The organism is Bacillus sp. (in: firmicutes) (assembly GCA_012842745.1).
Lineage (GTDB): Bacteria > Bacillota > Bacilli > Bacillales > Bacillaceae_J > Schinkia.
Genome location: DUSF01000049.1, coordinates 52,967 through 110,637, shown reverse-complemented (window position 1 = coordinate 110,637; position 57,671 = coordinate 52,967). Strand labels below are relative to the sequence as shown.

52 protein-coding genes, 1 pseudogene and 1 riboswitch (2 of these 54 running past the window's edge) are annotated in these 57,671 nt (G+C 36.7%); of the genes and pseudogenes, 48 read left to right on the top strand and 5 right to left on the bottom strand.

The features are described 5' to 3' along the window. From GX497_13285 to pseC, 23 genes and pseudogenes are all read left to right on the top strand, one after another. Positions 1–1,412, top strand: partial view of an ATP-binding domain-containing protein gene (locus GX497_13285; GenBank protein HHY74167.1) — the 3' portion only. It extends 700 nt beyond the left edge of the window; the window shows 1,412 of its 2,112 coding nt (coding positions 701–2,112); its start codon lies beyond the left edge, outside the window; its stop codon occupies positions 1,410–1,412. After that, positions 1,405–2,073: a DUF2290 domain-containing protein gene (locus tag GX497_13280; GenBank protein ID HHY74166.1), complete on the top strand. Its 669-nt coding sequence runs from the start codon at positions 1,405–1,407 to the stop codon at positions 2,071–2,073. The genes GX497_13285 and GX497_13280 overlap by 8 nt, the downstream gene beginning before the upstream one ends. A 237-nt stretch (positions 2,074–2,310) precedes the next feature. Beyond that, positions 2,311–3,402: a glycosyltransferase gene (locus tag GX497_13275; GenBank protein ID HHY74165.1), complete on the top strand. Its 1,092-nt coding sequence runs from the start codon at positions 2,311–2,313 to the stop codon at positions 3,400–3,402. A 68-nt stretch (positions 3,403–3,470) separates the two neighbouring features. After that, on the top strand, positions 3,471–4,487 hold the full coding sequence (locus GX497_13270) for a glycosyltransferase (protein HHY74164.1): 1,017 nt from the start codon (positions 3,471–3,473) through the stop codon (positions 4,485–4,487). 44 nt (positions 4,488–4,531) lie between these two features. Further along, the gene (locus GX497_13265) at positions 4,532–5,659 is read left to right on the top strand and encodes a glycosyltransferase family 8 protein (GenBank protein HHY74163.1); all 1,128 of its coding nucleotides are present in this window, start codon (positions 4,532–4,534) and stop codon (positions 5,657–5,659) included. Further along, the gene (locus GX497_13260) at positions 5,647–6,822 is read left to right on the top strand and encodes a glycosyltransferase (GenBank protein HHY74162.1); all 1,176 of its coding nucleotides are present in this window, start codon (positions 5,647–5,649) and stop codon (positions 6,820–6,822) included. Before GX497_13265 ends, GX497_13260 begins: the two co-directional genes overlap by 13 nt. A 60-nt stretch (positions 6,823–6,882) precedes the next feature. Then, complete coding sequence (gene glf / locus GX497_13255; GenBank protein HHY74161.1) at positions 6,883–8,040, top strand: UDP-galactopyranose mutase; 1,158 nt, start codon at positions 6,883–6,885, stop codon at positions 8,038–8,040. A 12-nt stretch (positions 8,041–8,052) separates the two neighbouring features. Beyond that, the gene (gene gmd / locus GX497_13250) at positions 8,053–9,141 is read left to right on the top strand and encodes a GDP-mannose 4,6-dehydratase (GenBank protein HHY74160.1); all 1,089 of its coding nucleotides are present in this window, start codon (positions 8,053–8,055) and stop codon (positions 9,139–9,141) included. Positions 9,142–9,158: 17 nt separating this feature from the next. Further along, positions 9,159–10,109, top strand: coding sequence for a GDP-L-fucose synthase (locus GX497_13245; protein ID HHY74159.1), 951 nt, complete (start codon positions 9,159–9,161; stop codon positions 10,107–10,109). Between the two features lies 1 nt (position 10,110). Beyond that, on the top strand, positions 10,111–11,472 hold the full coding sequence (locus GX497_13240; protein ID HHY74158.1) for a mannose-1-phosphate guanylyltransferase: 1,362 nt from the start codon (positions 10,111–10,113) through the stop codon (positions 11,470–11,472). A 30-nt stretch (positions 11,473–11,502) separates the two neighbouring features. After that, positions 11,503–11,829 (top strand): hypothetical protein, encoded by a 327-nt coding sequence (locus GX497_13235; protein ID HHY74157.1) that lies wholly within the window; start codon positions 11,503–11,505, stop codon positions 11,827–11,829. Continuing rightward, positions 11,807–12,010, top strand: a pseudogene (locus GX497_13230) (hypothetical protein). The gene GX497_13235 and the pseudogene GX497_13230 overlap by 23 nt, the downstream one beginning before the upstream one ends. A 36-nt stretch (positions 12,011–12,046) precedes the next feature. Continuing rightward, on the top strand, positions 12,047–12,283 hold the full coding sequence (locus tag GX497_13225) for an acyl carrier protein (GenBank protein ID HHY74156.1): 237 nt from the start codon (positions 12,047–12,049) through the stop codon (positions 12,281–12,283). 2 nt (positions 12,284–12,285) lie between these two features. Beyond that, the gene (locus GX497_13220) at positions 12,286–13,032 is read left to right on the top strand and encodes an SDR family oxidoreductase (protein HHY74155.1); all 747 of its coding nucleotides are present in this window, start codon (positions 12,286–12,288) and stop codon (positions 13,030–13,032) included. 462 nt (positions 13,033–13,494) lie between these two features. Next, on the top strand, positions 13,495–14,880 hold the full coding sequence (locus GX497_13215; GenBank protein ID HHY74154.1) for an AMP-binding protein: 1,386 nt from the start codon (positions 13,495–13,497) through the stop codon (positions 14,878–14,880). A 3-nt stretch (positions 14,881–14,883) separates the two neighbouring features. Next, a complete protein-coding gene (locus tag GX497_13210; GenBank protein HHY74153.1) occupies positions 14,884–15,963 on the top strand; it encodes an acyl-protein synthetase in 1,080 nt (359 codons plus the stop codon). After that, a complete protein-coding gene (locus GX497_13205) occupies positions 15,960–17,177 on the top strand; it encodes an acyl-CoA reductase (GenBank protein HHY74152.1) in 1,218 nt (405 codons plus the stop codon). Before GX497_13210 ends, GX497_13205 begins: the two co-directional genes overlap by 4 nt. A 17-nt stretch (positions 17,178–17,194) precedes the next feature. After that, entirely contained in the window at positions 17,195–17,731 is a 537-nt protein-coding gene (gene pseH / locus GX497_13200) for a UDP-4-amino-4,6-dideoxy-N-acetyl-beta-L-altrosamine N-acetyltransferase (GenBank protein HHY74151.1), read from the top strand. Then, positions 17,728–18,453, top strand: coding sequence for an NTP transferase domain-containing protein (locus GX497_13195; GenBank protein HHY74150.1), 726 nt, complete (start codon positions 17,728–17,730; stop codon positions 18,451–18,453). The genes pseH and GX497_13195 overlap by 4 nt, the downstream gene beginning before the upstream one ends. A 475-nt stretch (positions 18,454–18,928) precedes the next feature. Continuing rightward, positions 18,929–20,002 carry a UDP-2,4-diacetamido-2,4,6-trideoxy-beta-L-altropyranose hydrolase gene (gene pseG / locus GX497_13190; GenBank protein ID HHY74149.1) on the top strand — a complete coding sequence of 358 codons (1,074 nt, stop codon included), beginning with the start codon at positions 18,929–18,931 and terminating at the stop codon, positions 20,000–20,002. A 57-nt stretch (positions 20,003–20,059) separates the two neighbouring features. Continuing rightward, positions 20,060–21,109 (top strand): pseudaminic acid synthase, encoded by a 1,050-nt coding sequence (gene pseI, locus GX497_13185; GenBank protein HHY74148.1) that lies wholly within the window; start codon positions 20,060–20,062, stop codon positions 21,107–21,109. A 238-nt stretch (positions 21,110–21,347) separates the two neighbouring features. Next, positions 21,348–22,289, top strand: a complete 942-nt coding sequence (locus tag GX497_13180) for an SDR family NAD(P)-dependent oxidoreductase (GenBank protein HHY74147.1) — start codon at positions 21,348–21,350, stop codon at positions 22,287–22,289. A gap of 89 nt (positions 22,290–22,378) precedes the next feature. After that, positions 22,379–23,560 (top strand): UDP-4-amino-4,6-dideoxy-N-acetyl-beta-L-altrosamine transaminase, encoded by a 1,182-nt coding sequence (gene pseC, locus GX497_13175; GenBank protein ID HHY74146.1) that lies wholly within the window; start codon positions 22,379–22,381, stop codon positions 23,558–23,560. A gap of 63 nt (positions 23,561–23,623) precedes the next feature. On the opposite strand, the gene GX497_13170 is transcribed toward pseC, so the two are convergent. Beyond that, the gene (locus tag GX497_13170) at positions 23,624–24,190 is read right to left on the bottom strand and encodes a Uma2 family endonuclease (protein HHY74145.1); all 567 of its coding nucleotides are present in this window, start codon (positions 24,188–24,190) and stop codon (positions 23,624–23,626) included. 239 nt (positions 24,191–24,429) lie between these two features. On the opposite strand from GX497_13170, the gene flaG reads away from it, so the two are divergent. The 14 genes from flaG (at position 24,430) to GX497_13100 (ending at position 39,292) form a co-directional block, all read left to right on the top strand. Then, entirely contained in the window at positions 24,430–24,813 is a 384-nt protein-coding gene (gene flaG, locus GX497_13165; GenBank protein HHY74144.1) for a flagellar protein FlaG, read from the top strand. A gap of 16 nt (positions 24,814–24,829) precedes the next feature. Further along, a complete protein-coding gene (locus GX497_13160; protein ID HHY74143.1) occupies positions 24,830–26,719 on the top strand; it encodes a flagellar hook-associated protein 2 in 1,890 nt (629 codons plus the stop codon). 70 nt (positions 26,720–26,789) lie between these two features. Further along, a complete protein-coding gene (gene fliS, locus GX497_13155) occupies positions 26,790–27,191 on the top strand; it encodes a flagellar export chaperone FliS (protein ID HHY74142.1) in 402 nt (133 codons plus the stop codon). Continuing rightward, positions 27,191–27,541, top strand: coding sequence for a hypothetical protein (locus GX497_13150; GenBank protein ID HHY74141.1), 351 nt, complete (start codon positions 27,191–27,193; stop codon positions 27,539–27,541). The genes fliS and GX497_13150 overlap by 1 nt, the downstream gene beginning before the upstream one ends. A 124-nt stretch (positions 27,542–27,665) precedes the next feature. Then, positions 27,666–28,217, top strand: a complete 552-nt coding sequence (gene raiA, locus GX497_13145) for a ribosome-associated translation inhibitor RaiA (protein HHY74140.1) — start codon at positions 27,666–27,668, stop codon at positions 28,215–28,217. 239 nt (positions 28,218–28,456) lie between these two features. Continuing rightward, positions 28,457–28,849, top strand: a complete 393-nt coding sequence (locus GX497_13140; protein ID HHY74139.1) for a hypothetical protein — start codon at positions 28,457–28,459, stop codon at positions 28,847–28,849. A 172-nt stretch (positions 28,850–29,021) separates the two neighbouring features. Continuing rightward, positions 29,022–31,538 (top strand): preprotein translocase subunit SecA, encoded by a 2,517-nt coding sequence (gene secA, locus GX497_13135; protein ID HHY74138.1) that lies wholly within the window; start codon positions 29,022–29,024, stop codon positions 31,536–31,538. 44 nt (positions 31,539–31,582) lie between these two features. Beyond that, positions 31,583–32,693, top strand: a protein-coding gene (gene prfB, locus GX497_13130) for a peptide chain release factor 2 (GenBank protein ID HHY74137.1) whose coding sequence is annotated in 2 segments (ribosomal slippage) — positions 31,583–31,654 and positions 31,656–32,693 — 1,110 coding nt in all. Because the reading frame shifts where the segments join, the coding sequence is not laid out codon by codon here. 271 nt (positions 32,694–32,964) lie between these two features. Then, positions 32,965–33,306 (top strand): cytochrome c, encoded by a 342-nt coding sequence (locus tag GX497_13125; GenBank protein ID HHY74136.1) that lies wholly within the window; start codon positions 32,965–32,967, stop codon positions 33,304–33,306. Positions 33,307–33,498: 192 nt separating this feature from the next. Continuing rightward, the gene (gene ftsE / locus GX497_13120) at positions 33,499–34,185 is read left to right on the top strand and encodes a cell division ATP-binding protein FtsE (GenBank protein HHY74135.1); all 687 of its coding nucleotides are present in this window, start codon (positions 33,499–33,501) and stop codon (positions 34,183–34,185) included. Further along, positions 34,175–35,068 (top strand): ABC transporter permease, encoded by an 894-nt coding sequence (locus GX497_13115; GenBank protein HHY74134.1) that lies wholly within the window; start codon positions 34,175–34,177, stop codon positions 35,066–35,068. Before ftsE ends, GX497_13115 begins: the two co-directional genes overlap by 11 nt. A 52-nt stretch (positions 35,069–35,120) precedes the next feature. Beyond that, complete coding sequence (locus GX497_13110) at positions 35,121–36,341, top strand: peptidoglycan DD-metalloendopeptidase family protein (GenBank protein HHY74133.1); 1,221 nt, start codon at positions 35,121–35,123, stop codon at positions 36,339–36,341. Positions 36,342–36,579: 238 nt separating this feature from the next. Further along, positions 36,580–38,013 carry a PDZ domain-containing protein gene (locus GX497_13105; GenBank protein ID HHY74132.1) on the top strand — a complete coding sequence of 478 codons (1,434 nt, stop codon included), beginning with the start codon at positions 36,580–36,582 and terminating at the stop codon, positions 38,011–38,013. An 85-nt stretch (positions 38,014–38,098) separates the two neighbouring features. Next, on the top strand, positions 38,099–39,292 hold the full coding sequence (locus GX497_13100; GenBank protein HHY74131.1) for a PDZ domain-containing protein: 1,194 nt from the start codon (positions 38,099–38,101) through the stop codon (positions 39,290–39,292). Between the two features lie 434 nt (positions 39,293–39,726). Here the strand turns inward: GX497_13100 and GX497_13095 are convergent, their stop codons facing one another. Beyond that, the gene (locus GX497_13095) at positions 39,727–40,611 is read right to left on the bottom strand and encodes a cation transporter (protein HHY74130.1); all 885 of its coding nucleotides are present in this window, start codon (positions 40,609–40,611) and stop codon (positions 39,727–39,729) included. Between the two features lie 509 nt (positions 40,612–41,120). Between GX497_13095 and GX497_13090 the strand changes: the two genes are divergently transcribed. Then, complete coding sequence (locus tag GX497_13090; GenBank protein ID HHY74129.1) at positions 41,121–41,261, top strand: hypothetical protein; 141 nt, start codon at positions 41,121–41,123, stop codon at positions 41,259–41,261. 140 nt (positions 41,262–41,401) lie between these two features. Here the strand turns inward: GX497_13090 and GX497_13085 are convergent, their stop codons facing one another. The 3 genes from GX497_13085 to GX497_13075 all read right to left on the bottom strand — a co-directional run bounded on the left by GX497_13085 (position 41,402) and on the right by GX497_13075 (position 44,034). After that, the gene (locus tag GX497_13085; GenBank protein ID HHY74128.1) at positions 41,402–41,602 is read right to left on the bottom strand and encodes a hypothetical protein; all 201 of its coding nucleotides are present in this window, start codon (positions 41,600–41,602) and stop codon (positions 41,402–41,404) included. A 245-nt stretch (positions 41,603–41,847) separates the two neighbouring features. After that, positions 41,848–43,359, bottom strand: a complete 1,512-nt coding sequence (locus GX497_13080) for a hypothetical protein (GenBank protein HHY74127.1) — start codon at positions 43,357–43,359, stop codon at positions 41,848–41,850. Between the two features lie 27 nt (positions 43,360–43,386). Beyond that, positions 43,387–44,034, bottom strand: a complete 648-nt coding sequence (locus GX497_13075) for a response regulator transcription factor (protein HHY74126.1) — start codon at positions 44,032–44,034, stop codon at positions 43,387–43,389. A gap of 281 nt (positions 44,035–44,315) precedes the next feature. Between GX497_13075 and GX497_13070 the strand changes: the two genes are divergently transcribed. From GX497_13070 to GX497_13025, 10 genes are all read left to right on the top strand, one after another. Beyond that, positions 44,316–44,633 (top strand): STAS domain-containing protein, encoded by a 318-nt coding sequence (locus tag GX497_13070; protein HHY74125.1) that lies wholly within the window; start codon positions 44,316–44,318, stop codon positions 44,631–44,633. Between the two features lie 176 nt (positions 44,634–44,809). Continuing rightward, positions 44,810–45,277, top strand: coding sequence for a chemotaxis protein CheW (locus GX497_13065; GenBank protein ID HHY74124.1), 468 nt, complete (start codon positions 44,810–44,812; stop codon positions 45,275–45,277). Continuing rightward, the gene (locus GX497_13060) at positions 45,270–47,906 is read left to right on the top strand and encodes a chemotaxis protein CheA (protein HHY74123.1); all 2,637 of its coding nucleotides are present in this window, start codon (positions 45,270–45,272) and stop codon (positions 47,904–47,906) included. Before GX497_13065 ends, GX497_13060 begins: the two co-directional genes overlap by 8 nt. Positions 47,907–47,928: 22 nt before the next feature. After that, positions 47,929–49,482, top strand: a complete 1,554-nt coding sequence (locus GX497_13055; protein ID HHY74122.1) for a HAMP domain-containing protein — start codon at positions 47,929–47,931, stop codon at positions 49,480–49,482. Positions 49,483–49,497: 15 nt separating this feature from the next. Next, positions 49,498–49,582, top strand: a riboswitch (cyclic di-GMP riboswitch). 68 nt (positions 49,583–49,650) lie between these two features. Further along, the gene (locus GX497_13050) at positions 49,651–50,355 is read left to right on the top strand and encodes an EAL domain-containing protein (GenBank protein ID HHY74121.1); all 705 of its coding nucleotides are present in this window, start codon (positions 49,651–49,653) and stop codon (positions 50,353–50,355) included. Between the two features lie 124 nt (positions 50,356–50,479). Further along, complete coding sequence (locus GX497_13045) at positions 50,480–50,719, top strand: DUF2198 family protein (protein ID HHY74120.1); 240 nt, start codon at positions 50,480–50,482, stop codon at positions 50,717–50,719. 292 nt (positions 50,720–51,011) lie between these two features. Next, positions 51,012–52,991 carry an excinuclease ABC subunit UvrB gene (gene uvrB / locus GX497_13040; protein ID HHY74119.1) on the top strand — a complete coding sequence of 660 codons (1,980 nt, stop codon included), beginning with the start codon at positions 51,012–51,014 and terminating at the stop codon, positions 52,989–52,991. A 17-nt stretch (positions 52,992–53,008) separates the two neighbouring features. Continuing rightward, positions 53,009–55,879 carry an excinuclease ABC subunit UvrA gene (gene uvrA / locus GX497_13035; protein ID HHY74118.1) on the top strand — a complete coding sequence of 957 codons (2,871 nt, stop codon included), beginning with the start codon at positions 53,009–53,011 and terminating at the stop codon, positions 55,877–55,879. 209 nt (positions 55,880–56,088) lie between these two features. Further along, a complete protein-coding gene (locus GX497_13030) occupies positions 56,089–57,210 on the top strand; it encodes a DUF4097 domain-containing protein (protein ID HHY74117.1) in 1,122 nt (373 codons plus the stop codon). 214 nt (positions 57,211–57,424) lie between these two features. Beyond that, positions 57,425–57,671 carry the 5' portion of an HPr kinase/phosphorylase gene (locus GX497_13025; GenBank protein HHY74116.1) on the top strand. 689 nt of this gene lie beyond the right edge of the window, so only the first 247 of its 936 coding nucleotides appear in the window; the start codon lies at positions 57,425–57,427; its stop codon lies beyond the right edge, outside the window.

Genomic DNA, 57,671 nt, shown 5'->3' with positions numbered 1-57,671 from the left:
TTGCTGTTACCTTCAATACAAGATCATTAAAAAATCAATTTATTGATTTAATTACAAGGTTTACATACGAAAATATTAAAGAAGAACCAAATTGGGAAAAAGTAAGGGTTATACATGCATGGGGGAATCCAACGACAACAGGTATTTATTTTGAACTTTGTAAAGACCATGGTATTGAGTATTATGATTTTTCTCATGCCAAAAGTTTAAAAACTGATAGTGAAGATGAGTTTGAGGCTGTATGCAAGGACGCATTAAAAAAGATTCGAAACATTATTCCTAAATACGATGTTATCTTGGTAGATGAGGCACAAGATTTTTCAACAGAGTTTTTAAGAATTTGCTATGGGTTAGTACATGAACCCAAGCGTTTAATTTATGCCTACGATGAACTTCAAAATTTAAATAATAAACAGATGAAGTCCCCTGAAGAAATATTTGGTGTTGATCATCAAGGTAGACCAAAGGTGCATTTAAGAAATGAACCTAAGAAGCCAAAGCAAGATATAGTTTTAAATGTATGTTATAGAAACTCAAGACCAGTGCTAACCACTGCTCATGCATTAGGATTTGGTATTTATCGAAATAAAGGTCTCATTCAAATGTTTAATCAATCATGGTTGTGGGAAGATGTGGGATACAAGGTTGTCGACGGAGAACTAGTCGACGGACATTATGTTAAGCTAAAAAGAACTGCGGAGAGCAGCCCTTTATTTTTAGAAAATCATTCAGACCTTGATGATTTAATTCATTTTAAACTACTTCAAGATGAAAAAGAACAAATAGAGTGGTTGGCGAATCAAATAAGTAAAAACTTAGAGGAAGATGAACTGCAGCATCGTGATATTATCGTAATCCATACTGATCCATATTACACAAAAACCGCAGTTGCTCCTATTCGAAAAAGATTATTTGAGATGGGTATAAACAGTCATTTAGCTGGTGTTACAAGCTCTAAAGATGATTTTTTTGCAATGCATTCTATTACTTTTACAAGTATATACCGTGCAAAAGGAAATGAAGCAGCTATGGTTTATGTTATCGATGCCCAAAACTGTTTTAGTGGCTATGAACTAGAAAGAAAAAGGAATATTCTTTTTACAGCCATTACTAGAAGTAAAGCATGGGTTAGAGTAGTGGGCTATGGTAATGGAATGGAAGGGTTAATGAATGAGTTTGAAGAAGTAAAAAATCGTGATTTTGAGTTAGAGTTTATTTATCCTACTGAATTACAGCGACAACAAATGCATCAAATAAACAAGGATATGACTCAAGAAGAAAAAAATAGGAGGAAAAGCCAAGTAGGGACATTCACTGAAATATTAAAAGCATTAGAAAATGGGGATTTCTTTTTAGAAGATCTTCCACCAGAAGCTCTAAGAATTTTGAAGGAGCGATTAAACAATGAGTAGCTCCAAACAAATTGTTAAAGAGATAATGGAAATTACTACAGATCTAATCGGATTAGGTTTATCCATGGATCAAAACTTTCCAAGTGAGAAAACAGAAAGAGGTCTAACGATAATAGGATGGGGAAACCAAATAAATTTATCCATTGTTTTAAAAAATGTTGGCTATAATCAAATTTATGATGAGTTATTAAAAAATAACAACTATAATATTAAATTAATTGATGGAGCTATTATACAAATGATGTATACATTTGAGCATGATATATTGCTTTCACATCGATTAGCTTTTTTTCCATCACCAGAATTAGAGAGTTATCAAAATGATCCAGAAATATATGAAAGGCAAGAAATTTATGCCGATATAATTGCTAAAAATATCATTCCGTTTCCTATGCGATTTGATTTTGATGCGGACGAAAAAATATTTGAGCCAATTAAACACCCCAGAAGTCACTTGACATTAGGGCAATATAAAAATTGCAGAATACCTGTCAGCGCACCATTAACACCTGAAATATTTATTGATTTTATTTTAAGAAATTTCTATAGTACAGCCTATTACTATTATCAATTAGACGATAGACAACTAGTACAACCATTTGACAGGACAATCTCCGATGAAGAAGAAAGAGTTTTGCATGTGAATTTTTTTAAAATCTGAAAGTTCGTTACCACTGACAATCAGGGATTGGATTGCTAATGTGGATAATCTTCAATTTATGCATATCAAATAACGATTACAATCGTTAGATTTAAAAATGCTGTGTGCGATAGTAAAACTAAGAAATGGGCATGAACTAAAATTATAGAGGGTTTTTAATTGAACTGAACTATTCAGTTCTTTTTATTTTTTCCGATAAAAGAAGAGAGTAATAGGAAAGGTAAAGGGAAAAGGCGAATGCAAAAAATATCAATTATTACAGCATGTTATAATAGTGAGAAATATATTGAGCAAACAATTCAAAGTGCCATTGACCAAACCTATAAAAATATAGAGTATATTATTGTTGATGGCGGTTCGACAGATAGTACATTACCTATTTTAGAAAAGTATAGGGACAATATACAAAAAATTATTTCAGAACCAGATCAGGGCGTTTATGATGCATTTAATAAAGGTATACAAGCTTCAACTGGCGATATTATTTACTTCTTAAATTCTGATGACTATTTAGTAGATAATAAAGTTATTGAAGATGTTATGACGTTGTTTGAAGCTAATCAAGGATTCGATATGATTTATGGTAATATTGTAATGAAAAATGAAGAGACTGGATTTGAAACAAACTTTGGGAAGAAATATGAATTGGTTGATTTAATGAGTGGGAAAATGCCGCCACACCCAGGTAGTTTCTTAAGGAGTAAAACTATAAAAAAATATGATGGCTTTAATTTGGAATATAAAATTGCAAGTGATTTTGATCTAATAACAAGAATTTTCAAAAATGAAGTTGAAAAGATTTCTTATTTTGATAGAATGGTTGCTTGCTTTCGATTAGGTGGCTTGTCAAGTAGTATAAAAAATAAGGATAAAACAGCTAAAGAAACAAGAGATATTGTTAAAAAGTATTTTGGAACGGAACTCCCTACGAAATCCATAATGGAACAAAATATGAGTTATTACAAGGCCTGGCTTGAATCTTTATTATTTTCAAATATGCCTATAAGTAATGTTCTTGTTGAACTTGGGATTCGAAAGGTTGCTTTGTTCGGAACGATGGAAATGGCACTGTATGTTAAGGAGGATTTTAAAAGAAGTGGAATTCAAACCTTGGTATTCTTGGATAACAATCCTACAAGACAAGGTGTTTCAATGAATGGCATAACAATTCATTCTCCTAATTGGTTAAAGGAAAATTCTACACAAGTTGATGCAATTATACTTTCATTTGAAGGTAATTACGAAAAAGAAATTAAAGATCAAATAGACCAATTGGTTTCCTGTCCTATTCCTGTGTATTCGTGGAAAGAGTTAATCGAAATGAAATAAGGTGTAGTCTGTATGGAATTTTGAACAGATTATTTGAAGCGTTAAATTTTACATAAAGGATGTTAACTATGCCAACATTATCAGCGTTAATGTCTGTCTATAACGGTGAAGAATTTATTGAAGAAACGATTACGAGTATTTTAGAACAGTCATTTGAGGATTTCGAATTTATCATCATAGATGATGGTTCAAGAGATAGAACTATTGATATTATTAATTCCTTTCATGACTCCAGAATTAAACTATTTCAATTACCAAGAAATATGGGTGTAGGTGCAGCTTTAAACTTTGGTTTAAACAAAATAAATAGCCCTTTTATTGCAAAAGTTGATGCAGATGATATATATACCAGAAATCGTTTTAGTGAACAATTGTATTTTCTTGAAAACAATCAAGATATTGCAGTAGTTGATTGTTTGTTAAATTATTTTGCTACAAGCGATGATGTTGAAAATAGTGAGAGATTCCATTACTTAAAAAATATTCATCAACTTCAAATAAACAAAGCTATTAATCCAGACGAAATTAATGAAAAATTGTATTGGTTTTGCTGTGTCACACATTCATTAATGATGGCTAGGACTAACGTAATTAAAAAGATAGGTTATAATCCAAACTTTAGAATTGGTGAAGATTATCAATTGTTTTACCTTTTAAATAAAAGAGGATATAAATTCTCAAAAATTAAAGAAGTACTGGGGCAAATACGTGTTTCAGAAAAATCAACAACGGCTATTGAAGAAGATATTATTAACGTGTTTTTAACAATTAAACAAGAAGAGTTTAATGCATTTTTGTCTCAATCAGAATTAGGCTTTAATTACATGATTTGGGGAACAGGTGGGTTAGGTATAAATATATTGAACCATTTCCCAAAAAAACTTAATAATATTGTAGGATTTATTGATAGTAATAAACAAAAATGGGGAACGACAGTTGGAAGTTTCCCAATTTATTCACCAGAAATCATTAAGAAAGAGAAGTATAAAATAATCGTAGCATCAACGATTGGAAAATTTGAAATAACAGAAATATTGAAGCGAGAAAAGTATCAGCATTTAGAAGATTACTTTGTTATTGCATAATAATAAAGCATTTAAGCTTTATTGTTATAGAATTTGGAGGTTTCATGGAGTATATTCACATAGTAGCAGCTACTGATAAAAAGTTCGTACAATATTTAGGAGTTATGCTTACATCTTTGTTTGAAAATTTCCACGCAACTGATAAGAAATTATTTATTCATATTTTAATAAGTGCTGAAGTTTCTGTTAATGAGATAGAATTACTTGAAACGATGTGCAATCAATATGATGTAAAAGTTGAATTTTTGAAAATAGATGATGGTCGGTATGATGATTTTTTTGTTAGCCATCATATTAGCCTAGCAACATATTTTCGTATTTCTATTAGTGAATTGTTAAATGAAGATATTCATAGAGCTATTTATTTAGACTCTGATTTAATTGTGAAAGGAAACATTGCAGAGCTTTGGAATACCGACCTAAAAGGAAAAATCATTGGTGCTATTGATGATCCATTGGGAAATTTAAGGATGGATGAATTGCAAATTCCTTTTATATATTCTTATTTTAATGCAGGTGTTTTGGTAATTGATTTAGAAAACTGGAGAAAGCAACAAATAACAAAAAAAGTTTTAGCTTATATAAAAGAAAATCCGACTAAACTTGTTTATTGGGATCAAGATGCATTGAATGCAATCTTATATGATAAAAGAATGTCGATACACCCTAAATGGAATGTACAAACAGTGATGTACCAAGACAATTATGAATCATTATTTGACAAAGATGAATATAGGGATGCTATTACAAATCCAGCCATTATTCATTATACATCCGCTTCTAAACCATGGCATATAACTAATAATCATCCATTAAAAGATGAATATAAACATTATTTACAACAGTCATTATGGAGAAATGATGAGTTAGTTTCTCTATCGCCAACACGAATGATAATGGAAAAGTCAAATATTTTCATATTTGGTACTGGTACATTAGCAGAGCGCTTTATTGAAAGAACAGGAATTAGTGTTAATGGCTTTTTAGATAATGATTGTAAAAAGTGGGGACAGTTATTTTGCGATAAGCAAGTATACTCTCCGGAAATCCTACATTCGATTAAGCAAGATAATATTGGGATTATTATTGTTAGTAGTTTTTATCAAGAAATTTCAAAGCAGCTAATACAATATGGATTGAAAGAAAACGAGGATTTTGTATGGCAACTATAAATGAAAAAAAAATACAAATTTCAGCCGTAATTCCTTTATATAATGCAGAAAAATATATTGCAGCAACGATTGATAGTTTGCTAAATCAATCATATGAATTAGATGAAATAATTGTTGTTGATGATTGTGGGCATGATAGATCGGCGGAAATTGTCAAGATATATTGTGAAAAATTTGAATCTGTAAGGCTAATTCATCTAGAAAAGAATCAAGGTGGTTCAGCAGCACGAAATAGAGGAATAAAGGAAGCAAAAAATGAATGGATTTTGTTAATGGATGCGGATGATATAGCTGCCCCTTCTTTGTTAGAAGAAGAAGTGAATCTTTTGAAAAAGTTTCAAAAAAAAGATTCAGAAGTCATACTTGTTCACCCAGCTTATCAACAGATTGATGAAAATGGAAATGTTTATGAGGATAGTATTTTTCGTGGCAAGCAAATGGAGTTGGAGGAGCAGTTTGGTACTCTACTAGTTCGTAATCATATTATTACTCCTTCAGGACTACTTGTGAAAAAGCAAGCAGTAATTGAAGTAGGTGGTTTCCAATCATTCCGAATTATTGAAGACTATGATTTTATTTTGCGAATGTCTCAAAAAGGCTCTTTTGCATATGTAGATGAACCTTTGTTATATTTTAGAAGACATGCTACAAGTATTACGAAAGACATTAGTAAAGCCAAAGATGCAGAGCGTGCGGTTATTGAACAATATGGATTGAAGAGAATTAAGGAAGCTGTGTATAAACGTCATCTTCCATATGAGCAAAATCAACTTGATTTTGTTTCGATGCTCTATCGATTTGATATGTGGGAAGAAGGATTCCAAGAGCTTACTGCCATTGACAATATTGAAAATAATAATACCGCTATATTTTTACAAGCACTATATTTTCTGAACTGCAAAGAATTTGATAAGGCGGAAATGTTCTTTAAGCAAATTCTTGATAAGAATGCTAATCATGGTGCAGCATTAAATAATAGAGCGGTTTTGTATGCTCTAAAAGGCAATAACGAAAAGGCGAGACAATTATTTGAGAAAGCCTTATATTTATATCCTGGATACATGGATGTAAATAATAATTTAGCTGTTCTTAATAACGGTAACAAGGAGTTTAAATGGACATGGCGAGAATTGCGTCCAAATTTACTAAGATATAGCGAATAAAAAAGAGCTAGATTGATTTTTCAGGCTCTTTTTACTTTATTATTGAAAGGAGTGTTTCTTCTGGTACTTGATTATATTATTATAGGTGCTGGCTATGCGGGTTCAGTTGTTGCTGAAAGAATTGCAAGTCAACTTGATAAAAAAGTATTAATCATTGAAAAAAGAAATCATATAGCAGGCAATGCTTATGACTTTTATAATAATCATGGAATATTAGTACATAAATATGGCCCGCATATTTTTCATACTCGTTCGAAAAAAGTATGGGACTACTTATCTCAATTTACAGAATGGCATTTATATTTTCATAAAGTTTTAGCCTGTATTGATGGAAAAAAGGTACCGTTACCATTTAATTTAAATACATTACACCAATTACTACCATCTAATTTGGCTGATAATATTGAGAAAAAGCTGCTTGAGAACTTTGGATATAACGTGAAAGTACCAATTTTAAAATTAAGGGAAACTGATGATCAGCAGTTAAAATTTCTAGCGGAGTATGTTTATGAAAAAGTATTTCTAAATTATACAGTGAAACAGTGGGGAGTATCACCTGAACAGCTGGATCCAACAGTTACAGGTAGAGTCCCTATATATATATCAAGAGATGACCGTTATTTTCAAGATCCATATCAAGGGTTGCCCAAATACGGTTATACCAAAATGTTTGAAAGAATATTAGATCATCCAAATATTAAATTAATGTTAAACACCGATTATCATGAATGTTTAGAAATTGACCATGTACATAATGGTATTAAGGTATTTGGTCAAAAATTTAATGGTACCGTTATCCATACTGGCAAGATTGATGAGTTTTTTGGATACAAATATGGTGAGTTGCCATATCGTTCGCTTCAATTTGAATTTGAAACATATCCAAAAGATTATGTTCAAGATGTTGGTCAAGAGAACTACCCAAATGAGTATGACTTTACTAGAATTACGGAATTCAAATATTTATCAGGTCAAACTCATTTTATGACTACAATAGCGAAAGAATATCCGCAAGAATATGATCGACATTCTAAAGGAAAGGACGTACCTTACTATCCAATTATTAAAAAAGAAAATATCGAGAAATATAACCGATATAAACAAGAGGCAGGTTCATTATCGAATGTTTTATTCGTAGGGCGTCTTGCAGATTATAAGTATTATGATATGGACGGTGTGGTTGCAAGAGCATTAAATTTGTTTGAAGAAAAATTTTAGGAGTTAATAATTATGAAAAAACGCGCATTAATAACAGGCATTACAGGCCAAGACGGTGCCTATTTAGCAGAGTTTTTATTAAAAAAAGGCTATGAAGTCCACGGTATTAAACGCAGGGCTTCTTCTTTTAATACGGATCGAATTGATCATTTATATCAAGACCCGCATGAACAAGATGTGAATTTTTATCTTCATTATGGGGATTTAACGGATTCTACGAATCTAATTCGCATTATGAAAGAGGTTCAGCCAGATGAAATTTATAATTTAGCTGCCCAGAGCCATGTCCAAGTTTCCTTTGAAACGCCTGAATATACCGCGAATTCCGATGCTTTAGGGACACTACGCTTATTGGAAGCTATTCGAATTTTAGGCTTAACCGAAAAGGTGAAGTTTTACCAGGCTTCTACGAGTGAGCTTTATGGAAAAGTTCAAGAAATTCCACAAACGGAAAAAACGCCGTTTTATCCTAGAAGCCCATATGCAGCGGCTAAGCTTTACGGTTATTGGATTACTGTGAACTATCGGGAAGCATATAATATGTTCACTTGTAATGGAATTTTATTTAATCATGAATCACCTGTTCGTGGTGAAACGTTTGTAACAAGAAAAATCACGAGAGCTGTTGCTAGAATTAAGCTTGGCTTACAGGATAAGCTCTATCTTGGGAATCTAGATTCTAAGCGTGATTGGGGATTTGCGGGTGATTACGTGGAAGCGATGTGGTTAATCCTTCAGCAGGAAGAGCCAGAGGATTTCGTTATTGCTACAGGTGAAACCCATACTGTTCGTGAATTTGTAGAACGGGCATTTAATGAAGTTGGCATTGAGATTGAATGGCAAGGAAAAGGAATAGACGAAAAAGGAATTGATAAAAGTACAGGCAATATCTTGCTTGAAATTGACCCACGTTATTTTCGACCAACTGAAGTTGATTTGTTATTAGGAGATCCTTCTAAAGCAAAACAAAAATTGGGGTGGGAGCCAAAGGTAACGTTCCAAAAACTTGTAAAAATGATGGTAGAAAAGGATTTGGAAGCTGCTAAAAAAGACGTTGCTGTTAAAGAACTAGGGTATGAAATTAGGAATTATTATGAATAAAAAATTGGGTGTTTATGATGAATAAAGATGCGAAAATATATGTGGCTGGTCATAACGGTCTTGTTGGTTCAGCAATCAAAAGGCAGTTAGAAAGGCAAGGATATGAACGAATTATCGTTAGGTCTAGTAGTGAAGTAGATTTGCGAAATCAGGCAAGTGTAGACCAGTTTTTTCAAATCGAAAAACCTGATTATGTTTTTTTGGCAGCAGCAAAGGTTGGCGGAATTTTAGCAAATCATACAAAACCAGCACAGTTTATTTATGATAATTTAATGATTCAAGCAAATGTTATTCATGCCGCCTATGTGCATAATGTGAAGAAGCTTTTATTTTTAGGAAGCTCTTGTATTTACCCAAAATTAGCACCCCAACCAATGAAGGAAGAGCATTTATTAACTGGTGAGCTGGAGCCAACGAACGAACCGTATGCAATTGCAAAAATTGCAGGAATAAAAATGTGTGCTTCTTATAATAGACAATATGGGACTGATTTTTTAGCGGTCATGCCAACTAACTTATACGGAATAAATGATAATTTTGACTTAACTAGTTCACATGTCTTGCCAGCATTAATTCGTAAGTTTCATGAGGCAAAACTGAACGGTCTTGATAATGTAGAAGTATGGGGAACAGGTCAGCCAAAACGTGAATTTTTATATGTAGATGATTTGGCAGATGCGTGCATCTACTTAATGCAAAACTATCACGCTAGAGATGTTGGTGAATTTATTAATATTGGAATGGGTGTAGATATTTCCATTGCTCAGTTAGCGGTTGTTATTAAAAATATTGTTGGTTATCAAGGACAAATTACTTTTAATGAAGATAAACCAGATGGTACACCACGGAAGTTATTAGATGTATCAAAGATGAACAGTCTTGGCTGGAAGTCAAAAGTAGTGCTTGAAGAGGGTATTCGCACAACATATGAATGGTATCGAAACCATTTAAGTGAAGTAGGGGATTAAGATGAAAGTAATTTTACTATCCGGTGGCTCTGGACAGAGATTATGGCCATTATCAAATGATGTTAGAGCGAAACAATTTTTGAAGGTTTTAAAAAATGAATATGGTGAAATGGAATCCATGGTGCAACGGGTGTGGAGCCAGTTGGCTGAAGTAGGGTTAACAAGTGATGCAGTTATTGCAACAGGTAAAAGCCAACTTGATTTGCTCCGCAACCAGCTAGGTGATGACGTTCCATTAGTTTTAGAACCGGAACGAAGAGATACTTTTCCAGCTATTGCATTAGCATCTACCTTTCTTCAGTCTAAACAAAATTGCGATGAAGAAGAAATAGTTGCAGTGCTTGCTGTTGATCCGTATGTAGAAAATATATTTTTCAAGAAAATAATAGAGATGGGGGAAGTTTTAGAACAATCAGATGCAGAATTGGCATTGATTGGTGTAAAGCCAACTTACCCGTCTGCAAAATATGGATATATTATACCGAAACAAGAGTATGCGGAATATCTTGAAGTGAGTCATTTTGTTGAAAAGCCTTCTGAGGACAAGGCTGTAGACTTAATCAATAATGGGGCACTATGGAATTGCGGAGTTTTTGCATTTCGTTTGAAGTATATGCTAGATATTTTAAGGAAATTGGGATTACCCATTAATCATGATGAATTATATGTTCGTTATAATGAATTGCCAAAGATTAGTTTTGATTATCAGGTTGTTGAGAAATCATCAAATATTGTGGCATTACCGTACGATGGGAACTGGAAAGACCTTGGCACATGGAACACCTTGACAGAGGAGATGGGTGATTCTGTTATTGGAAACGGAAAAATAAGTGAAGATAGTATTAATACACACATAATAAATGAATTAGACATTAGTGTAATGGTATTGGGGCTATCTAATACTGTTGTTGCCGTAAGTTCAGATGGTATTCTTGTTTCAGACAAAACTGCAAGTGCGAGATTAAAAGAAATGTTAAATGGTCATAAGCAAAGACCTATGTATGAAGAAAGACGCTGGGGATGGTATCGCGTTCTTGATTATACGAAATTAGAAAATGGTCAGGAAGTTTTAACAAAACGGATTGGCATCTCATCTGGGAAAAATTTAAGCTATCAAATCCACGAAAAACGTAGAGAAGTTTGGACAATTATTTCGGGAAAAGGTGAATTTGTTTTAGACGGAGTTCTGAAAGAAGTTAAATCTGGGGCTGTGCTTGAAATACCTATTGGGGCAAAACACGCTATAAAGGCTGTCGAAGATCTTGAATTTATTGAGGTGCAGATGGGTAGCGAGCTTGTTGAAGAGGATATAGTTCGGATTGCGATGACTTGGGAAGAGATTATGAATAAACTTTCTAGATAAACTTTTTGGGAGGATAATAATGGAAAGGGATTGTGGCTTACATTTGGCAAATATGCTTTCGAATTTGTAAGAAGAGCCTTGAATGAGGAAAGTAAAAACCTCCAATCATGGAACATTTATAAGCTTGGTGAAGAATTTATAAAGAGGTGTCAAGGATTTAACCCTGAAAAAGTAAATATTTTACCTCTTTTGCATGCTTCCATTTGTAGAGGGAGATTTCTTGAAGCCCATAACTATTTTTGTAAAGCTATAAATAATGTAATGAATACTAATGAAGAAAACTATTTTATTGCGACAGGTAAACAAATATCTGATTTATTGATAAATAACATGACTGAAATGGCGAGTGTTTCCTGAAACAAGAGTAAATGCTGATGAATTACTTGCTGCCTTGGGTTTAAATAGTTATAATCGCTGGGCCATTGTCCGCAAAACACATGGTGTGATGGCTGATGACGAAATTTGGCTGCGTTTTAAAGGTGAAACAACCAAGCATCGCGATGTAACATTACGGAAATCAATTTATTATAAAGATTAGGAATGATATGCATTAATAAGTAAAGGAGCCAAGACAATGAACGAACAAAAACTACGCGGAATTTTTGCTGAATCATTAGGAATTGACGAGGAGAGGGTTACTGACAATCTTCAATATAACAGCATTGAAGAATGGGACTCAATTGCCCATATGGCGTTGATAGCGGCGATTGATGATGGTTTTGATATTATGATGGATACGGAAGATGTGATTGATTTAAGTTCGTTTGCGAAGGCGAAGGAGATTTTAGTGAAGTATGGAGTGGAGTTTTAAAAATGGGGCTTCTTGATGGTAAGGTAGCTTTCATCACTGGTGCCTCCAAAGGGATTGGACGAGCAACAGCACTTGTTTTTGCAAAGGAAGGAGCTCAGCTTGCAATCAATGGGCGTGATGAACAAGGTTTGGTAGAGCTTGCGGATAGTATTGAAAAAGATTTTGGTCGGGTAGTGCTTGTTCTTACCTATGATATAGCTAACCAAGCCGAAATGAAGCAAGCGTTTCAAAGCATATATAAGCAGTTTGGACAGCTCGATGTATTTGTCAATAATGCGGGCATGCTTTATGATAGTTTGCTCGGAATGATTCAGTCGGCAAAACTAGATGAGTTGATAAATGTAAATTTGAATGCAGCTATCTATCATATGCAATACGCAGCAAGACTGATGACACGGAAAAAACAGGGCTCGATAATTAATGTCAGTTCCATTTTTGGTCGCTTTGGCGAAGCGGGACAGGTTGCTTACTCTGCTTCGAAGGCGGCGCTGCTTGGCGCTACCATGTCAGCAGCAAAAGAGCTGGCACCTTTGAATATTCGTGTGAATGCGGTTGCGCCTGGTTTTATTGAAACAGGTATGACAAAGGGAATCCCAGTGGAAAAATATGAGGAACGTCTAGCGCAAATAAAAATGAAGCGTATCGGCAGTCCTGATGAGGTTGCAAATACGATCTTATTTTTAGCGTCTGATTTGTCATCGTATGTGACAGGGCAAGTAATTGGTGTTGATGGTGGGATGGTTGTTTAGCGCAAGGAAAGTGAGAAGAGAGCAGTACCAGTATTTATTGGACGGGTACTATTTTTTTGGTACAATAAAATTGCAACTACATAGCAGGGTGGGCGGTTGAGCCTCCAAGTTAGGAGGGTGAAGCCTATGCTTGATATAAACACAGCAATGTTTATGATAGCGTTAGTTACTTTAATCGTACTATTAAATGAACGAAAAAAGTAATCCACCCTGCCTGGCCAAGGTATTGTGTGGATTACTTTCCAAAATATTTTCGCCAATCGCTCATTCTGCGATTAGTAGTTGCAGAGCCGTCAATGTTGGTAGCATTGGCGGCTTTCTTTTCATTCTTTACTTTATATATTCATATTATACTAAATTTCCAATAGAAAATCACTAGTATGTGCAAAATTTACTGATATTGTTTAAGTTATGATGTATTTTCCGATAAAATGAATAGGAAAGAGTAAGGTGCGTGAAGGAATGTATTTTTGGAATTTAGAAAATGATTGTGAACAACTTGCAATTATCGATAAAAATGTTGGAAAATTGACATATGCAGAGCTGTTTGAAAAAGTTCAAACGATAAAAAAGCAGTTCCCATTCAGAAGCCAAAAGCAACTCGGCTTAATTTTATGTCAAAACCAATCCTATTCGCTGATTGCTTATCTAGCGGCTTTGCAAAAACGGGATGCTGTTATGCTGCTTGATGAAAAATTAGATGAGTCACTTTTATTAAATATTATTGATACTTATAAACCAGACTGGATTTTCTCAGTAGGACGAAAGCTTGAGCTGACGGATTGTTATACAATTTCGCTATATTCTTTTTATCAAATTTGGTGCAGGGCCGATGGTGAAGAATGGCCTTCTGTCCATCCGGATTTAGCCTTATTGCTTAGCACATCAGGCACCACAGGCAGTGCCAAATTTGTGCGACTTTCGTATGAAAATTTGCAAGCGAATGCTCAAGCGATTATAGATTATTTACCGATTACGACTGCTGAGCGGGCGATAACAACGCTCCCGATGCATTATTCTTATGGATTATCGGTTATCAACAGCCACTTTTTGGCTAGAGGAACTTTAATCCTAACGAATGAAAGTATGATGTCAAAGGAATTTTGGTCGATGTTTCATGAATATAGAGCAACCTCGTTTGCTGGTGTCCCTCACACATTTCAGATGCTTCAGCGCTTGCGCTTTGAGAAAATGGATTTACCTTCTTTGCGATATTTTACGCAGGCTGGTGGCAGGCTTGCCCCTTCTCTTGTGGACTATTTTGCAAAATGTGCAGAGGAGAAAGGTGTGCAATTTTTCGTGATGTATGGGCAAACGGAGGCAACGGCACGGATTAGTTATGTACCAGCCCAACAAATTCATGAGAAATTAGAATCCATTGGCGTACCAATACCGAACGGAAAACTATGGGTTGATGATAATTCGTCTGAATTACTATATGAAGGACCGAATGTGATGATGGGGTATGCGGAAACCCGTCAAGACCTTACTAAGGGTAATGATCTGAACGGTTTGCTTCATACCGGTGATTTAGGTAAGGTAGATGAAGATGGTTATTTTTATATCATCGGTAGAATGAAGCGATTTATTAAACTTTTTGGCTTGCGTTTAAATCTTGATGATATCGAAAAAAGAATTGAAAAGCAGCTTGGCATCGTTTCAGCATGTGTTGGCAATGATGAACGGCTACAAGTTTTTATAGAAAAAGAAGCTTCACTTGACGAAGTGAAGCAGGAGCTTTTGAAAGTTTACAAGCTTCATCCAAGTGCTATTAAAGTAAGTGTGATTGCTAAGCTACCACGCTTTGAAAATGGCAAAATAAACTATAATGAGCTAAAGGATTTGTGATTTATGAGCGAGCTTTCATTTCAACAACCTTTTCAATTAAGGAAGGAAGAAAAACAAGCCTTTTTGTTACGTAAATTAACTGAATTGACCCTTTTTCATAATGGGCATTGTGAGTCATATCAAAATATTTTACGGACATTTCCTTTTGCCGAAATTCCTGCAAGTCTTGTGGAAATACCGTATTTGCCTGTGCAATTATTTAAAATGCTGGAGCTGTATTCCGTTCCAAGGGAAGAGATTTTTAAAACACTTACATCAAGCGGAACGACATCACAGCAAGTTTCGAAAATTTTTGTTGATAGGGAAACAGCGATGCTACAATCAAAGGCGTTGGCAGCAATTGTTACCTCATTCATAGGCAAAAAAAGACTGCCGATGATGATAATTGATTCAAAAAATATTTTAAAAGACCGCAAGGCTTTTAGTGCACGAGGAGCGGGGATTATCGGTTTTTCGAATTTTGGCAGGGATCATTTTTATGTGCTTGATGAGCAAATGAACATAGATTTCCAAGGCTTGGAAAGTTTTCTTGCCAAGCATCAAGGTGAAAAAATTTTAACGTTTGGGTTTACGTTCATGGTGTGGCGTTATTTTTATCAAGCATGTAAAGCAAAAGGGGTGAAGCTTAATTTCAACGACGGAATTTTAATTCATGGCGGTGGCTGGAAGAAGCTTCAGGATGAAGCGGTCAGTACGAAGGATTTTAACAAAGCGATGCTGGAGCAATTTCAGATTCAACATGTCCATAATTATTACGGAATGGTTGAGCAAGTCGGATCAATTTTTATGGAATGTGAATATGGGCATTTTCATGCTCCTGATTATGCAGATGTTTTGATTCGTGACCCTCATTCCTTAAAGCTATTGCCCTTTCAAGAAAAAGGACTCGTGCAAGTATTAAGTATTTTACCGAAAAGCTATCCGGGCCATAGCCTCCTAACGGAAGATCTCGGGACGATTTTAGGTGAGGATGATTGTCTCTGTAACCGTATGGGGAAATATTTCGCCATTGAAGGCAGGCTACCAAAGGCTGAATTAAGAGGTTGTAGTGATACACATGCTTTTGAGGCGGTGAAGAAGTGAAGTGTTTAATTCCGAATGTTGAGAATTGGCAGGGTCATTTTGAAGAACTAGTGAAGCTACCTTTTTTAGGATTGTTCAATGAAACTGCGAGTGATTTTTTAGCTGATCTTTCAAAGCAAATTTTGACGAATAAAAAAATGCGCCAATATCCTGAGTTAATAGCGACGGGATTTTGGTTGCGGCAGGGGCATATTCACGAGCTACAGCAAGATTTTAATAACCGCTTTGGGGGCAGGCTAATTCTTCCTCGTGGGGTTGTCTTTCATATTGCGCCATCAAATGTTGATTCAATTTTTCTTTATTCTTGGGTGCTTTCGCTCCTTGCTGGTAATTCGAATATTATTCGCTTGTCAACGAGGCAGGATGAGCAGTTAGGAATCCTTCTGGGGCTTATCGAAAAGACGCTTGCTAAGGAAGAGTATCTAGAGTTAAGAAGACGAAATATGATTGTGTCGTATCCGCATGATGAACAAGTAACTAAATTGTTTTCGAACAAATGTCATGTCCGCGTCATTTGGGGTGGTGATGCGACAATTCAAGCGATTCGGGCGATACCGCTAAAACCAATCGCAACAGAACTTGTTTTTGCCGATCGGTTTTCTTCTGTTGTATTGTCGGCACAACACGTCTTACGTGCAAGTGATGAAGATTTTGAACAGCTTCTTCATCATTTTTATAATGATGCATTTTGGTTCCAGCAAATGGCCTGCTCATCCCCGCGCATGATTGCTTGGATTGGTGAAACGGAACAAATTACGAAAGCCGAAGCGCGCTTTTGGCAAGGTCTTCAGAAAAAACTTGAACAAGAAAAGCATTCTATTTCTGCGGCGCTACATATGACAAGATTATCAACAGCTTTTTACTACGGAGCACAAGCGGAATCGACTGCTGTTTCAATTGCAGATAACACTTCTTCATTGCGAGTGGAAATGAGTACTCTGAATAAAAATATTCGTGAAGTACATTGTGGCGGTGGAATTTTCTTGGAGATGGTTTTTTCAAGTTTAGCTGAGTTAGCACCTGTTTTTAATGAGAAAGACCAAACATTATCTTATTATGGTTTTACGAAAAAGGAGTTGGTAGAATTCGTTATGACACTCCAAGGGCGGGGAATTGATCGAATTGTTCCTGTTGGTCAAGCATTAGATTTTCACGAAATATGGGATGGCTATCATCTTTTAACATATTTTACGAGAGAAATTGATTTGCGGTAGCAGAAAAGAGGGCTTTTATGCATTTTGTTACGTTGAAAGAAGATCATCTTGAACTTGTTTTACAGTGGCGGACAAGCGAGCATGTAACACGCTATATGTTTACAGATATCGAGTACAACTTGGAAAATCAATACCAATGGTTTAAGCGAATTTCAAATGATTCAACTTGCATGTACTGGGTAATTTATTCTAAGGAACAGCCAATGGGGCTTGTTTCTCTTAATGATATTGATGAAATTAACCATCGGGCTACTTGGGCATATTATATCGGTGATTTGAATTATGCGATGGTAGGCGCGATGATTGGGCCTTATTTATATAACTATGCCTTTGAAAAATTTAATTTACACAAGTTGATTGGCGAAGTAATGGCCGAGAATCTTAATGTCCGAAAAATACATCAAATGCATGGCAGCCGTGAGGTAGGCTTTTATAAAAATCATGTATTCAAAAATGGTCAGTTTCATGATGTTTATATTTATGAAATGCTTGCCGAAGATTGGGAGAAGCAAAAAGGGAAGTTTAGAAAGTATGTAGGGGTGTTTGAGGAATGAAAACAATCATTATTATTCAAGCACGCATGGGATCCACACGGCTACCTGGAAAAATATTAAAGCCTCTTGGTGACAGCGTCGTGCTTGATTATGTTGTTTCAAGGTGCAAGCAAGTTAAAAATGTTGATAAAGTCATTGTTGCTACGTCAACGCTACCGCAAGATGATGCAGTTGAACAATGGTGTTTGAAAAATAATGTTGATTGCTTCCGTGGTTCAGAGGAAGACGTGTTGGCACGGTATTATGAGTGTGCAGTGCAGATTCAGCCTGACTACGTCATACGAGTAACGGCCGATTGCCCATTTGTTGATTACGAGCTAGCGAACGACGTTATTGCTGAAATGGAAAAGAATCCAGCAGATATCATGCTGCTTAACGGAAATCTGCCACGGGGACTAGCGGTTGAAATGGTTTCGTTTTCATCCTTAGAATACATCTACAATAGTGGTCATGAATCGCGCCATCGGGAGCATGTTACGTATTATGCTTATGAGTATCTGCAGCTATTTCAGGTAACTACAGTAACAGTGCCAGTTGAGAAGCAACATCCTGAACTGCGGATTACATTAGACACGGAAGAAGATTATCAACTTTGTCAAGCTGTTGCTAATCATTTTCAAGGGGATAAGCTTGTTTCGTCCCAAACGGTTGTGAATTTTTTAGTAGAACGTCCGAAAGTTGCCAAGCTAAATGCCCATATTGAGCAAAAGCCGGTTGTTTAATTGAGGCCACAATATGTATGGTCAATGAGTTAGTATTATTGCTAAACCTTGAACTATAAGTGTATAATGTATGTAGAAAAGGTTTAAGTTAAAAAATGACTGAGTGCGGGAACACTCAGTCGATGCAACTACATGCCGCATCGAAAGCGGCTGGCCAGTTTAGATTACTATTTGAAATAGCACACCTTACTTGGCGGCAGGGTGGCTATTTCTTTTTTATTATATAGACGACAATTGTTAGAATAAGTGTAAAAGCTGCCATCAGCACTAGGCTAAATTGCGCTATTAAACTAAATGCTTCATATGTCGTCATGTGCCTCACCCCCTTCCAGGGAGTTCAGCCGCCGCCTTGCTTATGTAGTTGCTACTATATTTTATCATGTTTTCGCACTTTAACCAGACTGATGCAAACTGTTGTTCTGCTTCTTTATGAGAATATCTATTTTATATGTTAATTTTGAAATTGGGTGAATTTATGCATATTTTAATCCGTTCCGATGCCTCAACTAAGATTGGTTCTGGTCATATTATGCGCTGTTTGACATTGGCCGATATGTTGCGGACAGAGGGAGCAACGGTTTATTTTATTTGTCGTGAACTTGAGGGGCATCTATGTGATTTTGTTAAAGCAAAAGGGTACGAATGCTTACGAAGTACAAATAGTAAACAGACGTTTGAACAAAAAAAAGATGCCGAGGAAACTTTGCGTTTAATAGAGTGGAATGGATTAAAGGTTGACCTTATTATCGTCGATCATTACCAAATCAATGAACAATGGGAGCAAATCGTTCGCGAATCTATACCGAAGATCATGGTCATTGATGATTTAGCCAATCGAAAGCATGATTGCGATGTTCTTCTTGATCAAAACTATTTTAAGGATTTCGAAAACAGGTACGATGATTTAGTTCCGGCTAGATGTAAAAAGCTACTTGGACTCCAATATCTATTGCTCCGTCCTGAATTTTATGAAGAAAATACTGTCGTCGTTAAAAAGAATAAATCGATTCAAGATGTTTTAGTTTTTTATGGTGGATCTGACCCAACAAATGAAACAATGAAGGTTTTGGATGCGTTGGAATATATCGATTTGTCTGAACTTACTATCCATGTTGTTGTCGGCTGCTCTAACGCTAATAGAAAAATTATTGAAAAAAGATGTCAGGATAGGGGAATTCATTTTTATGTGCAAATTGACTATCTTGCCCAATTGATGAAAAAAGCGGATTTAGCGTTAGGTGCGGGTGGAGTAACGATGTGGGAACGAATGACCCTTGGATTACCTTCAATTGTAACGGTTGTTGCCGAAAATCAAATGGCATCAACAGAAGCAGCAGCTGAATTCGGGGCGGTTTGGAATTTAGGTTGGCATGAAAATGTAAAAGTATCGGATCTTGTCGATATAATAAATAGTACTATTGAAAATCCTGAAGACCTTAAGGAAATGTCCAAAAAGGCTAGGACCCTTTTGCAAGCTGATATAAAATTCAAAATACATCCAGTTGTTGAAGCAATCTGGGACACGGAGATAAGTTCGTTGTCCCAATAAGTTCATGGGGAATCGGAGAATGGGACAACGAAACTGTCCCTCTGTTCGAAAAACGAGGTGATAAAGTTGAAAATTGGTGATCGACAAATTGGAAGAGGTTATAAACCTTTTATAATAGCTGAAATGTCTGGCAACCATAACCAATCATTGGAAAAGGCATTACAAATTGTGGAGGCTGCTGCCAAGGCTGGTGTTGATGCACTGAAACTACAAACATATACAGCTGATACGATGACATTAGATATAAATGAAGGTGAGTTTTTTATTGATAACGAAGACAGCTTATGGAAAGGCCAATCGCTTTATAATCTATACAAGGAGGCCTATACTCCGTGGGAGTGGCATGAACCGATTTTTAAACGGTGCCGTGAATTAGGTTTAGTTGCCTTCAGTTCTCCTTTTGATGAAACAGCGGTTGATTTTTTAGAAAAATTAAATGTACCTTGTTACAAGATTGCTTCTTTTGAAAATACGGATATTCCCCTTATTGAGAAAGTAGCTTCAACAGGAAAACCCCTCATTATCTCAACTGGAATGGCAACTGTAGCCGAGTTGGATGAATCTGTGCAGGCAGCTAGAAAAGCAGGCTGTAAAGATATTATTCTTTTAAAATGTACGAGTACATATCCAGCATCAGCGGAAAATTCGAATCTACTAACAATTCCACATCTGCGTGAGCTGTTCCAATGTGAAGTTGGCTTGTCAGATCACACGATGGGAATTGGAATCGGCGTTGCCAGTGTCGCTTTAGGGGCAACGGTGATTGAAAAGCATTTTACCACTTCAAGAGCAGAAGGTGGGACAGACTCAGCTTTTTCAATGGAGCCTGATGAAATGAAGGCATTGGTTACGGAAACGGAAAAAGCATGGAAAAGCCTAGGGGAAATTAGCTATGGTCCAACAAAAGCTGAACAAGCATCACTAAAGGACCGGCGCTCATTATATGTTACTGAAGATATTCGTGCAGGTGAAGTTTTAACGAAAGAAAATATAAAAGCCATTCGACCAGGCTTTGGTCTAGCGCCGAAACATTTAAAAAATGTGCTTGGTAAAACAGCGAAAGTAAACATTAAAAAAGGTACCCCATTATCATGGGAATTACTATAAGGAACACGGGGACAGGTTAATATTACTGAAAAAGTAGCTTTCATAATGCAAATATATTTCAAATATATGGCAATCGGACAATATATGGCCTTGGGCGGACAATAAGTTGCCTAATCTCGACAATAAATGACTCTTATTAGACAATAAAAGTGATTCTAGGACAATAAGTTTGAAATGGCTCGATTTTTTCAGTGGTTTCGAACCTGTCTCCATGTCCCAGCGAGAAGGAGAGGATGGAATGAAAATTTTACTTACAGGTGGAGCGGGCTTTATTGGGCGGGCAGTCGCTAAAAGATTGCTTGCTGATGGCCATAAAGTTTGGATTTTAGATGATTTATCCAATGGCAGGGAAGAAAATATTGAAGAATTTAAAGATAAGTTAGAGTCTTTCATTATTGGTGATATTAAAAATGAACAGCTTTTAGAGCAGCTTTTTACAGAAAACTCGTTTGATATTTGCTATCATCTTGGTGCTTCTATAAATGTCCAAGATTCAATTGATGATCCACGGACAACCTTTAATAATGACACAGTTGGTACTTTTTACATTATGGAACAATGTCGCAAGCATCAAACAAAAGTGGTGTTCATGAGTACATGTATGGTTTATGACCGCTGCATGGATGAACACGGAATTACAGAAACTCATCCAATTAAACCAGCATCACCCTATGCTGGAGCAAAAATTGCCGCTGAAAATATGGTGTTATCATATTATCATGCTTATGGGTTGCCAACGGTTGTAATTCGTCCTTTTAATACATATGGACCGTTCCAAAAAACGGGTGGAGAAGGTGGCGTTGTTGCCATTTTTATTAAGAAAAAGCTTGCCGGTGAAACTTTGAATATTTATGGGGAAGGTACGCAAACAAGGGATTTGCTCTATGTGGATGATTGTGCTGATTTTGTTGTTCAAGCTGGATATTCTAATCAAGTAAATGGTGAAATTGTCAATGCTGGATTGGGAAGGGATATTTCTGTGAACGACCTAGCAATGTTAATTGTAAATGATTCGTCAAGAATTGAACATATTGAGCATATTCACCCGCAAAGTGAAATCCAAAAATTATTATGTAATTATAATAAGGCTAAAGAATTGTTAGACTGGGAACCGAAGGTTAGTTTAGAAGAAGGAATTAGAAGAACAGAGGAATGGATTAAAACGAGCCACCTAATGTAAGAGGTGGTTTTTTCCTCTCCAACTACTAAAAAGGCATCGAGACCGCCAATTTTTATCGTAAAGTTTTGTTTAATAAGGGGGAAATGGCGATGACACTTGCAATCTATGGCGGAAAGCCAGTCCGCGATACGTATCTTTCTTATGGACAGCAATGGATTGATGAAGAGGACATTCAAGTAGTCTTGGAAACATTAAAAAGTCCGTTTATTACCCAAGGACCTAAAATCGTAGAATTTGAACAAGCGGTGGCAGATTATGTTGGTGCAAAATATGCTGTTGCTTTTGCTAATGGCACGGCTGCCCTGCATGGAGCTTGTTTTGCAGCAGGAATTAGCCAAGGGGATGAGGTAATTACAACACCGATTACGTTTGCGGCAAGCAGCAACTGTGTTCTTTATTGCGGGGGAAAGCCGGTTTTTGTTGATATTGATGAAGAAACCTATACTATATCTCCTGAAAAAATTAAGGACGCGATTACACCAAATACAAAGGCGATTATTCCTGTGGACTTTACTGGGCAGCCTGTTGATTTAGATACGATATGTGAAATTGCAAAGGAACATAATCTAGTAATCATTGAAGATGCCGCCCATTCTTTAGGTGCTACCTATAAAGGTTATAAAGTAGGAACAAAGGCAGACATGACGATGTTCAGCTTCCACCCTGTTAAGCATATTACAACAGGTGAGGGTGGAATAATTGCTACAAATTCAGAAGACTATGCAGAAAAACTTCGATTATTCCGTTCCCATGGCATTCGCAATTATAATTTATCAAAGGACGAAGGTCCTTGGTATTATGAAATGGTTGATTTAGGTTATAACTATCGAATGACTGACTTACAAGCAGCATTAGGTATATCGCAATTGCGAAAGCTAGATGAGTTTGTAGAAAGAAGAAGGGAAATAGCGGGAATTTACAATCAGGAGTTTACAAACTTAAATGGTGTAAAAATTCCTACTCAATTAGAAGGAACAAACTCTAGTTGGCATTTGTATATGTTATGTCTTGAGTTAGAAAAACTTCAAGTAAGCAGAAGGGAAATTTTTGAGGCATTGCGTGCTGAAAATATCGGTGTACATGTTCACTATTTGCCTGTTTATTTCCATCCATACTACCAAAGACTAGGTTACGAAAAAGGATTGTGCCCAATTGCAGAGAAATGGTATGAAACTGCGTTAACGATTCCATTGTTTCCAAAAATGACAGAAGAAGATGTTATGTCTGTTGTTGAGGCTATATCGAAGGTAGTTCGGTATTATACGAAGTAATAGGACAAAATGATAGGGCGGGACAACGGACTTGTCCTGTCACCGTGTCCCTCCCTTCCAGCCTTAATCCTTGTCAAATACTAATAATTTGCTAAAAATGCTTTCAAGGTCGATTTTTATACAGGAAAGTAATTCTGAGCGGATAACATCTTTAGAACCGTAGGTGTTCGCAAGGAAGTATTTTTTGTTGGTAAGAACAAATTGGTCAACATACAAATGAACGGGGTCAACAATCCAATATTCTTTTACACCAAACCGTTCGTACACTCTTTTTTTGCGGATTTTGTCATTGTAGCTTGTACTTGGTGATAGGATTTCAATGATGATGTCAGGGGTGCCAATAATCTTTTTTTCGGTGACAATATGAAGATTTTCGTTCATTATGTAAACGACATCAGGCTGGAATTCATTATCCTCATCAAATTTGACATCAATCGGCGAGGTAAGCACTAGTCCCTCAGGCGCACACAAATCTTCAAAACATCTCCAAAAATAAGTGACTAATTGCTGGTGCCTAATCATTGGTGCTGCTTGTATATCATAGCGGATTCCTTCAATCAATTCATAGCGTTCTTCTTGATAATCATATGGATCTAGCTCCTCGTTTACTTTCGTTTTTTTATTTGACATTGTACACACCTCCATTGTTTCCTAATACTAAGTATACAATATCTCAAAAAAACTTCCATTCATTATCGCCTCCTAAATCAAACTTCCATTTTTTATACTGATATATAACTTTTTATAGGATATCAGTATAAGAAAATACATCGCAATTTGCTATTTTGGCAAATTGCGTGTTTTTCTAATGTAAAATTTTTTTTATTAACCGATATAAAGCATAGGAATATGATGGGGAGTTGTTTGATATGAAAATTGACGGTAGTAGTTCACAAATGCAATTACAATCAAGCCCCAAGCAGGAGCTTGAAACAAAAAAAACACTAGAACTAAATGTTAATGAGCAACAAGAATTACAAAAAATAAATCAAGAGAGACAAGAAAAAGAAAAGCTACAGCAGGAACTAACAAAAGAGGATTTAAAAAATGTTGTAAACGGCTTGAACGAATTTTTAAAGCCAACATTTACGTCGTTGAATTTTAAAGTACATGAAGAATTGGATCGATATTATGTTGAGGTTGTTGACCAGGAAACTAAAAAAGTAATTCGTGAAATTCCTTCAAAAGAATTGCTAGACATGTATGCAAAAATGACAGAATACTTAGGTTTATTTATCGACAAAAAGTTATAGAGGGAGATGGAGTTAAATGGTAGATGGCATTCGTTTTAGTGGGTTAGCAAGTGGAATGGATACCCAATCTATAGTAGAGTCAATGATGAGAGCGCAAAGGTTGCCCTTAGACCGCTTAATGCAAAAAAAGCAAGTACTTGAATGGCAACGCGATAGTTATCGTGACATGAATAAATTGATGAAGGAATTTGACGAATTTATTTTTGATGGGATTTGGCGTCAATCCAATATGCTGAAAAGAAAAGCAACGACGTCAAACGACCAATATGTGACAGCGACGGCAAATGCTGAAGCTGGGAATATAGCTTATAAGATCGAAAATGTGAAGTTGGCTACCGCTGCTAGACGGGTGAGCACTGATGCAATTAGTGATGCTGGTAACGGTAAGTTAGATCCAACGAAAAGTTTGTGGTCACAGAAAGATAAAGTTAATACAGGATTTGAGTGGAAACAAGATAAATTTGCTACAAAAGATAATTTCGGTGTCGGTGAAGGTGGCGCAAAAGAATTCCAATTATCAAAAGGTGCTATCTCGGATTTGCCATCTGCAATTACGGTTAAAGTTGAAGGAATTGATACTCAATTTAGTGTTATAACCGAAGAAAATTTTGATATAGATACATTAGGTGCAAATGAAGTTTATATAGATACTAATACTGGAAAAATGACGTTTGGAAGGATGCTAGATGCTGACCAAACTTTTAGTGTCAGCTTTAAACAAAGTTACCTCGAGTTTTCTATCAAAACATATAATGATAAAGGGGAAGCCCAATACACCGATTTTAAAATAGATGGTGCAAAAAGCTTGAATCAAATGTTTGATACAATCAACGCTTCAAGTGCTGGGGTAAGTGCGTTTTATGATGAAGGCTCTGATAAAGTTTCAATATCCAGAAAACAAACAGGTAATTTTAATGAAAATGGCGTAGAAATGTCATTTCTCAATATTAACAGAGATGCAGATGGAAAGATTGTTAGTCGAGATGGGGATGCTACCTTATTTACAGATGTCTTAAAAGTTGGTACTGAAACAGGTGGAACAGATAACACGTTTACAATTAATGGTTTGGAAACATCCCGCAAGTCGAACACATTCACAATGAACGGTGTTACTTTTACATTAAAAAAGGATATGGCGGATGGAGAATATACAACAATCAATACAAGCACCGACACCGATGCCATCGTGCAAACAATTAAAGACTTCGTTAACAAGTATAATGAAATGATTGAAAAAATAAACGGAAAGCTTACGGAAGAGCGTTTTCGCACCTTCACACCACTGTCAGACGAACAAAAAGCTGGAATGAAGGATAAAGAAATTGAACAGTGGGAAGAAAAAGCGAAAAGCGGTTTGCTTCGCCGTGATTCCATGTTAACAAGTGGATTATCGACGATGCGCATAGATTTATATACTGAGGTTAAATCAACACCAGACTCACGTACACACAATGATTATAATCAACTCTCTGAAATTGGTATAAAAACATCGAAGGATTATTTAGAACGAGGTAAGCTAGAAATTGATGAAAATAAATTGCGAGCAGCAATTGAAGATAATCCTGAAGCTGTTTATCAATTATTTATGGCAGACAGCCCAAAATCAAAGTCTGATTCATCGAGATATGGTGAACTAGGTCTAGCCCGCCGTCTTCGTGAATCAATCGATAATACAATGAGGAAAGTTGAAGAAAAAGCAGGAAATTCGTATAAAACAGAACACGGTTATTCGATGGGAAAAGATTTGCTTAGAATTAAAGCCGATATGACGAACTGGGAAGAACGACTAAAGCAAATGGAAAAGCGCTATTGGAATCAATTCAATTCCATGGAAAAAGCGATGCAAAGAATGAATGACCAATCAAATCAGCTAATGGCACAATTATCTAGTATGTACAGTAAATAAAGTGAACTCGGCACCTTAGTTTTTACTACAGCTTAGAATTGCATATTTTAATAATAAGGGAGAGTAGCATATGTCTATGAATCAACCATACCAACAATATAAGCAAAACTCAGTGAATACGGCTTCGCCTGGAGAATTGACATTGATGCTCTATAATGGCTGTCTAAAATTTATTAAACAAGGTAAAGCAGCTATTAAACAAGGAAACATTGAACAACGCCATGAAAATCTTCTAAAAGCCCAAAGTGTTATTAATGAACTAATGGTTACCTTAAATATGGATGTGGAAGTATCTAAAAATATGATGCAAATGTACGACTATATGTACAGAAGGTTAATTGAAGCAAACACTGACAATAGCGTTGAAATATTAGATGAAGTGGAAGGATATATTACTGAATTTCGTGATGCTTGGAAAGAAGTTATCCAAATCACTAGAAAACAGCAATATGCTGGGAGTGGACAAGCTTAGTGGAACAACTAGTGAAATTTATTCAAAAAACGAACCAATTAGCAAGTATTCTCGAAGCAGGGTTGCCAAATGAGGGCCGTGAAGATTATATTCAATCTATTCATGATTTATTAGGAGAACGGGAACAAATTTTGAAGTCACTACCTGACTTATCAAATAAGCTGGATGAAAATGTAAAGCAGCAATTAGTGAATTTAGAAAAAAATATATATGGTATTATGCTTGAACAACAGAATATGATAAAAAAAGATTTGCAAGTACTACAATTAAAAAAGAAAAAGAATAACGAGTATGCTGAACCTTATGAAAATGTTTCGATTGATGGGATGTTTTTAGATAAAAAAAAGTAAGTAACGTGTCACAAAACTTACACATTTCTCCAAGAAGTTTGAAATTTTTACTGTTTCAGCAGGAATTAGATAGGGTAAAATAGAAATATAATAACATAGCACAAATCAAGGAGGGGTATCCACTATGAAATACAACGTTCGAGGCGAAAACATCACAGTTACTCCAGCAATTAGAGAATATGTGGAGAAAAAGATTGGCAAGCTAGAGAAGTATTTTGAGCAAACACCAACGTCTGATGTTAACGTTAATTTAAGTGTATATAATAGCGAGCAGAAAATTGAAGTTACAATTCCAATGACAAATCTTTTGCTTCGTGCAGAGGAAAGTCATGTTGATATGTATGCGGCAGTTGACCTTGTTGTGAACAAGCTAGAGCGTCAAATTCGCAAGCATAAAACAAAAGTAAACCGCAAGCTCCGCCAATCTGAAGAGTCACCAAGATACGGTTTTGTAGAGAATGTAAATGGTGGTGTATATGACGATCACAATGACGAAGATTTTGAAGTTGTTCGTAACAAGCGCTTTGACCTAAAACCAATGGATTCAGAAGAAGCTATTCTGCAAATGAACATGTTAGGTCATAATTTCTTTGTATTTGTTAATGCTGAAACAAACAGCACAAACGTTGTTTACCGTCGCAATGATGGCAAATACGGTTTAATTGAAGCTCAATAATGTTTAAAACCGTTATCTGAGGACGCAGTCAATATTGGCTGCGTCTTTTAAATAAGAATAACAGGAACGGATGTTTGTGTTTTGGGTTGTTTCGTGCTATAATGACAATATACATCGATAGAAAAATAATAGAAATGGCATATGAGTATAAGAAAATCGAGCCAAGAATGGGAGTAGACTTTTAAGTGACATTTTCGGCGGTATATGGTAAAACTATAATACGAATGGTGGTGAGAAATGTGGGCGAAGAAACAAAGCAAATCATGGAGTTTTTGCAAGACTTTAGAAATGAGTTTGTCGAATTCAAACAAGAAATGACAGAATTCAAACAAGAAATGACAGAGTTCAAACAAGAAATGCTTGAATTCAAGCAAGAGATGCTTGAATTTAGAGATGAGGTTAATACTAGGTTAGACAAACATGAAGAATTGCTTCACCAATTAGCCGATTCAGTAAAAGTTCTTGATTCCGAGGTTAAAGAAATAAAAAATAATCAAATAAAATTTGATCGAAGGTTGACAAGTCTTGCTGGAATCGTTTCTATACAACAGTCCGATATTGAATTAGCACATGAAAAAATACTACTTAATGAACGTAAAATTGCAAAGCTGGAAAAACAATTACAGGCATAAAAGAAGGTCAGGAACTTATTCAACTTGTTCTTGGCTTATTTTTTTTGTGAAAATATTATTTTCATGTCAACAGAATCAATTGTTTTTCCGTAATACCCACCGGTTGTAATACTTTTTAATAAAATGTTAATATAAAGGGTAGGACTCTATTATTCTTGAGGGAGCGTAAAACATGCTAGGAATCTTAAAGAAAGTTTTTGGGGATGTAAATCAACGCTATTTAAACCGATATCAAAAAATTGCTGATCACATTGAATCACTTGAGCCAGATGTTCAAAAGCTGTCAGATGACGAACTTCGCGCAAAAACGGAAGAATTTAAAGCTCGTTATCAAAATGGCGAATCATTGGATGATCTTTTACCAGAAGCTTTTGCAGTAGTGCGAGAAGCGTCTGTCCGTGTGTTAGGGATGCGTCCTTATCCGGTGCAGATTATTGGAGCTATTTCTCTTCATGAAGGGAATATTTCCGAGATGAAAACGGGGGAAGGTAAAACGCTTGTTTCGACGATGCCTGCATACTTAAATGCATTGACTGGTAAAGGCGTTCATATTGTAACTGTTAACGAATATTTGGCGCGTCGTGATGCTACCGAAATGGGGAAGCTTCATGAGTTTTTAGGCTTAACGGTAGGGCTTAATTTAAATAGCCTGTCACAAGAAGAGAAACAAACAGCATATAATGCTGATATTACATATGGTACAAATAATGAATTCGGCTTTGATTATTTGCGCGATAATATGGTGCTTTATAAAGAGCATATGGTTCAAAGGCCGCTTCACTATGCCATTATTGACGAGGTTGACTCGATTTTAATTGACGAAGCACGTACGCCGTTGATTATTTCCGGGACAGCGAAAAAGTCTGCATCACTCTATCTTACCGCTGACACTTTTGTTAGGACATTAAAGCAGGATGTCGATTATAAGTATGATGTGAAAACAAAGGGTGTACAGCTTACTGAGGAAGGGATGGAAAAAGCTGAAGAGGCCTTTAAAGTTGAAAATTTATTTGACTTAGCTAATGTTCAGCTCGTTCATCATATCGACCAAGCATTGAAGGCACATGCCAGTATGCATCGTGATGAGGACTATGTTGTCCAAGATGAGGAAGTTGTTATTGTCGATCAATTTACCGGTCGTTTGATGAAAGGGCGCCGCTATAGTGAAGGCTTGCACCAAGCAATTGAAGCAAAAGAGGGCCTGAAGATTCAAAATGAAAGCATGACACTAGCAACAACAACGTTCCAGAACTATTTCCGGATGTACGAAAAGCTTTCGGGGATGACTGGTACGGCGAAAACGGAAGAAGAGGAATTTCGTAATATTTACAATATGCAAGTTATTGCGATTCCAACGAATAAACCGATTGCGCGTGATGACCGCCCAGATTTAATTTATAAAACAATTGGTGGCAAGTTTAATGCGGTTGTTGAGGATATTGCTGTCCGTCATCAAACAGGTCAACCTGTGCTTGTTGGTACAGTAAATGTTGATACATCTGAATTAATTTCGCAATTGTTGAAGAAAAAAGGAATTCGTCACCATGTTTTAAATGCGAAGAACCATGAAAGAGAAGCTGAAATTATTGAAAATGCTGGTCAGCCTGGGGCGGTTACGATTGCTACGAACATGGCTGGTCGTGGTACAGACATTAAGCTTGGTGAAGGTGTGTTAGAGAGTGGTGGTTTAGCTGTTATCGGAACTGAACGCCATGAAAGCAGGCGGATTGATAATCAGCTTCGTGGACGTTCAGGCCGTCAAGGTGACCCAGGTATAACTCAGTTTTATTTATCAATGGAAGATGAATTAATGCGCCGTTTTGGCTCTGATAATATGAGAGCGATGATGGATCGCCTTGGTATGGATGATAGCCAGCCGATTGAAAGCAAGCTTGTGACAAAAGCAGTAGAATCGGCACAAAAGCGTGTTGAGGGGAATAACTTTGATGCACGTAAAACATTGCTGCAATATGATGATGTACTGCGCCAGCAGCGTGATATCATATACAAGCAGCGCTATGAAGTACTAGATGCCGAAAATCTCCGTGAAGTTGTTGAAAGAATGATTCGTTCAACGATTGCTCGTAGTATTGACGTCCACATGCCAAAGGATGCTTTACCGGAGGAGTGGGATTACAAAGGTATTGTAAGTTATGCAGAAGGTCATCTATTAGATGAAGGCAACTTAACAGAAGCCGACATTAAAGGGAAAGAGCCTGAAGAAGTTGAAGAAATAATCTTTGAGCGTGTTAAACGCGATTATGATGAAAAAGAAGCCGAGCTGTCGCCAGAACAAATGCGGGAATTTGAAAAGGTTATCGTATTGCGTTCTGTAGACTCGAAGTGGATGGATCACATTGATGCAATGGATCAGCTGCGCCAAGGCATCCATTTACGAGCATACGGTCAAATTGATCCATTGCGCGAATATCAACTGGAAGGCTTTGCAATGTTTGAAACTATGATTGCTTCTATTGAAGAAGATGTTGCAAAGTACATCATGAAGGCGCAAATTCGAAACAATCTCCAAAGACAAAAAGTAGCCGAAGGCCAAGCAGTCAAGCCAGCTGATAGCAGTGAAGGGGAAACAAAGAAAAAGCCGTACGTCAAACGCCAAGAAACGAACCGCAACGACCCATGCCCATGCGGTAGCGGCAAGAAATTCAAACACTGCCATGGTAACCAATAGGGGGTCAGACCCCCTTACATAAACTTTTGAGGTGAAAAAGAACGATGGAATTAGTGGAAATAAAACAAGAACTTGATAAAATAGCGAAAATTCTAGTAGGCTTTAGGGGGTCTCTTTGACCTCGAGGAGAAGGAAAAAAGAATTGCTGAGCTAGATGAAATGATGTCGATGCCAAGCTTCTGGGATGACCAACAGGCTGCTCAGCAAATTATCAACGAAGCAAATGGCCTTAAAGATATTGTCGGCGAGTTTGCCGCATTAAACGAAAGCTTTGAAAACCTTGAGGTTACACATGAACTTCTAAAAGAAGAATATGATGAGGACTTGCAAAAAGAACTAGAGAAAGAAATCAAGTCGCTTTCAGCGGATGTAAGCCAATTTGAACTTCAGCTTCTCCTCAGTGAGCCATATGACAAAAATAATGCCATTTTAGAGCTTCATCCTGGTGCCGGTGGTACCGAGTCCCAGGATTGGGGTTCATTGCTTTTACGTATGTACACACGCTGGGCTGAAAGAAAAGGCTTTAAAGTTGAAACGCTTGACTATTTGGCTGGTGATGAAGCGGGAATTAAAAGTGTTACACTATTAATTAAAGGCCATAATGCTTATGGATATTTAAAAGCTGAAAAAGGGGTGCACCGTCTCGTTCGGATTTCGCCATTTGACTCTTCAGGCCGTCGCCATACGTCGTTTGTCTCCTGTGAAGTTATGCCGGAATTTAATGAGGAAATTGAAATTGAAGTTCGTGATGCGGATTTAAAAATCGATACGTACCGTTCCACTGGTGCTGGTGGGCAGCATATTAATACAACGGATTCTGCTGTGCGGATTACCCATCAACCAACCGGCATTGTCGTAACATGCCAATCAGAACGTTCACAAATTAAAAACCGCGAACAAGCGATGAAAATGTTAAAGGCAAAGCTTTATCAGAAAAAAATCGAAGAGCAGCAAGCCGAGCTCAACGAAATTCGCGGCGAACAAAAAGAAATTGGTTGGGGAAGTCAAATTCGTTCATACGTTTTCCATCCTTATTCGTTGGTAAAAGACCACCGAACCAATTTCGAAATTGGGAATACACAGTCCGTAATGGATGGAGAAATTGACCCATTTATTGATGCCTATTTAAGATCAAAACTAAGTACTTTTAATTAAATGTAGTTACAAAAAAATGCAAGTTTCTAGGATATAGTAAAAAAATTTGCAAATACTAATCACTGTAGATGACCAAAGTGTTCGATTTACTACCCTATAACAATTTGTTCAAAAAATTGTCACAATTTCCGCTATTATAGTACAAGATAATTCATATGTTCTTGTCGAAAGGTTTTACATGTGTAAAAAATTGTTTATAATAGGGTAGTGTACAAACATTTGGTACACTTAACAACATTTACTATTACTCAAAAAAAGGGGGAGTAACTAGATGAAGAAAAAGTTACTTGCGTTGTTTATGGGCTCTGCACTTGTACTAGGTGCATGTGGCGGCGGTGGAAACACAGCTAATAATGGTGGCGGAACTGGTGGAACTGCTGCACCTGCAACAGAAAACGCTGCTGCAGAAGGAGTATATAAACAAAGTTGTGCTAGCTGTCATGGCCAAAACCTTGAAGGTGGCGTTGGTCCTAATTTAACTGATGTTGGTAGCAGATTAGATGCTGCTGCAATTGAAGGTATTATTACAAACGGACAAAACGCGATGCCAGCAGGATTAATTCAAGGTGACGATGCTAAAGCTGTTTCTGAATGGTTAGCTGAAAAAAAATAATAAAAAACCAATAATAAAAGAGCTTCTATACTAAGTATAGAAAGCTCTTTTTTTTATAGTGCCCATCCAAGCATTTGTCGAAAATTCCCTCATATTGAAACAAATTTAATAAAATTTTGCCTCAAAATAGCGAATATAGATGGTATAATAAAAAAGTGTGTCTAATAAAAAAGAATTTTAGGTGTGATTTTAATGATAGAAATGGAAGACGTTTATAAGCAATATCCTAATGGGGTATTAGCAGTAAACGGTATTAATGTCCAAATTAAACAAGGCGAATTCGTATATGTTGTCGGCCCTAGCGGTGCTGGGAAATCAACATTTATAAAAATGATGTACCGTGAAGAGAAACCGACAAAAGGATCAATTATGATAAATGGAATCAACCTTTCAAAATTAAGAGCAAGCAAAGTGCCGCTGTTAAGAAGAAATATCGGTGTTGTTTTCCAAGACTTTAAATTGCTACCAAAACTAACCGTTTTCGAGAATGTTGCCTTTGCACTTGAAGTAATCGAGGAGCATCCGCGGAATATTAAGCGGCGTGTACTTGAAGTTCTTGATCTTGTAAAACTGAAGCATAAAGCGCGCTTTATTCCCGCCGAACTTTCAGGAGGGGAGCAGCAGCGCGTCTCGATTGCAAGAGCGATTGTGAACTATCCCAAAATCGTCATAGCTGATGAGCCAACAGGAAATTTGGACCCTGACTCCTCATGGGGAATTATGGAGCTTTTTGAGGAAATTAATAATCGAGGAACGACCGTTGTCATGGCAACGCATAATAAAGAAATTGTAAATACAATGCGGAAGCGTGTCATCGCAATTGAAAGCGGGCGCATTGCGAGGGACGAAAACCGAGGTGAATACGGCTATGACAGTTAATACAATATATCGACATCTTAGAGAGGGTGGCAAAAATATTGTAAGAAATGGATTAATGTCATTTGCCTCAGTTAGCGCGGTTACGGTTACATTGCTTTTAGTAGGGATTTTTCTTGTGATTATGATGAATTTAAATAACTTTGCAACAACTGTCGAAAAAGACGTTGAAATAAGAGTCCATATTGATTCAGTTGCAAATGAAGCACAAGTCAAACAGCTTGAACTACAAATCAAAAAAATACAAGAAATCGACACGGTAGTTTTTTCGCCAAAGGAAAAAGAATTGCAGGAAATTATTGCTAGCTTTGGTGAAGAGGGCAAAGCCTTCGAATCGTTAAAAGACGAAAATCCGTTGCGCGATGTTTTTGTAATCAAAACAAAAGATCCGCAAATGATTCCGCAAGTTGCCAAACAAATTGAGAAATTTAAGAATGTTGAACGAGTTAATTATGGACAAGGGACAGTTGAAAAATTATTTAAATTTGTCAATATTTCTAGAAATATCGGCCTTGCTCTCATAATAGGGTTAATATTTACGGCGATGTTTCTAATCTCGAACACTATAAAAATTACGATTTTTGCTAGAAAAAGAGAAATTGAAATTATGAGACTCGTTGGAGCAACGAATTCTTTCATCCGCTGGCCTTTTTTTCTTGAAGGCTTATTGCTTGGTGTTATGGGTGCGCTCACACCGATTGTTTTAATATTATTTAGCTACGATTACCTATATAAAACACTTCAGCCTAAGCTTCACGACACTTTCATCCAAATGCTGCCATTTAATCCTTTCGCCTTTCAGGTTGCTTTCATTCTTGTGATTATTGGTGCTTTTATCGGTGTTTGGGGCAGCTTAATGTCAGTTCGAAAGTTTTTGAAGGCGTAGTTATAGTTTTATAGGAAAAATGAAGATTATAAAATAGGGGGATGAAAGTGCGGTGCGAAAGTTTTTTGTTGTCATTTTATCCGTAATGATTGCTTTCGGTGGTTATACTTTTTTCAGCAACCATGCATCTGCCAACCAAGAACTAAAGCAAAAAATTAATGAAGTACATGGTAAGCGTCAAAATTTGAATAAAGAGGTTCAACAAAAAAAGAGTGAAATTAATCAGCTTGAAAATGAACAAGCAAAGGTTAATGCGGAAATAAAGAGAATCGATTTAGCAGTAGCTGAAACGGCTGAAAGAATTCGCCAAAAAGAAGCAGAAATCAAAACGACGAAATCAGAAATTGAAAGGCTGAGTGCCCATATTAAAGAGCTCGAAATAAAAATTGAAAAAAGGGATGAAGCATTAAAAACAAGAGTTCTCTCTGTACAGGAGAGCGGCGGTGTTGTTAGTTATCTGGATGTACTGCTTGGGGCAAAAAGTTTTGGCGATTTTCTTGATCGTGCCAATGCAGTGTCGATTATCGTGCAGCAGGATAAAGATATTTTGCATGCTCATATGAATGATAAAGAGCAGCTTGAGGAATTAAAGGTAGAAGTACAAGCGAAGCTTAAACAGTTGGAACAAAAAAAAGCGGAACTTAAAGCTGACGAGCAAACCTTTCTTTCACAAAAAGGTGAAAAAGAAACATTAATGAAAAAGCTTAAGGAACAGGAACAACAAATTGAAGAAGAAATGTTGGATCAAGCAGAGGAAGCTGAAATTTTAAGGAAGCAAGAAGAATCCTATAGACGTCTTTATCAACAATGGCTAGAGCAACAAAGACGCATTGAAGAAGCCAAAAAACGAGGTGAAAAGCCTCCAGTAACAGATGGCACCTTTATGAAGCCTGCAAATGGGCCTGTTACATCAAATTATGGTCAACGCTGGGGGAAGCTCCATGCGGGTATTGATATCGGGAAACGTGGCTCAAGTGTACCGATTGTTGCCGTAGCTGACGGTATCGTCTTTCGTTCCTACTACTCATCATCATATGGGAATGTTGTCTTTTTATCACATAATGTGAATGGCAAAATGTACACAACCGTTTATGCCCATCTGGAAAGTCGCAGTGTTTCTGAAGGTGAGACAGTAAGTAAGGGTGATTTATTAGGATACATGGGGAATACTGGCCACTCCTACGGTGCCCACCTTCATTTTGAAATCCATGAAGGATCATGGAATGCGTCAAAATCAAATTCAGTAGATCCAAGGAAATATGTCAGCTTTTAACTTTATGAACATAAAGCGTACAAGCTTAGCATAAAGTGTAAAGACAAATGAGGGCATCGCACTATTTTTGTACTTTATGAACCTTTAACTTCATTAGGGGATTAAAGTATAAGAAAAACATCGCCATTTGCTATTGTCAGCAAATGGCGTGTTTTTCTAATGTGATGCCTTTTCCTGCACAATAGTAAATGTGATACAATAGGAAGGTGAACTTGTAATTGGGGTGAGTGGTTTGAGAATTCGCAAAAGTATAGTTTTTGTATTAATGGCATTATCTCTTTTTGCTGGGGCTGGAATTTCTTATTTTTTATTTAACGGAATAAATGGCAATGCCCAGCTTGGCAGTGTTTTTGTTAAGGATGATAAGGGCATCGAAAAGGATTATGCCAAGATTAAGCAAGCTTTAGAGCTCATTTCTGGAAGCTATGTTGAAGATGTTGACACGAAGGATCTCGTGGAAGGCGCCATTTCTGGAATGGTGAATACGCTTAAGGATCCGTATTCCGTCTATATGGACAAAAAAACAGCAAGCCAATTTGAACAATCATTGGATTCATCTTTTGAGGGTATTGGCGCAGAGGTGAGCATGACCGATGGCAAAGTAACGATTGTTGCGCCATTTAAAGATTCACCTGCGGAAAAAGCAGGACTTAAGCCGAATGACCATATTTTGAGCGTCGATGGAAAAAGCCTAACAGGTCTTGACCTCTATGAAGCTGTGCTAAAAATCCGTGGCAAAAAAGGCTCTAAGGCTATTCTTGAAATTGAGCGACCCGGTGTAACTGGCAAATTAAAAATAGAAGTTACACGAGATGAAATACCAATTGAAACCGTTTATAGCAAAGTAAAGGAATACAAAAATAACAAAATCGGCTATATTGAAATCACTAGCTTTTCAGAAGACACAGCGAAAGACTTTACAGAACAACTAAAAGAGCTTGAAGACAAAAAAATTGCTGGATTAGTCATAGATGTTCGCGGCAATCCGGGCGGCTATTTACAAAGCGTGGAAGATATCTTGAAGCTTATAGTGACAGATGAAAAACCATATGTCCAAATCGAAAATCGTAATGGTGAGAAAAAACGTTATTTCTCATCTTTGAAAGAAAAGAAAAACTATCCAATCACAGTATTAATTGACCAAGGCAGCGCTTCAGCTTCGGAAATTTTAGCAGGTGCTTTAAAAGAAGCGGGCGGTTATGATATTATCGGTGAAACTTCATTTGGTAAAGGTACTGTTCAGCAAGCTGTACCGCTCGGTGATGGCAGCAATCTTAAGCTAACATTATTTAAATGGCTGACACCTGACGGAAATTGGATACATGAAAAGGGTGTGAAACCAACTGTAGAAGTTAAACAGCCCGATTATTTTTATTCAAGCCCACTCCATATCGAAAAGGAACCGTTGGCATTTGACGTAAATAATGAGCAGGTTAAAAGTGCACAACTCATGTTAAAAGGACTTGGTTTTGAGCCTGGTCGCCATGATGGCTATTTTAGCAAGCAAACAGAGGTGGCTGTTCAAGCATTCCAAAAAGCAAATGGACTTCCGGTTACAGGACAAATTGATAAAGATACAGCCAAAAAGCTTCAAGAAAAAATTATTGAAGCTGTAAAAGATGAGAAAAATGATATCCAACTACAAACCGCTATGAAAATATTGTATAAATAAAGAACTGGCAGGAGTCAGGGGATACTTGTCGAATATATCCGTATAGAAATACGGATATATTTTTTGTTATAAAGGATGGTGCTTTATGGCCGAAGCATGGCTAATTGAGCTTTTGTTTGGGTTAGGAAGGTTTTTCCTAAACCCAGCTTTATATATATTATTGCTTTTTGTATTCCTACTCGGAATACGCCGTACAAAAAGAGAACGGAAGGATTTTAACATCCGCATTCAACCTTTTAACCTTGAATGGAGTGGATTTGCCCTATCAGGACTAGTTGCAGGGTTATGCGTGTCAATTGTCATGCTCGGGTTAGGAGTGGTAATTCCGGTAGGTTTTATTGCATTGACATCATTGTTAACGATTTTATTTATGCTGACAATGCAGCCGCGCTTGCTTTCTCCAGCTTTTGTTGTCAGCATTGCGATCGTTCTTTCGTTGTTGCTGCCAAAACTAACGATAGAAAATTCCTTCGTTTCAAAATGGATGACAGACATAACAAGTAATTCCTATTTGTTTATGTCTATTTTGCTAGCTGTGTTGCTATTTGTGGAAGGTTTTTTAATTTTACGTAAAGGTCATTTGCACACTTCACCGAAATTGAAAAAAAGTAAACGAGGAAAGCAAGTTGGCCTTCATGAAGCAAAAAAACTATGGATGGTCCCTGTGCTATTGTTGATTCCGGGGGATGCGATTACTTCGGTGTTTCAATGGTGGCCCGTCATTACGACGCCATTTGCAACATTTTCGTTAGTTGCCGTCCCATTTGCAATCGGCTTCCAGCAGCAAGTGCAGGCATCCTTGCCAAAAGAGGCCATTCAAAAAACAGCGAGACGAGTACTTTTATTAGCATTAATCGTAACAGCGTTCACCGTTGGTGCGTATTGGCTTCCTGTTTTGGCTGTTATTTCAGCTGTCATTGCCATCGTTGGTCGTGAGTTCATTTCTTTTAGACAACATACGTCCGATAACAACAGTGCTTCTTATTTCGCCAACAATAATAATGGCATCGTTATCTTAGGAGTGATTCCGAATTCTCCGGCCGAAAAAATGTCACTTTTAGTTGGCGAGTTAATTACAAAAGTAAATGGAAACGAAGTTCGTACGGAAAAAGAATTTTATGAGGCGCTACAAGTAAATCGTGCTTATTGTAAGCTAGAAGTGTTGGACTATAATGGAGAAGTGCGCTTTGTCCAAAGAGCTCTTTATGACGGCGAACACCATGAACTCGGTTTGTTATTCGTTCATGATGATAAAGAATGGACAAATGAGGCGGTATAAAGTGTGATTTTTTAGAAAGGGAGCAATTCATATCAATGGATACATTATTAATAGCACTAAAACCTTATACTGATGAAAGTTTCTGGGGATATTTAAATAGGCTCACACATGAAAATTTTTATGATGGAGTAGATTGGCCTAGGCTATGTTTTTTTATAACTTTTGATATCTCGGGCTTGTGTAATGGCTTCCTTGGTCCGAGTGTATAAAGGCATCTTTTACGGTCGACAAATAAGCCATAAGGGGGAAGCCACAAAAGAGGTTTCCCTACTTTATTATGATTCGGGCTTACTCTTTAATTATAGGGGTACCAAACATTTCGGCAACTTTGTACATAAGTAATTTTCGACATAAATATAGCCAAATACCTTTACGTTAAGGAATTTGACTTATGTTATTTTATTTAAAATAATGTATCTTTTCATAATCTATATCTATTGAAAGTTGAATAAATCTGGCTCTACATGTACATGAACATCGTATACTCCATAATTTTTTATCATGACTTTTTCAATATGGGTTGCTATCTCATGAGCTTCTTTAATATCTAGGGTAGAATCAACAAGAACTTCAACATCTATTACTTCGTTATTCCCATAGTTTCTCCCTTTAATTCCTTTTATTCCTTTAACTCCTTCCACTTTTAATATTACATTCTGATACAGTTTTATTTTATCTGGGTCAAACCCATCTGAAAGTTCATGAGAAGCTTGTTTAAAAATATCAAAAGCGGTCTTACAAATTAATAAACCTACAATAATAGCTGTTACTGTATCAAGCCAAGGCATATTTAATTGTGAACCGAAAATACCCACTGCAGTTCCTATACTTACCCAAGCATCTGAAATGTTATCTTTTGCAGCTGCCATAACTGATTTGCTGTTAATTTTAATCGCTAGCTTTTTATTGTAGCGATAGACAAAATACATGACTAATGCAGAAAAAACACCTGCATAAGCTGCTATAATGTTGGGCGACTCTTTCCCACCTTGAAACATTGACGTAATAGCCTCGAGTAATACTTGTATACCCACTGCTGCCATAATAAAGGAAGCAACCATTGATGCAATGGTTTCGCTTTTCCAATGACCATACCTATGATCTTTATCAGGTGGTTTTTGTGAAAGCTTTAGTCCAATAAGTACAGCAATAGATGCAATGATATCGGTTGTATTGTTTAGACCATCTGCTTTTAAAGCAGCAGAATCACTTATATATCCAATTACTAATTTTAAAACGGAAAGACATATATAAGCAATAATACTAATAATTGCTCCTCGTTCTCCTAATCTAAGATTACTGTATTTTTCCTCTGCCAATAATTCTCCCCTCCATTAAATTATAATAACAAGTGAAATATGGGTGGGTCTAGGGCAACCTTTTTGTAACACTCTAACTATTCTAGCCATATATAAATAATTTGCCTCGGGGAAAATCGATGGGTATTTATTTTCATATTTACTTTCGCAGATAGCACCATAAACGGTTCTTTTCGGTACAAGTTTCAAGGAGTTTTTACTTAGATGTGAAGTAACGATTGAGAAGTTTGAGAGGCAAGATAATAATAGAATATCTATTATGGCATCTTTCCTATGTGCAAACCAATATGAGAAACAAGTATTGAGAGGAAGCCTTGCGGGAGTAGTATTATAATTTATATATTCTTCTATATAACAGCAGCTAGTTGAAGATCCAATATTAATTAAAAAAACGTCTGTTTTCTGATATATGGTAAACAGACGTTTTTCGCGTTGGAAAAGCTAGAATAATGGATGGTTGCTTAGTGAACAATAGATTCAAAATGTGTAATAAAAACGGAGGGTTAATAATGAATAAAAAAACTTGTGTGTTTTGTGGACAGAAAGATTCTATTGAAGAAATGCTTAATCAAGCCAGTATGAATGATGTTTTTGAACAAGGGGTGCATGAATCTTGTTATGAGAATGTAAAAGATAAAAGAAATCAGTAGTGTTACATTTCGACCAAATTAAATACTGGATTAAAAACACGCAATAAAAATATAATTTGATTACGAAAAAAGCGCCATTTAATAGGCGCTCATTTGATAATAAGGCTGTTTGTATTAATCTTTTAGGGAGATATCATTTTTTACCAGTAGCAACGTCTTGGATATCCTGGGTCTATAACTACGTTTCGAGTTACAGGTTGATAAATATGCCGAGGTACATTAACGATGTGAGTACGATTAACATTAATTACAGGATGGATATAAGGGACTACACGAGGGACAAAACGATTATGCTCCACATATCTAGGTGGACACATTATTGGTCTTACATGATGATACATCAAATCACCCCCCTTATTTTATATTACATTAAATGTAGTAGATAAGATTATTGAAACGGACATGCATCTACTTAAGACAAAAATAAAAATGAAGCGTTTATTCACGTTTCAATTAAACTAGACATCATATTCCTTTGAAATGAAAAGGAAGCACTCGGTGTTAGTGCTTCCAAGAAGTGAAATGAGTGGATGACTGTTGGATGCCCCATTTTCTTGAATGAATTTTCAATTTGCTCGATACTTAATTAGCGCAATTCATCTCCGGCTGCAAGCGAACGAACTTGATTGTGTACAGGGATATTTACCTCTACTATTGTACCTTTTTCCTTTTCCGATACAATTGTTAAAGTCCCGTTTACAGAAAGGACTCTTTCCTTCATCCCGTTCAAGCCAAGGGTATTTTCCTTGAATGCCACAGAATCATCGCAAATCCCACTCCCATTATCGCTAATTTTAGCATGGATAAAATGCTTTGAAGCAGTTAAACTGACAATAATTTGTTTGGCATTGGCATATTTAAAGGCATTCGTAATTGCTTCCTGACAAACTCTATAAATGACTGTTTCAATGTCGGGATGTAAGAAATCATTTGGAACAGCATGTTGGAAATTTACGTATGCTTTATCACAAGCATTGAACTTCTCAATTAGCATTTCAAGTGCCCGTTTTATGCCAACCTCCTCGACGATTGAAGGACGAAGCGTAAACGCTAGCTCCTTCGCCTCTTTCATTAGTGAATGAGCTAATTTTTCAACGTATGTAATTTGTTCATCTGCTAGCTCGTTTGGACTTAGTTTTTTTAAAATTTTTAATTGTATAACCAAGACAAATAATGTTTGCCCGAGACTATCATGGATATCCTGGGCTATTCTTTTTCTTTCCTTTCGACAAGCTTTGTCAATTTTCCTTCTGATGATGAATCTAGTTCGTGCTTGGTAATCAAGCCATTTTTTATGGTAGATAGGATTGAATGTAGTATAGTAAAGCCCAAGAAAGAGGAAGAAAAAGCCGATTACTTTCAGTGAATGTGCAATCAATAATTCAGCTCCACTAGGTTCTTTGGCAAGCAATAGGAAAATCCCGCTTATAACCAATTTAATCAAGCCGTTATTAATGTATATATAATGATAGTTTTTGGTAGCAAAGAAATAACGGATGCCAATTATAATATTACAGAGATAAAAAAATATTGTTATCAATATCAGTACATTACTTAAAGTTTTATGGACACTCTCTATCATTAATGACGGCAGAAATTTTGAAAACGAAAAAAGTAAAACAGTAGTTGTTATAATCAAGAATACGTGAAAAAAAAGCTTATATTTATTAACATTATTACATGCTATATTTATAAAATTTGGAATTAAAAGAATCGAAAAAATGCCGATGCCTATTGTTAAATTCGATAATATTTCAAACCAATATGGTGAAGGCAAGAAAAAATAATTAACAAAAGAAAACATGCCTAAATAGGTCATCATATGGAGGAATTCTAATATTCCAACGATAGAAAATAACGACATTGTTATAAACAGGATACATTGATTGATATATTGATTGATACATTGATAGGAGAGAACCCCTAATATAAACATAAAGGTAGCCATCATGATAATGAATAATTGAAATAAGGAATGCAAAAAAAATAAAGGATAGGCAGTGTTGGCAAATTCGCTAACGATTTTTGAAAAATATAATACAAACATAATAAGAAGAAAAGGATAAATAAATTGCTTTTTAATTATCGTAAATGCCAATATTATCACCGCTACTGAAATTTAATATCAAAAGTTCAGCAATCCATTTTCCAATGCATATTTTACTAAATCAGATTTAGAAGTGGCACCAATTTTTTTCTTTATTTTAACTTGATAGCCTTCAACAGTTTTCACAGACAAGTATAACAAATTAGCAATCTCTTTATTGGAAAACCCTTTTGCTATAAATGATAAAATTTCTTGCTCGCGTGATGACAATTCATGTAATTTCGTGATGTTATTTTCACTATGTTTATAGAAATTAATTAAATAATTGGTGACATTACTATGTGTGATATAGTACTCACCGTTGAATACCATTTTTATAGCTTTAGCCAAATCTATATCCTCTGAACTTTTTAAAATATACCCACTAACGCCATTTGCTAACGTATTTAGCACTATATTAATGTCATCTATCATTGTTAAAACAATTATTTTCATTGAAGGCATATGCTCTTTTATTCGTTTAATTGTAACTAAGCCAAACTCACCTGGAGGCATACTCAGATCCATAACAACAATGTCTGGAGCCAACTCCATCGTTTTATTGTATGTTTCTACCCCATCCTTCGCTTCCTCGATAATGACAATAGATTCGTCACTTTTTAAAAGGCTAATAATTCCGGAACGAACAAGTGCATGATCATCTGCTAATAATACCCTTATTTTCATAGTTCTATCCCCTTACAGATAATCGAAATATCCTACTATATAGTTGATTTTCTTTAATTATATTATGAATTTTATGGAGTTTATCAAATTCATTAATAAAGGTAGAAATTTGTCACAAAAGTAAAATATAACTCACCTTTTATAGAAAACTATACCTTGTTTTAAACAGCAAGGTAAATAGATATTGTCGATTCAAGGGATGTTTTGTAAAAAAACAAGGGAATCCCCTGATAGAAAAAGTTTGCAATAAATCTAGAATTTATTTAAAGGGGGCGATGTAATTGATCCAAATGATAATATGGGATGAGGAAATTTCACTTCATAATGTTGAAAGGTTTGAGGAAGTAATAAAGCAATTGCTAAAATCTGATTCAATTGGGGTTATTTTAAATTTGGAAAAAGTATCTTATATGAATAGTTATGGTTTGGGTATCATCGTCAATGCCGTGAATAACGCTAAAAAATTAAATAAACAACTTGTGATTGTTAATAATCGAACTACTATTAAAAAGATTTTTGGAATTGTTTCCTTTGATTCAATAGTAAAGGTTTTTTCAAATGAGCACGAGGCAAAAAAATTTCTTTCTAGCGCCAGTTAACTGGCGCTTTTTAATTTTTAAGTCATTATTCTTTGTTTTCCGAAGAAACAGTCGATTCAAGGGTGTTTTTCTGTAAAATAGGGGAATTCCCCGATTTAAATACAATCTATGAATAACTTATAATTAAATATAAATAAAATTCCAAAAATTAGAAAGATTAAAAAAGGACTGATTTGATGGAAAACAAAACTAGAGTCAAAGCGGGCCAATTTGTCGTATTTACAATTCATGATAAGCTTTCGGCATTATCAATTGAAGAGGTCATTGAAATTATTAGAATGCAGCCTATTACTAAAGTTCCTGGGGCCAAGGACTATATTCCAGGTATGATCAATCTTCGTGGCAGAATTATCCCGGTTGTAGATTTGCACAAGAGATATAAAATGCCGGTTATTACATTTACAAAGAAAACGAGAATGATCATAGTTCAAAACGAAGGGGAAGACATTGGTTTAATCGTCGATGAAGTTGCAATGGTCGTTGATATAGCTGATGAAGATATTGAGCAAACACTTGATATGTTCAACTCTCTTGAAAAAGATTGTTATTTAGGGTTTGCCAAAATTAAAGGGCAATTGATTGGAATTTTAAATATTCAAAAGGTTTTGTACCCTGAAGGTGAGGAGGTGTTTCAAAATGAGTGATTTTGATATTACGAGCTATTTAAATGTATTTTTAGATGAATTGGATGAGCAATTACAAATATTAGATGAGAAAGTACTAGAACTTGAGCAAGATTGTAACAATCTTGATATTATTCAAAGTATTTTTCGGGCGGCCCATACATTGAAAGGGTCGTCCGCGGCAATGGGCTTTGAGAAAATGAAAGAGCTCACCCATAAGGTTGAAAATATCTTTGATTTAATTAGAAATAACCAATTGGAAGTAAATACTTCGATTATTAATGTTATTTTTGAATCCATTGATTTTATTAAAGTATTAAAAGGTGGGATTATAAATGGCACACTAACAGAGATAGAAATTACACCGATTGTGGAAAAATTGGAGAATTGTAAAGATAGCTATGAAGAGACTACGGCAAGCGGTTCTGAAGGTAAACAAACAATTAGTAACTCCTCCTCTGAGGGGATGCAGAGTGCAAATGAAAATCCACTTAAAGATGTTCGTCTAAATGATGAACAGACAGATTATATTCATAAGGCGCTTAATGTTGGTGAATTCGTATTTGCTGTTCAAGTCCGTTTAGCTCCGGAGGCAATGCTTAAATCTGTTCGGGCCTTTTTGGTTCAAAACAATTTAAAGGATGTTTGTGAAATTTTTGCCAGTTTCCCTGAGCAAACAGTGATTGAAGATGATGAAAATTTTGATGGGCTATTAGTTTATTTTGTTAGAACAAATGCGAGTGAGGAAGAAATTTATACAATCGTTAATAGTATTGCGGATATCGCATCCATCCAGTTGCTTTCGATAACGGAGGGGAATTTCGAACAATTTACTAAGAGGGAAAATGTTATTGCTTTCCAATCTGAGAAAATACAAGAGCAAAAGAGCAACGAAAATGGAGCAAACGGAAAAACAGAACAACAAAAATTAAAGGTACAGCAAACGATTCGCGTTGATGTTAATCGCTTAGAGCATTTACTAAATTTAGTTGGGGAGCTAGTCATTGATCAGACAAGATTAGCCGACTTAAGGAGTCGTTTAGAAGATCGCTATACAAATGATTCCGATATTGAGCTTTTTACAGAGGTAGGGAATCATATTGGACAGGTAATCAGTGAGCTTCAGGAAGGCATGATGAAGACAAGAATGCTGCCGATTGAACAGCTGTTTAACCGTTTTCCACGAATGGTACGGGATCTTTGCCAAAAGGCTAATAAAGAAATTGATTTTGTCATTGAAGGGAAAGAAACGGAGCTCGACCGGAATCTAATTGAAGAAATCGGCGATCCGATTATTCATCTTCTTCGCAATTCCCTTGACCATGGTATCGAAGCACCGGAAGAACGGGAAATGCTTGGTAAACCGCGAAAAGGGAAAGTCATCTTAAAGGCAGCCCATGAAGAAAATCATATTGTCATTACGATAACTGATGATGGCCGCGGCATTGATCCGCAAAAAATTAAAGATTCGGCATTAAAGAAAGGATATGTAACAACAGAGGAAGTTGACAGAATGACTGATAAAGATTTAATGTTTTTAATCTTTACATCAGGTGTTTCAACTGCGAAGAGTATAACAGATATTTCTGGGCGCGGTGTAGGCATGGATATCGTCCGCAACCATATTGAGAAGCTCAATGGAATGGTCGACATCGATTCAAAGGTAGGGGAAGGAACAACATTTACAATCAAACTACCGCTAACATTAGCGATTATTCGTTCTCTTTTAGTGGAGTTAGGAGGAAGGCAGTTTGCGCTGCCGCTAGCGAATGTCCAAGAAATTGTTCGCCTTAATACGGATGAGATTAAGACGATTAAAAATCAAGAAGTCGGTATTATCCGTGAACGTGTCCTGCCACTTGTCCGAATGCATAAACGTTTACAAACAAGTGAGGAATATTTAAAGGGCCGAAAACGCCTATTCGTTGTCGTTGTTGGTTTAGCAGAGAAAAGGGTTGGAATTGTTGTTGATCGGACGTTAGGAAATCAAGAAATAGTCATCAAACCACTTGGTAAATATATTGGGCAACCTAAATATATTGCTGGAGCAGCGATTATGGGAGATGGGAATATAGCCCTAATTTTAGATGTTGGTTCCATTGTTCGCGAAGAAGGGACAAAGGAATTATCGACTCAAGAAATCAATCATAAACAATTAAATAATCAAGAGGAAGTACTTCAATTAGCTACTTTCAAATTAGGAGTCGAAGAATACGGTGTTGATATTGGCAGGGTGAAAGATATTATTACCGTTCCAACGATAACGAAGGTCATGAATGCTCCATATTCAGTATTAGGGATGATTAACTTGCGCGGGAAGCTGATCCCTGTTATGGATTTAAGACAACGCTTTGAGATTAACAAGCAAGATCTTGATCGTAAGTCGAGAATCATGGTTGTGGAGTTTTACAATGAAATGATTGGTCTACTAGTTGACCAAGTGACCCAAGTTCTAAAAGTGCCGGCAAAATCAATTGAGGCACCGCCAGATAATATGAGCCAAGTAGATGCAAAATTTATTAAAAGCATTTGCAATTTAGATGAAAGGCTAATCATTTTATTGGACTTAGATTTAATTTTGGATATTGAGGAATTAAAACTATTAACAACTATGTTTCAAGAGGGACAAGGGCAATTAATAGAAATATAAATGTAAAGAGGGGGATTTTGTCATGAAAAGCTTGCGTATGAAAATATTGGGAAGTTTTGCAGTAGTATTAGCGGTATTATTAATTTATTCTTCTTATAATTATATTCAAATAAAGAATTTTAAAGAAGAAGTTGAAGAGGTTCTTGGCGATCAATTGCGCGAACTCGTCCTTTGGCAAAATTTAAGTTATAATTTCGCGAATCGTTTAGCTTATTTGCGTGCCTATGTTGTTTCTGATGGTGTTGAATCCAACTATATTGAATTTAATAAGATTACCGAAGAAATTAAAGGCATCGAAGGAGAATTGTTAGCTCTCGGTATAAGTGATAAACAAAAAGAAGTATTTGAAAAAAATGTGCAATCTGAGCAAACAACTTCGAAATTTTTTGGATTATTTAAGGATGACCGTGAAGCAGCGATGGCGATAGCAGGTGACCCGAAAGAAAGAGAACGTAACGACGAAATGGTAGCTGCCAGTAGAGAAGCGGCAAACGAAAGTAAAGCAAAGATGATTGAGTTACGGAAGCAGGTTGTAGAAACTGGAAATAGGATTATGCTTATTACAATCGTCATTAGTGTTTTAGCCGCTATAATAGGAGTTACAATTGCCGTTATTTTAGCAAATAAAATTTCGAATCCAATTATTGAAATTGTGAATCGCTTGAAAAAAGTGGCATCGGGTGATTTATCAGGTGACAAAGTGATTGTGAAATCGGAAGACGAGGTTGGTCAGCTTGGAGATGCTATTAATGATATGACATCATCGTTACGCGTATTAATCGGGGATGTTTTAGAGAGTGCCAATAATTTAGCAGCAAGTTCTGAAGAAATCTCGGCAAGCACGGAACAAATTGCTACAGGTAGCCAAACTCAAGCCAACCATGCTGGACAAGCATCGGAAATGGTGAAGGAAATGGTAAATGCGATTCTTGCTGTAGCGAAAAATGCGGAAGAAACATCGAACTCCTCTGAAATTATGGTTCATTCCGCAGAAAAGGGCAATGATGTTATTCAGGATACTCTAATAGGAATGAATGATATTAGCGAAAAAATCGCTGATTTATCAGGTAAGTCCGTACAAATTGGCGAAATTGTTGAGGTTATTGATGATATCGCAGAACAAACAAACTTGTTAGCATTAAATGCAGCGATTGAAGCAGCGCGGGCAGGCGAGGCTGGTAAAGGCTTTGCTGTCGTTGCCGATGAGGTCCGTAAATTAGCGGAAAGAAGCAGTAAAGCAACAAAGGAAATTTCGGAGCTTATTCAATCGATTCAAGCAAACACAGATGCCTCTGTTGAAGCTGTAGAAATAGGAAATGAAAAAGCTAAAAATGCTGGCGAGGCATTTAAAGAAATTATTGATCTTGTAAAAATAGCTGCAACCAAGGTAGCCGAAATTGCCGCAGCAAGTGAGGAGCAAAATGCACAATCACATGAGGTGCTTCATGCAGTTGAAAGCATTGCGGCAGTTGCAGAGGAGACAGCAGCAGGAGTTCAAGAAACTGCAGCTACAGCTAATGATTTAGCAAAAATGGCAGAGTCATTAAGTCAGTTGGCAGCTAAATTTAAAATTTAGTAATCATACAAAAATATGTGATAAAGGCAAACCAATCGAAAGATTGGGACGCAAAGCTACGGGTCTAAAGGGTAAAACCAATGATAGCCGGGTTACCGCATTCAAAATCCAACTGGATGCCAGTTGGATTTTTTTTACAAACGTTACTAAAGGTAAAGGGGCCGTTAAATGTCGCAAAATATTGTATCTTCCATTATCGAACAAAATTTATTTGATCATTACCGCCAACCAATCTACGACTTGAATAATGACCAACTAGCAGGGGGAGAACTCCTTTTAAGAACTAAACTTGGCTCCCCGGAATTTATATTTCAGCAGGCAAAAGAGAGAAATAAACTATTTGAGTTGGATATTAAATCCATTTGTAATGCCATGAAAGTTGCATCGCTTTTTCAGGAGCAATTAGTGTTTATCAATGTATTTCCATCTACTATTAAAAAACGCTCATTTATCCCTTTTATTGAACAGTTAATTAATAAGGAACAATTAAACTGCAATCAAATCGTGTTTGAAATAAATGAGGCGGAAAAAATTAAGAGTATTGATACATTAAGGAAAAGGGTTAACTGGCTCAGAGATATTGGTTTTCAGATTGCTTGTGATGATGTTGGCAAAGGGGCGATGGATTTAACCTATATGCTAGAGCTCAACGTAAATTTTATTAAATTAGATCGCAAATTCTCTAATAACCTTGTCAAATCCACTAAGAAGCAACACTTAATTAGGGCAATATTATACTTTTGTGAATTAAACGGGATTAAGGTCATATTAGAAGGAATTGAAAATGGGGAAACTTTACTATTAGCGAAGGAATTAGGAGTTGATATGGGGCAAGGATACTATTTGGGGCTCCCTGAATTAATCTGTAGATAAAAGGAATCGAATAAATAATAGAAGGAAATCAAAAAATTGTTATTTACGTGATGATGTGGTAAATTCTAATAGTAGGAGCGTATAAATCGTGTTTGAATGACTCAGGAAGGGGACCTTTTACTACATGGCAAAAGTTATACTAGCAGTTTTGGCACCCTTTTTAATGATAATTTTTTTAACAAGAGTGACTTTCAATCATTATATAAGTACTCTATTAACAATCGGAGTTATTTTTGCTATTTTTAAAGGATACGGAGAGCCGACATTTGTTACGGCCACATGGATTTTTTCGGTTATTGCAGGCTTTTTCGTTGCCAGCAAAATGAGGAAAAACTTGAAGAAGGCTAATAGAAAAAAATATTGAGAGAAAAGCATGGAGTTTATGAACACACCGTGCTTTTTTTAATTTGTATGTGGCGCTGTGCGAAAAATGTGGATAAAGCACCCGATTTCGTGGATATAGCAAACAAATTCGTGGATAAAGCACCCGATTTCGTGGATATAGCAAGCAAACTCGTGGATAAAGCATTCAGATTCGTGGATATAAGAAGCAAAACGGATACCAACGAATGCTTGTTCGTTAAAATTGGCGATTCGCACCGAACATATGATACAATACTAGCAGAATTGATAAGCTGAACGGAGGAATTCCAGTGTTGAATAATCAATTTGATCTTAGATCGAAATATAAGCCAGAGGGCGACCAACCGCAAGCGATTGAAAAGCTGGTTGAAGGTATAAACGAAGGGAAAAAGTATCAAACCTTATTAGGAGCAACTGGGACAGGAAAAACATTTACTGTTTCCAACGTCATAAAAGAAGTAAATAAACCGACTCTAATCCTTGCGCATAATAAAACATTAGCAGGGCAGCTTTACAGTGAGTTTAAAGAGTTTTTTCCGAACAATGCGGTTGAGTATTTTGTGAGCTACTACGATTACTTCCAGCCAGAGGCCTATGTTCCGCATACGGACACCTATATCGAAAAGGATGCAAGCATCAATGATGAAATTGATAAGCTCCGTCACTCGGCAACATCGTCTCTCTTTGAACGGAACGATGTCATTATTGTTGCCAGTGTTTCCTGTATTTATGGTCTAGGTTCGCCGGAGGAATATCGTGATTTAGTCGTTTCGCTGAGAGTCGGTATGGAAAAAGAACGCGACCAGCTGCTTCGTGATTTAGTTGATGTGCAATATTCGCGAAATGATATCAACTTCCAGCGCGGGACATTTCGTGTTCGTGGCGATGTTGTTGAAATCTTTCCGGCATCACGTGACGAGCACTGTGTTCGCGTCGAGTTTTTTGGTGACGAGATTGACCGCATTCGTGAAGTCGATGCTCTAACAGGTGAAATTTTAGGTGACCGCGAACATGTTGCGATTTTCCCGGCATCCCACTTCGTTACCCGTGAAGAAAAAATGAAAATTGCGATTGAAAATATCGAAGCTGAATTAGAAGAAAGATTAACAGAGCTGCGGGAAAATAATAAGCTACTCGAGGCGCAGAGGCTAGAGCAACGGACTCGTTACGATTTAGAAATGATGAGAGAAATGGGCTTCTGCTCAGGAATTGAAAACTACTCCCGCCATTTAACGCTTAGGCCGCCTGGTTCCACGCCGTATACGTTGTTTGATTATTTTCCGGAAGATTTCTTATTAATCGTCGATGAATCACATGTTACCTTGCCACAAGTGCGCGGCATGTACAATGGTGACAGGGCGCGGAAGCAAGTATTAGTAGATCACGGTTTCCGCTTACCATCAGCTCTTGATAACCGGCCGTTAATGTTTGATGAATTTGAAAAAGCACTCCATCAGGCGATTTTCGTTTCGGCGACTCCTGGCCCGTATGAGCAAGAGCATACGCCTGAAGTCATCGAACAAATTATCCGTCCAACTGGGCTTCTCGATCCAATGATTGATGTTCGTCCAATTGAAGGACAAATTGATGATTTAATTGGTGAAATTCATGCCAGGGTTGAGAAAAATGAGCGCATCCTTGTGACAACCTTAACGAAAAAGATGTCTGAGGATTTAACTGATTATTTAAAAGAAATTGGTATCAAAATTGCCTATTTGCATTCTGAGATTAAAACACTCGAGCGGATTGAGATTATTCGTGACCTTCGGCTCGGCAAATATGATGTTTTAGTTGGCATCAATTTGCTTCGGGAAGGCCTCGATATTCCGGAAGTCTCGTTAGTAGCGATTTTAGATGCTGACAAAGAAGGTTTCCTGCGCTCAGAACGCTCCTTAATCCAGACGATTGGTCGGGCCGCTCGGAATGCAAACGGTCATGTCATCATGTATGCTGATAAAATTACAAATTCGATGAAAATAGCACTTGATGAAACGAAGCGGCGTCGTACGATTCAAGAGGAATTCAATAAAAAGCATGGCATTACACCGACAACTATTCAAAAAGAAATTCGAGATGTCATTCGCGCTACAATTGCCGCTGAAGAACAGGAAACATATGAAACGAAGAAGCCAAAGGCAAAGCTATCGAAGCAAGAGCGTGAAAAATTAATTTTCCAAGTTGAAAAAGAAATGAAGGAAGCTGCCAAAGCATTAGACTTCGAGCGTGCCGCTGAGCTTCGTGATTTATTATTGGAATTGAAAGCAGAGAGGTAGAAAGAAAGGGGATCTCCATGGCAGTTGATAATTTAGTCATTAAAGGCGCCCGTGCCCATAATTTAAAAAACATTGATGTGACGATTCCGCGTGATAAGCTTGTTGTTTTAACTGGTTTATCGGGGTCTGGAAAATCATCGCTTGCTTTTGATACGATTTATGCTGAGGGACAACGGCGCTATGTTGAGTCATTGTCCGCCTATGCCCGGCAATTTTTAGGGCAAATGGATAAACCGGATGTTGATATGATTGAAGGCTTATCGCCAGCAATTTCAATTGACCAAAAAACAACAAGCAATAATCCGCGTTCTACCGTTGGAACGGTAACGGAAATATATGATTATTTGCGCCTGCTCTATGCGCGCATTGGCCGTCCAGTATGTCCAACACACGGGATTGAAATCACGTCACAAACGATTCAGCAAATGGTAGACCGGATTTTAGAGTATCCAGAACGCACAAAGGTGCAAGTGTTGGCGCCTGTTATTAGAGGGAAAAAAGGTGAGCATGTTAAAGTTCTTGAAGATATTAAAAAGCAAGGCTATGTCCGCATTCGTATCGATGGCGAAATGATAGAAATCAGTGATGATATTAAGCTTGAAAAAAATAAAAAGCATTCAATTGAAGTGGTCATTGATCGGGTAGTTGTAAAGGAGGGTGTTTCTTCACGATTAGCTGATTCAATTGAAGCAGCACTAAAACTTGGCGAGGGCTATGTAATCGTTGATGTGATTGGAGAAGAGGAGCTACTCTTTAGCGAGCATTATGCTTGCCCAGAATGTGGTTTTTCGATTGGGGAACTGGAACCGAGAATGTTTTCCTTTAACAGTCCTTTCGGTGCTTGCCCGAGCTGTGATGGTTTAGGGGTAAAGCTTGAGGTGGATCTGGATTCAATCATTCCGCATTGGGATAAGTCTTTGCTGGAAAATGCAATTGCTCCTTGGGAACCAACGAGCTCTCAATATTATCCGCAACTATTAAAAAGTGTTTGCGAGCATTACGGTATTGATATGGAAGTGCCGATAAAGGATATCCCGAAGCATCTGTTGGATAAGGTTCTGTATGGAAGCGATGGTGAAAAAATCTTTTTCCGTTATGAAAATGATTTTGGACAAACTCGTGAAAATACGATTGAATTTGAAGGTGTTATCGGCAATGTTGAGCGCCGCTTCCATGAAACTTCATCAGATTATATCCGTGAGCAGATGGAACAGTACATGGCCCAAAAACCATGTCCAACATGTAAAGGGCATCGTCTCAAAAAAGAAAGCTTGGCTGTGTTAATTGATGGCAAGCAAATCGGTGAGATTACAAATCTTTCGGTCGAAGAAGCGCACCGTTTTTTTTCAAACATTCAGCTAACAGAAAAGGAAATGAATATTGCTAGGCTTGTCTTCAGAGAAATTAATGAACGTCTAGGTTTTCTAGTCAATGTTGGCTTAGATTATTTAACATTGTCTCGTGCAGCTGGAACATTATCGGGCGGCGAGGCGCAACGCATAAGATTGGCAACACAAATCGGTTCAAGGCTGACAGGTGTGCTTTATATTTTAGACGAACCATCAATCGGCTTGCATCAGCGTGATAATGACAGGCTAATTCAAACTTTAAAAAATATGCGTGATATTGGCAACACGCTTATCGTTGTTGAACATGACGAGGATACGATGATGGCTGCTGATTATTTAATCGATATTGGCCCGGGAGCAGGTGTTCATGGCGGTGAGGTAACCTCTAAGGGTACACCAACGGAAGTGATGAATGATCCTCATTCACTTACGGGACAATATTTATCCGGGAAAAAATTTATTCCGTTGCCAAATGAACGCCATCAAGGTGACGGTCGCTATCTTGAAATTATCAAGGCGAAAGAAAACAATCTAAAAAATGTCTCAGTCAAAATTCCACTCGGTACTTTTGTTTGTGTAACCGGCGTTTCTGGCTCTGGAAAAAGTACGCTTGTCAATGAGGTATTATATAAAGCCGTTGCTCATAAGCTTTATAGAGCAAAAGATAGACCAGGAGAGCATAAGGAAATTAAGGGAATTGAATACTTAGATAAAGTCATTGATATTGATCAATCGCCAATTGGCCGTACACCCCGATCCAACCCAGCTACATATACTGGCGTTTTTGATGATATTCGTGATGTTTTTGCACAGACGAATGAGGCAAAAATCCGCGGTTACCAAAAGGGACGGTTTAGCTTTAATGTAAAAGGTGGCCGCTGTGAAGCTTGCCGCGGCGATGGGATCATTAAAATTGAAATGCACTTTTTGCCTGATGTATATGTTCCGTGTGAGGTTTGTCATGGCAAACGGTATAACCGTGAAACACTAGAAGTTAAATATAAGGATAAGAACATCTCTCATATTTTAGATATGACAGTCGAAGATGCTCTAGAGTTTTTTGCGAATATCCCAAAAATAAAACGGAAGCTACAAACGATTGCCGATGTTGGTCTTGGCTACATTAAGTTAGGGCAACCGGCAACAACATTATCGGGCGGTGAAGCGCAACGCGTTAAGCTGGCATCAGAACTGCACCGCCGCTCAACAGGCCGTTCTTTATATATATTAGATGAACCGACAACAGGCTTGCATGTTGATGATATCTCAAGGCTCTTAAAAGTTTTGCAGCGCCTTGTTGAAAATGGCGACACAGTACTTGTGATTGAACATAATTTAGATGTGATTAAAGTGGCGGATTTTCTCATTGATTTAGGGCCTGAAGGTGGAGATAAAGGCGGGCAAATTATTGCCACTGGCACACCAGAAAAAATTTGTGAAGTAGAAGCATCGTACACTGGAAAGTATTTGAAACCGGTGATTGAACGCGACCGCGCTCGAATGGAAGAACGTCTGCAAAAAGTGGAAGCAAAGTCGTAATAACTGCCGTGGAGATTTCTGAACAACTATAGAAAGAAGACGAAAATTTCAGTATGATTTTTCGCATGGCTATGTTGCGGATAAAGCGCAATGCCATGCTTTTTTAGTTTTTTAGGCTTTCGTGAAACGAAATGATTTTAAATTCGTATATATTGTAATGGTGAAAAAAGGCGATTGCATAAAAGTTCGAAATAATGGAGGAATGTACAATGAAAGAAGAGCGTAAGCAAATTTTGCAAATGGTGGAGACAGGAAAAATTACCGTCGAAGAAGCGCTTGCATTATTAGAAGCACTTGAGGATAAGCCAAAGCAAGCCCAAGGGCAAGAAAATGGTAGCCGTACAAGTGAGGAATGTAAGGCAGAGCCTTCCACGTTTGTAAACTATGATTCAACCTATTCAAATGGGGAACAAAAAAGTTATAAACGACCATCGTTTATCGATAAGTTTACTGATTTTATTGATAGTGCCTTGCAAAAAATTAAGGACGTCGACTTAGATTTTAACTTTGGACCGTATCAGGAAGTGAACCATATTTTTCAACATCGTGATGTGTATATGGCGAACATCCATTTAGATATTTCGAATGGAAATATTAAAATTATTCAATGGAATGAACAGGATGTCCGAATTGAATGCAATGCCAAGGTGTACAAAGCGAATTCTCTTGAAGAAGCAAAAGCGTATTTTTCGAAAAGTGTTCGCTTTTCAATAGATGGTGAGAGCATGAAGTTTTCGGTCGAGCCGAAGGAAATAAAAATGAGTACGGTTCTTTATATACCAAAAGCAGTTTATAATGAGATTCAAATTCGGATGTTTAATGGACATGTTATAGGCGGAGAACTACAAGTCAATAAATTAAAAGTAAATACAGCCAATGGAAATATTGATTTTGCAGATTTACATGGACAAAATTTCGAATTTGAAACAGCAAATGGGCATATAAAGGTAGCGAACAGTTTTGCACAAGAAGTAGAGGCAGAGACAATCAATGGCACCATCAATGTCAAGGGGGCTTTTGAAAAAGTTGATTTACAAAGCTTCAGTAGCAATATTAGTTGTAAACTAACAGATTCAAATAGCAAAATTGCGTTTATTAACACAAAGACCGGCAACATTAATTTGCTGTTACCAACTGATCTCGAAGTCAAAGGTAAAATTAAATCAAATATCGGTGGCTTCAAATGTGAGCTAACAGATTTAGAGATTTTGGAAGAGAAAAAAGATGTAATTCAAAAAGAATTAACTTTTGTTGCGAATAGAGGAAAAGCAGGAAATCTTTATGTTGAAGCAGGCTCCAATACGGGTTCGATTGTAGTAGGAAATTTATAAGCCAAGTTGTGTTAGCTGTAAAAATTTAAAAAACAAACGTTGTTGAATGATTTGGCGGCAACGTTTTTTTTTTTTTGAATAATTGCCGTTTTATATGGAATTACGATAAAATTATTCCCTGCCATGGCTGCAACCTCAAATTAAATTTCGTGTTTATCCGAAAAAATGCTAAAATATAAAGATAGTATGAACGGATAGTGGAGGAAGCTTATACATGGTAAAGGTGCGAACAAAAGATGTTGTTGAAAAATTTAGTTTTGAATTAATTTGTGGGGAAGACGGGATTAATCGGCCGATTACAACGAGTGACCTATCACGACCTGGAATTGAATTGGCGGGGTTTTTTGAGTTTTATCCAGCTGAGCGTTTACAATTGTTAGGAAGAACAGAACTTTCCTTTTTTTACTCATTGGCTCCGGAAGTTCGCAAAGAAAGAATGGAAATGTTATGTACAGATATGA

Bases quoted from the DNA above. Each gene is read 5' to 3' on its own strand.
- GX497_13280 (HHY74166.1), top strand. From the start codon at position 1,405: ATGAGTAGCTCCAAACAAATTGTTAAAGAGATAATGGAAATTACTACA.
- GX497_13275 (HHY74165.1), top strand. From the start codon at position 2,311: ATGCAAAAAATATCAATTATTACAGCATGTTATAATAGTGAGAAATAT.
- GX497_13270 (HHY74164.1), top strand. From the start codon at position 3,471: ATGCCAACATTATCAGCGTTAATGTCTGTCTATAACGGTGAAGAATTT.
- GX497_13265 (HHY74163.1), top strand. From the start codon at position 4,532: ATGGAGTATATTCACATAGTAGCAGCTACTGATAAAAAGTTCGTACAA.
- GX497_13260 (HHY74162.1), top strand. From the start codon at position 5,647: ATGGCAACTATAAATGAAAAAAAAATACAAATTTCAGCCGTAATTCCT.
- gmd (HHY74160.1), top strand. From the start codon at position 8,053: ATGAAAAAACGCGCATTAATAACAGGCATTACAGGCCAAGACGGTGCC.
- GX497_13245 (HHY74159.1), top strand. From the start codon at position 9,159: ATGAATAAAGATGCGAAAATATATGTGGCTGGTCATAACGGTCTTGTT.
- GX497_13240 (HHY74158.1), top strand. From the start codon at position 10,111: ATGAAAGTAATTTTACTATCCGGTGGCTCTGGACAGAGATTATGGCCA.
- GX497_13225 (HHY74156.1), top strand. From the start codon at position 12,047: ATGAACGAACAAAAACTACGCGGAATTTTTGCTGAATCATTAGGAATT.
- GX497_13220 (HHY74155.1), top strand. From the start codon at position 12,286: ATGGGGCTTCTTGATGGTAAGGTAGCTTTCATCACTGGTGCCTCCAAA.
- GX497_13215 (HHY74154.1), top strand. From the start codon at position 13,495: ATGTATTTTTGGAATTTAGAAAATGATTGTGAACAACTTGCAATTATC.
- GX497_13210 (HHY74153.1), top strand. From the start codon at position 14,884: ATGAGCGAGCTTTCATTTCAACAACCTTTTCAATTAAGGAAGGAAGAA.
- pseH (HHY74151.1), top strand. From the start codon at position 17,195: ATGCATTTTGTTACGTTGAAAGAAGATCATCTTGAACTTGTTTTACAG.
- GX497_13195 (HHY74150.1), top strand. From the start codon at position 17,728: ATGAAAACAATCATTATTATTCAAGCACGCATGGGATCCACACGGCTA.
- pseG (HHY74149.1), top strand. From the start codon at position 18,929: ATGCATATTTTAATCCGTTCCGATGCCTCAACTAAGATTGGTTCTGGT.
- GX497_13180 (HHY74147.1), top strand. From the start codon at position 21,348: ATGAAAATTTTACTTACAGGTGGAGCGGGCTTTATTGGGCGGGCAGTC.
- pseC (HHY74146.1), top strand. From the start codon at position 22,379: ATGACACTTGCAATCTATGGCGGAAAGCCAGTCCGCGATACGTATCTT.
- GX497_13170 (HHY74145.1), bottom strand. From the start codon at position 24,190: ATGTCAAATAAAAAAACGAAAGTAAACGAGGAGCTAGATCCATATGAT.
- flaG (HHY74144.1), top strand. From the start codon at position 24,430: ATGAAAATTGACGGTAGTAGTTCACAAATGCAATTACAATCAAGCCCC.
- GX497_13160 (HHY74143.1), top strand. From the start codon at position 24,830: ATGGTAGATGGCATTCGTTTTAGTGGGTTAGCAAGTGGAATGGATACC.
- fliS (HHY74142.1), top strand. From the start codon at position 26,790: ATGTCTATGAATCAACCATACCAACAATATAAGCAAAACTCAGTGAAT.
- raiA (HHY74140.1), top strand. From the start codon at position 27,666: ATGAAATACAACGTTCGAGGCGAAAACATCACAGTTACTCCAGCAATT.
- secA (HHY74138.1), top strand. From the start codon at position 29,022: ATGCTAGGAATCTTAAAGAAAGTTTTTGGGGATGTAAATCAACGCTAT.
- GX497_13125 (HHY74136.1), top strand. From the start codon at position 32,965: ATGAAGAAAAAGTTACTTGCGTTGTTTATGGGCTCTGCACTTGTACTA.
- ftsE (HHY74135.1), top strand. From the start codon at position 33,499: ATGATAGAAATGGAAGACGTTTATAAGCAATATCCTAATGGGGTATTA.
- GX497_13115 (HHY74134.1), top strand. From the start codon at position 34,175: ATGACAGTTAATACAATATATCGACATCTTAGAGAGGGTGGCAAAAAT.
- GX497_13100 (HHY74131.1), top strand. From the start codon at position 38,099: ATGGCCGAAGCATGGCTAATTGAGCTTTTGTTTGGGTTAGGAAGGTTT.
- GX497_13090 (HHY74129.1), top strand. From the start codon at position 41,121: ATGAATAAAAAAACTTGTGTGTTTTGTGGACAGAAAGATTCTATTGAA.
- GX497_13085 (HHY74128.1), bottom strand. From the start codon at position 41,602: ATGTATCATCATGTAAGACCAATAATGTGTCCACCTAGATATGTGGAG.
- GX497_13075 (HHY74126.1), bottom strand. From the start codon at position 44,034: ATGAAAATAAGGGTATTATTAGCAGATGATCATGCACTTGTTCGTTCC.
- GX497_13065 (HHY74124.1), top strand. From the start codon at position 44,810: ATGGAAAACAAAACTAGAGTCAAAGCGGGCCAATTTGTCGTATTTACA.
- GX497_13060 (HHY74123.1), top strand. From the start codon at position 45,270: ATGAGTGATTTTGATATTACGAGCTATTTAAATGTATTTTTAGATGAA.
- GX497_13055 (HHY74122.1), top strand. From the start codon at position 47,929: ATGAAAAGCTTGCGTATGAAAATATTGGGAAGTTTTGCAGTAGTATTA.
- GX497_13050 (HHY74121.1), top strand. From the start codon at position 49,651: ATGTCGCAAAATATTGTATCTTCCATTATCGAACAAAATTTATTTGAT.
- GX497_13045 (HHY74120.1), top strand. From the start codon at position 50,480: ATGGCAAAAGTTATACTAGCAGTTTTGGCACCCTTTTTAATGATAATT.
- uvrA (HHY74118.1), top strand. From the start codon at position 53,009: ATGGCAGTTGATAATTTAGTCATTAAAGGCGCCCGTGCCCATAATTTA.
- GX497_13030 (HHY74117.1), top strand. From the start codon at position 56,089: ATGAAAGAAGAGCGTAAGCAAATTTTGCAAATGGTGGAGACAGGAAAA.